48 protein-coding genes, 7 pseudogenes and 1 riboswitch are annotated in these 57,671 nt (G+C 58.6%); of the genes and pseudogenes, 32 read left to right on the top strand and 23 right to left on the bottom strand.

Going from position 1 to position 57,671, the window contains the following annotated elements; translation table 11 throughout:
* Positions 1–443: 443 nt before the first annotated feature.
* The 3 genes and pseudogenes from NKI15_RS29175 to NKI15_RS29165 all read left to right on the top strand — a co-directional run.
* Positions 444–635 carry a hypothetical protein gene (locus tag NKI15_RS29175; RefSeq protein WP_023679698.1) on the top strand — a complete coding sequence of 64 codons (192 nt, stop codon included), beginning with the start codon at positions 444–446 and terminating at the stop codon, positions 633–635.
* A 192-nt stretch (positions 636–827) separates the two neighbouring features.
* A pseudogene (locus tag NKI15_RS29170) lies at positions 828–1,260 on the top strand (PfkB family carbohydrate kinase); the annotation flags it as partial.
* Positions 1,261–1,442: 182 nt separating this feature from the next.
* Positions 1,443–1,973 (top strand): annotated as a pseudogene (locus NKI15_RS29165) (transposase); the annotation flags it as partial.
* A 182-nt stretch (positions 1,974–2,155) separates the two neighbouring features.
* Here the strand turns inward: NKI15_RS29165 and NKI15_RS29160 are convergent.
* Both NKI15_RS29160 and hemN read right to left on the bottom strand, forming a co-directional pair.
* Complete coding sequence (locus tag NKI15_RS29160) at positions 2,156–2,362, bottom strand: isopentenyl transferase family protein (RefSeq protein ID WP_352659220.1); 207 nt, start codon at positions 2,360–2,362, stop codon at positions 2,156–2,158.
* 182 nt (positions 2,363–2,544) lie between these two features.
* Positions 2,545–3,960: an oxygen-independent coproporphyrinogen III oxidase gene (gene hemN / locus NKI15_RS29155; protein ID WP_352887762.1), complete on the bottom strand. Its 1,416-nt coding sequence runs from the start codon at positions 3,958–3,960 to the stop codon at positions 2,545–2,547.
* Positions 3,961–4,317: 357 nt separating this feature from the next.
* Between hemN and NKI15_RS29150 the strand changes: the two genes are divergently transcribed.
* Entirely contained in the window at positions 4,318–4,593 is a 276-nt protein-coding gene (locus NKI15_RS29150; RefSeq protein WP_023671826.1) for a hypothetical protein, read from the top strand.
* Between the two features lie 158 nt (positions 4,594–4,751).
* Here NKI15_RS29150 and NKI15_RS29145 read toward each other — a convergent pair whose 3' ends face one another.
* Positions 4,752–5,594, bottom strand: a complete 843-nt coding sequence (locus NKI15_RS29145; RefSeq protein ID WP_352887758.1) for a hypothetical protein — start codon at positions 5,592–5,594, stop codon at positions 4,752–4,754.
* 164 nt (positions 5,595–5,758) lie between these two features.
* Here NKI15_RS29145 and NKI15_RS32045 point away from each other — a divergent pair.
* Together NKI15_RS32045 and NKI15_RS32040 are read left to right on the top strand one after the other, a co-directional pair.
* A pseudogene (locus NKI15_RS32045) lies at positions 5,759–5,843 on the top strand (integrase core domain-containing protein); the annotation flags it as partial.
* An 86-nt stretch (positions 5,844–5,929) separates the two neighbouring features.
* Positions 5,930–6,053 (top strand): annotated as a pseudogene (locus tag NKI15_RS32040) (IS481 family transposase); the annotation flags it as partial.
* On the opposite strand, the gene NKI15_RS29135 reads toward NKI15_RS32040, so the two are convergent.
* The gene (locus tag NKI15_RS29135; RefSeq protein ID WP_352749344.1) at positions 6,050–6,292 is read right to left on the bottom strand and encodes a hypothetical protein; all 243 of its coding nucleotides are present in this window, start codon (positions 6,290–6,292) and stop codon (positions 6,050–6,052) included. The pseudogene NKI15_RS32040 and the gene NKI15_RS29135 overlap by 4 nt on opposite strands.
* Between NKI15_RS29135 and NKI15_RS29130 the strand changes: the two genes are divergently transcribed.
* Entirely contained in the window at positions 6,257–6,337 is an 81-nt protein-coding gene (locus NKI15_RS29130) for a hypothetical protein (protein ID WP_352749349.1), read from the top strand. The genes NKI15_RS29135 and NKI15_RS29130 overlap by 36 nt on opposite strands.
* Before the next feature lie 116 nt (positions 6,338–6,453).
* Here the strand turns inward: NKI15_RS29130 and NKI15_RS29125 are convergent, their stop codons facing one another.
* Both NKI15_RS29125 and NKI15_RS29120 read right to left on the bottom strand, forming a co-directional pair.
* Positions 6,454–7,236: a hypothetical protein gene (locus tag NKI15_RS29125; RefSeq protein ID WP_352515262.1), complete on the bottom strand. Its 783-nt coding sequence runs from the start codon at positions 7,234–7,236 to the stop codon at positions 6,454–6,456.
* Positions 7,237–7,720: 484 nt separating this feature from the next.
* A complete protein-coding gene (locus tag NKI15_RS29120; RefSeq protein WP_352749342.1) occupies positions 7,721–8,335 on the bottom strand; it encodes a type IV toxin-antitoxin system AbiEi family antitoxin domain-containing protein in 615 nt (204 codons plus the stop codon).
* Positions 8,336–9,146: 811 nt separating this feature from the next.
* On the opposite strand from NKI15_RS29120, the gene NKI15_RS29115 reads away from it, so the two are divergent.
* The 4 genes and pseudogenes from NKI15_RS29115 (at position 9,147) to NKI15_RS29100 (ending at position 12,496) form a co-directional block, all read left to right on the top strand.
* A complete protein-coding gene (locus tag NKI15_RS29115) occupies positions 9,147–10,289 on the top strand; it encodes a porin (RefSeq protein WP_352887754.1) in 1,143 nt (380 codons plus the stop codon).
* An 18-nt stretch (positions 10,290–10,307) separates the two neighbouring features.
* Positions 10,308–10,570 (top strand): annotated as a pseudogene (locus NKI15_RS29110) (thiazole synthase); the annotation flags it as partial.
* A gap of 21 nt (positions 10,571–10,591) precedes the next feature.
* Positions 10,592–11,142: pseudogene (locus tag NKI15_RS29105) on the top strand (thiamine phosphate synthase); the annotation flags it as partial.
* A gap of 859 nt (positions 11,143–12,001) precedes the next feature.
* A complete protein-coding gene (locus NKI15_RS29100; RefSeq protein WP_031203438.1) occupies positions 12,002–12,496 on the top strand; it encodes a MaoC family dehydratase in 495 nt (164 codons plus the stop codon).
* Positions 12,497–13,297: 801 nt separating this feature from the next.
* Here the strand turns inward: NKI15_RS29100 and NKI15_RS29095 are convergent.
* Together NKI15_RS29095 and NKI15_RS29090 are read right to left on the bottom strand one after the other, a co-directional pair.
* The gene (locus NKI15_RS29095; RefSeq protein WP_023755998.1) at positions 13,298–13,774 is read right to left on the bottom strand and encodes a type II toxin-antitoxin system VapC family toxin; all 477 of its coding nucleotides are present in this window, start codon (positions 13,772–13,774) and stop codon (positions 13,298–13,300) included.
* A complete protein-coding gene (locus NKI15_RS29090) occupies positions 13,771–14,073 on the bottom strand; it encodes a hypothetical protein (RefSeq protein ID WP_023671839.1) in 303 nt (100 codons plus the stop codon). The genes NKI15_RS29095 and NKI15_RS29090 overlap by 4 nt, the downstream gene beginning before the upstream one ends.
* Before the next feature lie 391 nt (positions 14,074–14,464).
* Between NKI15_RS29090 and NKI15_RS29085 the strand changes: the two genes are divergently transcribed.
* From NKI15_RS29085 to metE, 6 genes are all read left to right on the top strand, one after another.
* Positions 14,465–14,809, top strand: a complete 345-nt coding sequence (locus NKI15_RS29085; RefSeq protein WP_352887751.1) for a recombinase family protein — start codon at positions 14,465–14,467, stop codon at positions 14,807–14,809.
* Between the two features lie 622 nt (positions 14,810–15,431).
* The gene (gene glyA / locus NKI15_RS29075) at positions 15,432–16,769 is read left to right on the top strand and encodes a serine hydroxymethyltransferase (RefSeq protein WP_352887745.1); all 1,338 of its coding nucleotides are present in this window, start codon (positions 15,432–15,434) and stop codon (positions 16,767–16,769) included.
* A gap of 53 nt (positions 16,770–16,822) precedes the next feature.
* A complete protein-coding gene (metK, locus tag NKI15_RS29070; protein ID WP_023693516.1) occupies positions 16,823–17,998 on the top strand; it encodes a methionine adenosyltransferase in 1,176 nt (391 codons plus the stop codon).
* Between the two features lie 102 nt (positions 17,999–18,100).
* Positions 18,101–19,093, top strand: a complete 993-nt coding sequence (locus NKI15_RS29065) for an adenosine kinase (RefSeq protein WP_352887742.1) — start codon at positions 18,101–18,103, stop codon at positions 19,091–19,093.
* Between the two features lie 45 nt (positions 19,094–19,138).
* Positions 19,139–19,408, top strand: coding sequence for a hypothetical protein (locus NKI15_RS29060; protein ID WP_352887739.1), 270 nt, complete (start codon positions 19,139–19,141; stop codon positions 19,406–19,408).
* 91 nt (positions 19,409–19,499) lie between these two features.
* Positions 19,500–19,647, top strand: a riboswitch (cobalamin riboswitch).
* A gap of 94 nt (positions 19,648–19,741) precedes the next feature.
* Positions 19,742–22,093 carry a 5-methyltetrahydropteroyltriglutamate--homocysteine S-methyltransferase gene (metE, locus tag NKI15_RS29055; RefSeq protein ID WP_352887736.1) on the top strand — a complete coding sequence of 784 codons (2,352 nt, stop codon included), beginning with the start codon at positions 19,742–19,744 and terminating at the stop codon, positions 22,091–22,093.
* A gap of 438 nt (positions 22,094–22,531) precedes the next feature.
* Here the strand turns inward: metE and NKI15_RS29050 are convergent, their stop codons facing one another.
* The gene (locus NKI15_RS29050) at positions 22,532–23,587 is read right to left on the bottom strand and encodes a cytochrome-c peroxidase (RefSeq protein ID WP_023685632.1); all 1,056 of its coding nucleotides are present in this window, start codon (positions 23,585–23,587) and stop codon (positions 22,532–22,534) included.
* Between the two features lie 939 nt (positions 23,588–24,526).
* Between NKI15_RS29050 and NKI15_RS29045 the strand changes: the two genes are divergently transcribed.
* Complete coding sequence (locus NKI15_RS29045) at positions 24,527–24,880, top strand: hypothetical protein (protein ID WP_023690586.1); 354 nt, start codon at positions 24,527–24,529, stop codon at positions 24,878–24,880.
* A gap of 136 nt (positions 24,881–25,016) precedes the next feature.
* On the opposite strand, the gene NKI15_RS29040 is transcribed toward NKI15_RS29045, so the two are convergent.
* A complete protein-coding gene (locus NKI15_RS29040) occupies positions 25,017–26,021 on the bottom strand; it encodes a glycosyltransferase family 10 domain-containing protein (RefSeq protein WP_155921702.1) in 1,005 nt (334 codons plus the stop codon).
* A gap of 1,154 nt (positions 26,022–27,175) precedes the next feature.
* On the opposite strand from NKI15_RS29040, the gene NKI15_RS29035 reads away from it, so the two are divergent.
* On the top strand, positions 27,176–27,649 hold the full coding sequence (locus NKI15_RS29035) for a Ros/MucR family transcriptional regulator (RefSeq protein ID WP_023690583.1): 474 nt from the start codon (positions 27,176–27,178) through the stop codon (positions 27,647–27,649).
* A gap of 220 nt (positions 27,650–27,869) precedes the next feature.
* Here the strand turns inward: NKI15_RS29035 and NKI15_RS29030 are convergent, their stop codons facing one another.
* Positions 27,870–28,082: a cold-shock protein gene (locus NKI15_RS29030; RefSeq protein WP_023671852.1), complete on the bottom strand. Its 213-nt coding sequence runs from the start codon at positions 28,080–28,082 to the stop codon at positions 27,870–27,872.
* A 340-nt stretch (positions 28,083–28,422) separates the two neighbouring features.
* Between NKI15_RS29030 and NKI15_RS29025 the strand changes: the two genes are divergently transcribed.
* From NKI15_RS29025 to NKI15_RS29015, 5 genes are all read left to right on the top strand, one after another.
* Complete coding sequence (locus tag NKI15_RS29025) at positions 28,423–28,677, top strand: hypothetical protein (protein ID WP_023671853.1); 255 nt, start codon at positions 28,423–28,425, stop codon at positions 28,675–28,677.
* Positions 28,678–29,341: 664 nt separating this feature from the next.
* Positions 29,342–29,761: a hypothetical protein gene (locus NKI15_RS32035; protein WP_155929755.1), complete on the top strand. Its 420-nt coding sequence runs from the start codon at positions 29,342–29,344 to the stop codon at positions 29,759–29,761.
* Positions 29,762–29,783: 22 nt separating this feature from the next.
* Complete coding sequence (locus tag NKI15_RS32030) at positions 29,784–29,966, top strand: hypothetical protein (protein ID WP_023755989.1); 183 nt, start codon at positions 29,784–29,786, stop codon at positions 29,964–29,966.
* 218 nt (positions 29,967–30,184) lie between these two features.
* Positions 30,185–30,397: a hypothetical protein gene (locus NKI15_RS32025; RefSeq protein ID WP_353009619.1), complete on the top strand. Its 213-nt coding sequence runs from the start codon at positions 30,185–30,187 to the stop codon at positions 30,395–30,397.
* A gap of 88 nt (positions 30,398–30,485) precedes the next feature.
* Positions 30,486–31,943: an NAD-dependent succinate-semialdehyde dehydrogenase gene (locus NKI15_RS29015; RefSeq protein WP_196815273.1), complete on the top strand. Its 1,458-nt coding sequence runs from the start codon at positions 30,486–30,488 to the stop codon at positions 31,941–31,943.
* 831 nt (positions 31,944–32,774) lie between these two features.
* Here the strand turns inward: NKI15_RS29015 and NKI15_RS29010 are convergent.
* From NKI15_RS29010 to NKI15_RS28995, 3 genes are all read right to left on the bottom strand, one after another.
* Positions 32,775–34,757 (bottom strand): class I tRNA ligase family protein, encoded by a 1,983-nt coding sequence (locus NKI15_RS29010; RefSeq protein ID WP_023816331.1) that lies wholly within the window; start codon positions 34,755–34,757, stop codon positions 32,775–32,777.
* A 324-nt stretch (positions 34,758–35,081) separates the two neighbouring features.
* Entirely contained in the window at positions 35,082–35,861 is a 780-nt protein-coding gene (locus NKI15_RS29005) for a phytanoyl-CoA dioxygenase family protein (protein ID WP_352887731.1), read from the bottom strand.
* A gap of 497 nt (positions 35,862–36,358) precedes the next feature.
* Complete coding sequence (locus NKI15_RS28995; protein ID WP_352887725.1) at positions 36,359–37,663, bottom strand: lysine N(6)-hydroxylase/L-ornithine N(5)-oxygenase family protein; 1,305 nt, start codon at positions 37,661–37,663, stop codon at positions 36,359–36,361.
* A gap of 1,471 nt (positions 37,664–39,134) precedes the next feature.
* Between NKI15_RS28995 and NKI15_RS28990 the strand changes: the two genes are divergently transcribed.
* On the top strand, positions 39,135–39,830 hold the full coding sequence (locus NKI15_RS28990) for an OmpW/AlkL family protein (protein WP_502898728.1): 696 nt from the start codon (positions 39,135–39,137) through the stop codon (positions 39,828–39,830).
* Between the two features lie 558 nt (positions 39,831–40,388).
* Here NKI15_RS28990 and NKI15_RS28985 read toward each other — a convergent pair.
* Together NKI15_RS28985 and NKI15_RS28980 are read right to left on the bottom strand one after the other, a co-directional pair.
* Positions 40,389–40,757 carry a hypothetical protein gene (locus NKI15_RS28985; RefSeq protein ID WP_352887723.1) on the bottom strand — a complete coding sequence of 123 codons (369 nt, stop codon included), beginning with the start codon at positions 40,755–40,757 and terminating at the stop codon, positions 40,389–40,391.
* Positions 40,706–40,828, bottom strand: a complete 123-nt coding sequence (locus NKI15_RS28980; protein WP_352887720.1) for a DUF309 domain-containing protein — start codon at positions 40,826–40,828, stop codon at positions 40,706–40,708. Before NKI15_RS28980 ends, NKI15_RS28985 begins: the two co-directional genes overlap by 52 nt.
* A gap of 577 nt (positions 40,829–41,405) precedes the next feature.
* Here NKI15_RS28980 and NKI15_RS28975 point away from each other — a divergent pair.
* The 7 genes and pseudogenes from NKI15_RS28975 to NKI15_RS28945 all read left to right on the top strand — a co-directional run.
* Positions 41,406–42,743 (top strand): NAD(P)-dependent oxidoreductase, encoded by a 1,338-nt coding sequence (locus NKI15_RS28975; protein ID WP_352887718.1) that lies wholly within the window; start codon positions 41,406–41,408, stop codon positions 42,741–42,743.
* Between the two features lie 13 nt (positions 42,744–42,756).
* A complete protein-coding gene (locus tag NKI15_RS28970; RefSeq protein ID WP_352887716.1) occupies positions 42,757–43,464 on the top strand; it encodes a class I SAM-dependent DNA methyltransferase in 708 nt (235 codons plus the stop codon).
* Positions 43,461–44,390, top strand: coding sequence for an isopenicillin N synthase family dioxygenase (locus tag NKI15_RS28965; protein WP_352887714.1), 930 nt, complete (start codon positions 43,461–43,463; stop codon positions 44,388–44,390). The genes NKI15_RS28970 and NKI15_RS28965 overlap by 4 nt, the downstream gene beginning before the upstream one ends.
* A 178-nt stretch (positions 44,391–44,568) precedes the next feature.
* Positions 44,569–44,886 carry an SRPBCC family protein gene (locus NKI15_RS28960; protein ID WP_352887771.1) on the top strand — a complete coding sequence of 106 codons (318 nt, stop codon included), beginning with the start codon at positions 44,569–44,571 and terminating at the stop codon, positions 44,884–44,886.
* Positions 44,868–45,119, top strand: coding sequence for an SRPBCC family protein (locus tag NKI15_RS28955; protein ID WP_352887711.1), 252 nt, complete (start codon positions 44,868–44,870; stop codon positions 45,117–45,119). Before NKI15_RS28960 ends, NKI15_RS28955 begins: the two co-directional genes overlap by 19 nt.
* Before the next feature lie 1,027 nt (positions 45,120–46,146).
* Positions 46,147–47,484: an MATE family efflux transporter gene (locus NKI15_RS28950; protein WP_352887708.1), complete on the top strand. Its 1,338-nt coding sequence runs from the start codon at positions 46,147–46,149 to the stop codon at positions 47,482–47,484.
* Between the two features lie 105 nt (positions 47,485–47,589).
* Positions 47,590–48,179 (top strand): annotated as a pseudogene (locus tag NKI15_RS28945) (transposase); the annotation flags it as partial.
* Between the two features lie 306 nt (positions 48,180–48,485).
* Here the strand turns inward: NKI15_RS28945 and NKI15_RS28940 are convergent.
* The 7 genes from NKI15_RS28940 to NKI15_RS28910 form a co-directional block, all read right to left on the bottom strand.
* Positions 48,486–49,517, bottom strand: coding sequence for a succinylglutamate desuccinylase/aspartoacylase family protein (locus NKI15_RS28940; RefSeq protein WP_352887705.1), 1,032 nt, complete (start codon positions 49,515–49,517; stop codon positions 48,486–48,488).
* A gap of 119 nt (positions 49,518–49,636) precedes the next feature.
* Complete coding sequence (locus NKI15_RS28935) at positions 49,637–51,055, bottom strand: CapA family protein (RefSeq protein WP_352887703.1); 1,419 nt, start codon at positions 51,053–51,055, stop codon at positions 49,637–49,639.
* Between the two features lie 49 nt (positions 51,056–51,104).
* Positions 51,105–52,181 carry an ABC transporter ATP-binding protein gene (locus NKI15_RS28930; protein ID WP_352887701.1) on the bottom strand — a complete coding sequence of 359 codons (1,077 nt, stop codon included), beginning with the start codon at positions 52,179–52,181 and terminating at the stop codon, positions 51,105–51,107.
* A complete protein-coding gene (locus tag NKI15_RS28925; RefSeq protein ID WP_352887769.1) occupies positions 52,178–53,179 on the bottom strand; it encodes an ABC transporter ATP-binding protein in 1,002 nt (333 codons plus the stop codon). The genes NKI15_RS28930 and NKI15_RS28925 overlap by 4 nt, the downstream gene beginning before the upstream one ends.
* 7 nt (positions 53,180–53,186) lie before the next feature.
* On the bottom strand, positions 53,187–54,068 hold the full coding sequence (locus NKI15_RS28920) for an ABC transporter permease (RefSeq protein WP_352887699.1): 882 nt from the start codon (positions 54,066–54,068) through the stop codon (positions 53,187–53,189).
* A 1-nt stretch (position 54,069) separates the two neighbouring features.
* A complete protein-coding gene (locus NKI15_RS28915) occupies positions 54,070–55,011 on the bottom strand; it encodes an ABC transporter permease (protein ID WP_352887696.1) in 942 nt (313 codons plus the stop codon).
* Positions 55,012–55,014: 3 nt separating this feature from the next.
* Positions 55,015–56,616 (bottom strand): ABC transporter substrate-binding protein, encoded by a 1,602-nt coding sequence (locus tag NKI15_RS28910; protein ID WP_352887766.1) that lies wholly within the window; start codon positions 56,614–56,616, stop codon positions 55,015–55,017.
* Positions 56,617–57,671 lie beyond the last annotated feature (1,055 nt).

Genomic DNA, 57,671 nt, shown 5'->3' with positions numbered 1-57,671 from the left:
CGGGCAAGCGATATCCCAGGTTCCGACGTGTTCCTTTCATGCTTGATGGACCTAGGCCCCGGCAGGGCGGGAGCATGAGGCTGGGTTCTCGGTCGCGGATCTGTGAGGCAAGCACGGGGTAAGCGAAGGCTCGACCCACCATTGGGGAGGCCGGCTTCGGCTGACTTTCGAACTAACTGCCGACAACACACTGGATAGGCTGTTCTCGTCGTTCGGTCCAGTTCACCAACGCCTGTGTCGACATTTTACGGCGCTTCACTACTCAGCGCCGCGCCCGTGAGCGCCAGCGAGTGGTCGTCGGCGGGCTCGATGGCGCTGTCAGGTCGGGGACTCGACCTCTATGATCATCACCGATTTAATTCAAATTTGTCTGTATATATTGACGATTGCACCACCTTCACCTCGTAAACGGCAATGCGGGCGGATGGAGAGGGTTCTATGATATGACAAGCGATTTTTCCGCCGCCCGAGGGCATTTAGATCGAGCGTATGACTACCTTTGTGGGGATGACCCGATGAGTCAAAGGGGCCGCGAAGCCTTGGATCTGCTAATTGAGGCGGTTGCCGTCGAAGAGTTCAAGCAGCCACGCCAAAGCGCGGAGGTGCTAAGGTTTCCGATCGGGCGCCGCTGCTGAGGTAATCTCCACGGCCGCCATGTAGCCTCAGGTGGCAGGGACTCGCCGCCCCGTGAGGGCCGGGAACGAACGCATTGGCAAAAGGAAAGCCCACTTGCCAAACCCGCGCCCGGCCGGCGTGGTAAGAAGGCCGGCGGGTTCCCAAGCGGAGACATTGACGCCGGACTATGACGTTCTTTGCATCGGCAATGCAGCGCCGGCAACACCGCCGCCGGCGTAGGCAGCTTCGGCGGGCGCGCCGCCTTCTTCGGCAGGTGACGAACGACGCGCTCGGCGAGATCTACGCCCACGACATCCACGCCGAGGGCGTCGCCTTCGACACCGAATCGCTAGTGGGACAACCACCGACGGCATGCTCGATGAACTTCGTAACGCCCGATGGCGAGCGCTTATCTCGGCGCCTGCTTCGAACTCGGCCCGACGATGTCGAACCAGACAAGGCTTCGGGCACCAAGGTCACTTATTTCGAGGGCTATCTGGGGGACCCGCCGCGCGCCAAGCAAGCGATCCGGCAGACCGCGCGGCTGGCGCATGCCGCTGGCGCGAAGTGTCGATGACGCTGTCGTATTCGTTTTGCGTCGACCCCTACCGCGACGAGTTCGTCGAGCTGATCCGCTCCGGCACGGCAGCAGCAGGTCGTCTGGATCGCCGGGACTATCCGGGTGAGTACGTCGGGGTAGTGTGCTGAGAGTTCTGCAAATTCGCTGAGAGGGGGCGGTCATGGCAGGCTGGTGATTGTTCACGTCACCGATTGCCGCGAAGGAACGCCACCATGACCAAGACTGAAGTTAAGACCGCCAGCGCTGCCGTCAAAGCAAGGGCATCGGGTTGGTCGTGTCCGACGATCATGCCGGCCTAGTGGCAGCGATCGGCGAGGTGATCCCCGAAGCCGCCTGGCAACGCTGCTACGTGCACTTCCTCAGGAACGCGCTCGATCATCTGCCGAGGAAGCACGGCGACGACTGCCTGCAGGAATTGCGCTGGCTCTACGACCGGCACGATCTCGCAGGGGCCAGGGCTGATCTTGCCGCATGGCTTGCCAAATGGTCGGCCCGCTATCCGGTCTGACAGGCTGGGCCGAGGATGCCATCGAACAAACCCTGACCTTCTTCAGGCTGCCGAGACAGCACCATAAGCATCTCAAATCCACCAACATGCTGGAGCGGCTCTCCGCCGGCGCACCTATGTCGTGCGCATCTTCCCCAATACCGAAAGCTGCCGCGCCTGGTCAGGGCGTTGGCCGTCGAGACCAATGAAAACTGGATGGAGGCCAACCGATACATCAACATGGACGACCTGCGCGAGCACAAGAAGCTCGCTCTGCGCCAAGCCGCATGACCAGCATCATGGCCGCCCCATTTTGCAGAACTTGTCGCACACAACCGCTTTGCTCTCTCTACAAAGGCATCGGAGTTGCCGAGCCGCAACCGCCTTACATGCCACTGAAAGCGCCAGCCCGATGCTGACTCGCGCCATGTGAATTGAGAAGGGAGATCGAGCCGGCTTCGAGTGAGCCCAGGCTAAGATCTAAGCTCATCCACGTGCATGATCAGCTTACGACGGGCAGTCACGGCGTGGATGTGCCCGCGGTTAGGAGGCGTATCCAAGTAAACCCGCTGGGTAGATTGCAGTTCGGGATCCGAGGCACGCCCGCTGCGCGTAGCGATTTGAGGACAGCATTGTACACGATCCAACGCAATGACCGACCGTCCGGTCTCTCGTGCAATTTAAATTGAAACGTCTGTCTTGCCGCTGCAGGTCGGCCCGTAAATCAAATGGATTAGCATGTGTTTACCGCTTAGAAGCCCTTGTTTTTCGAACTAACTGCCGACAACAAACTGGATAGGCTGTTCTCGTGGTTCGGTCCAGTTCACCAACGCCTATGTCGACATTTTAGGGCGCTTCACTACTAACGGGCACCGCACGGTGGCAGCTCGTTCTCTCCGGCAAAAGATACTCCCTGTGTTAGCTTCCATGTTGTGTGCTTGCCCTCACCTGCGGGATACGGAAGGCCATCCCTAAAAGCATCGAATGCGGCAGCGACAGCGCGAATCCCAAAGCGATGCTCCCGCCGTACGCGGACAAAACCGTTTTCGAAGTCCACTATTCCGTCCTTGGCCAGCATCGCCAAACGCTCATCTGAACCGCGAAGACGGATCAAATCAGATCCGTGGGCGACACAGATTGCCGGCACGTCAGCCTCGAAATCGCACATTAATCGCTCGATGATTGCGGCTCGCAGGCGGTCGTCGTCTGTGAGGCGATGGCCCTTCGATGTCGCCAGTCGGCCAGCTGCGATGTGCCGGATGTAGAAATCCCGTGTAACTTCGTTTTGAACGTACCCCTGGCCAAAGCGGCCGATAGCCGACGCGCCGAAGCCGATCAGGGTTCTGCAGGTATCGGCAGAGTAGCCCAACGAGTTACGTCGCAGGCGACCTGTTTCCTGTGCCAGCGCGAGCTCGTCGTGCGGCAAGGCGAAATGGTCGAGCCCGATCTCTCGGTAGCCGGCGGCAACCAGCGTCACGGCGGCAGCCGTATGCTGTTCAGCGCGGGCAGCGCTGTGGGGAAGAAATTCCGCCTCGATGAGGCGCTGGTTCTTTATTTGGGATGGGATATGCGAGTAGCCGAACAAGGCAAGCCGGTCGGGGCGCATGGCGACCGCCGCCCTCGCCGTCTCGACGCACGACTCCACCGTTTGACGCGGCAGGCCGTAGATGAGGTCGAAGTTGATCCGGTTTACTCCATGCCGGCGCAGCATTTTCACGGCAGCCGACGTCTGGGCCTCGCTCTGGATTCGGTTGATCGCTTTTTGAACAATGGGATCGAAGCTCTGTACGCCCAGGCTCGCGCGGTTCACGCCGGCCGCTCCCAAGCCTTCCGCCATCTCGGGCGTGAGCGTGCGTGGATCGATCTCGATGGCGACCGTAGCTGTTTTCGAGATGGCGAAGCGGCATCGCAGGAACTCCATCAGAGCGAGGAACTCGGCTGGTCCGATGAGAGACGGCGTTCCGCCGCCGAAATGTATGTCGCTCACGGGCAGCGTCTTCGGCACTCGCTCGCAAACCAGACGGATCTCGTCACGCAGCGCCGCCAGATAGTTGAGGATGGGCGCATCATGGCGGGTGATGGTGGTTGGGAAGCCGCAATACCAGCAGGCTGATCGGCAGAACGGAACGTGCAGATAGAGTGACACCGGATCCTCAGCCGGCAGGTTCCTGAGCCATGCCTCATAAGCCTCGGCGCCGACCGCCCCGGAGAACTCCGACACAGCCGGATAGATAGTGTACCAAGGCAGCCGGGCCTCTCGAAATTTCGTGGTCTGCAAAGGCACAATCCCATACTGATAACAACCAACCCTACCCACCGCGCCCGCCTGGGTCCTTGCGCTATGTCAGTCCGTTCCGTTTGGGCTCGAATCTAGATCTTTTTTAGCAATGGGCCACAGGCGCCGCTGCCCATCACTTCGCGCTACGGCACCCTGAACGCCGTTTACGAGGCCCCGGACGCCGATGACTGGGAATCGACCAACTGCGCCAATCTCGTCGGCTCGCCGGATGCGTCGACGCTGCGAGCGTCCGGCCGGCTCCGGGCCCTCAAGCGGCTCTTCGCGCCGACGCCGGGGGGGCAAGGACCTCCTTGACCAGGGCGCCAGCGTCGATTTGGTGTTGCCGGTGGCAAAAGCGTGACGGATCCGCTCTTCAATCGGATCCTGGGGGGACTGGCGCCCCTCAAAACCGGTGGCGCGGAACGAGCCCCGATCTGCATCTTGAAAGGCGCGTTTACCAGCCGATGGAGCGCCTCGACCGATCGCGTGCTCGACCGCTTTGAAGTCGCCTACACGCCCTCCCCGTATAATGCACCTGCAAACCGGCCCGTGCTCGCACAGCTGAGTGACTTCAACAAGCTGAAGCTTGCGCTGGCAGTCTTTCCGCTCGGAGTTTCAGCAATTCCTAGATGACTCACAAGATGCTAGCTCCCGTCCGCCATTCGTGCCCATTCCAAAATACACCCGATTGCCCGCGCAGAACGGCGGAACCTTCTCGAGCACTGGCTCGCCTCAGAATGCCGCTGCCCCAGTAATGATCAACGTTTGGAAGATCATGGCGCGTGGTCGTCTCAGTTTTCATCCCCCTCCTCGGTTTCCTCGGCAAGAATCTCCCTCTCCTGCTCAAGTCTTCGAATAAGGCGATCGAACTCTTTGACCCCAATCGCGCCAGTTGAAACGAGGTGAAAGCTGGCATCTTTCGACAGCATCCCTGCCCACTCGCGCTGATCGCCGTGCGGGCTCGCCACTCGCTCGACCCCCTTGGGTTTGGCATGCGGGTCGCCGGTCAGCACCGGTGGCCACGAAAACCAATCATCCGCGTACGGGACCTTGTACGACTCCTTTGCCCAATATCGGTCATGGTCGAACCGAGGAACCCGATCCATGTCCACGCCCAGATCGTTCAATCGCTCGTAGAATCCCGTGTAATTGAAGTTCTGCGGGTCACTGTGGCCGTCCGGAATCCCGCGATCGACTTCTATATGTGGCACGATCGTGAGAACTCGATCGACCGTACGGCAAGCGCCAATATAACAAGCCGCTAGGCTCGTGTACTGCGCCGAGTTCGGAGAGCCCCCCTCCTCGTAGTCTATTTCAATGTTAATTGCCTTGCCCTTAAGGTCGAACTTAGGCAGCTTTCCGTTCTTTGGCTTCAAGCCGGACTCTGCCTTCGTCGCCCACACGTTCGTCTCTTGGAATGGCCACAAATGGACCACCTCTCCCGTTTTGAGAATTACCGCGTGCGACTTGTTACGCTTTTTCCCAATCCAAGGCTTCACTGTGTCGTAGGTGAGCTTTCCGTCCACGGTCTGGTGGAGGATGAAGTGAGTGCGCCCGGCGCAATTGCCATCCATAAGGTCACAAGCGTCCTCGAGGTCAGCCAATGGATCTGTCGAAATATCGTTAATGCCCATGTCCCACTCCTAGCAAATAAATCCCCGATACTAGCATAACGCCAATTCGGACGCAAAGTAGCCGAGGCCGGCTCGTAGCCGCACGGTCCGTTACAAGGACTCCGCCTTAAAGACCGTCTATGCAACGGATTGGCCGAAAGACGAGGGCACTCGCCAAGGCCGATATCGACCACCGAACGACAAAGCCAAGGCACCCATGGACCAACGGCCAGGTCGAACGCATGAACCGCACGATCAAGGATGCAGCCCTGGCTTCGGCTCAAGATCACAGGCCTTTGTTTGCCGGACCCCTACGTGGCTCTCATGGTTGAGCGCCAAACTAGGTATTTGATCCCAGGCGTCGACTGAAAACCCTCAAGGGCCCTCACGCCCTTTGAATACATCTGCAAAATCTGGACAAAAGAGCCCGAACGATTCAGGCTCGATCCAACCCATCAAACCTTGGGACTAAACAACTAGGCTACAAGGTCAAACTCCGAGAGATCAATCCGGAGGCTGTAGTCCATCCCACCGTCGACGCACGCTTTGAGTTCAGCGACGTCCCGCAGTGCGCCGGGTTCGGACCTTACCGACCTCAGGCTCCACGCAACCACAAGAAGTTCGCCCATTTTTACATCGACCTGACCAACCAGTTCTGCGACGCCAAAACCTGCCACGTCTTCATAACCGGCAAGATCGCCTACCGCGACCAGCATCATTTGGCGACGCCGTTCGCGGAGACGCTGGAGCCGGCCAGCGATTGATCATGTTCGACCGGAATTGCCGGTGTTAGATAGGAGTGGCTTCTTCGATTGCGCTGAATCCTAGGTTTCTCACCCCCTAAAACAGCGCCTTCTCCACCGCCGCCAACCTGCGGCTGTTACTTGGATTTCGTACTTCTGCCGTCCTGGTTCTGAGCCCTCTTGGGCTTGGAGTTCAGCGGTACGTCGCGCCAATAATATTCCGCGTAGCGCGAGAAGGCCCAAATGAAGCTGGCGGTCAGCCAAACCAGGGAGATTAGGACAAGGGACAGAAGCAAATTCTGCCACCACGGAGAAATATCTGCCCATTGCCCTGGATCATACCTGTTCAGATCGGTGGAGGAGGAGGGAAGCGCGTTTTCGACATTAATCCCGATCCAGAAGACGATGTTCGAAACAATAAAGAGCGATGTGGCCAGGTAGAGCGTGATCTCAATCCGGTTCGATATTCGATCCGCGACGGTGACATTGAGCTGATAGAAAAACTTGGAAAAGAAAGTCACGAGAAAAAGCGTTGTCGCGGCAATGACCAGCGCCGGCACCAGACGCTTTATCCATGGATCGACCGCATCGATCGGGATGACGTTGAGATTGAATATCCAGTCCACGATCAGAGCGGTTCCACCGACTCCGATAGTGAAGACGAGAACCCGCGCGATCTTATCACCTTGCCGATAGAACCTTTGCAACTTTTGCCGCGCCGCATCGACATAACGGTTAGTGTCAAATCCATACTCGTCGAGGAAGGCTATGAGCGCCAGAATGATGCCGAAGAATGCATCGCCGAAGGATTTGCCGTAGACGCCGAAAAGCGCGTAAGTGATAGACACGGCTGCGACAGCCAGTTTCAGATTGAAATGTCTTGACCTGGGCGTAGCCGGTTTGTTCAGCAAATCGTTCACGGTTTCCCTCCGCTGTAACATTTCCCCGACAGCCAGAATAAGCCGGTTAGATCGAATTGCAATTGCGCGATGACGGGACGGTGTCGGTAGTAAGTTGCAACCTTTTTGGACCTTTCAACCTGAATGAACCGAATTCACGCCCCTGAAATCGCTCACCTGTTAAATACTCAGAACAAGCTCGTCATTCATTACGACGTTCATTGAGCAGGATTGTTGAGCATTACCCTTTCATGAGCCCTGAACTCACGTGTGCTAGTGTGCCAGGCCTCTTGTCGCTGACCGTTCAGCGACCAGCAGGCGCGGTCTTGTCAATCACAGCTGAAATCGCCTTCTGCCACACGCCGACGAGGTCACGCGCTTTCACTACCAACTTTGCTCAACGGAAATTCTGGATCACGTTTGAGCACATGCCAATCTGAATTTTCCGCAACGATCTCTTTGATAATACTTCCGGGGTCATCCTGAGGTCACTCGCCTAGCCAGCTCAGTTCGCTTCAACGTAGGCAGCGGCTCGATACCGCCCATAGCCGACCTTCACGAACAGCCCTTCCTCGCACATCCGGGAGAGGTAGCACCGTGGGATGCCGACGTCGGTGAGATCGCGAGTCCGTACCTCGCCGCGTTCTTGCGCCAGAGCAACGGCGCGATTCCGGAGCGATGGTGGACGCCCATCTGCGAGGTGTAGCGCTTCCGCGCGGTCCCGATCACGTTTTCGCATTTGATGCGGCAGTGCCGCGTCCCGGAGTAGCGCTATGGCGAATTCGTATTTGTCAGATTCATCGATCCCGGAGAGCCAACTTCCAAAGATTTGGCCAATCGTGAGCATTGGCGGCGGCATAAGCCGCAGCTCTTTGTGCAGCAGATGCGCGAGGTTGGCGGCTTCGGATTTGAGGACATTCCACGCACGGCCGTTTGTTCTGCCCAATTGAGCGCGGATACCGTGCCGCTCATCTACCATGGAAGCAGTCGAACGACGCCGCTCGCTGGCAAAGTGTCCGCCTTGCGCTTGCCCGATCTCATCGATTGCAAACAGGAAAGCTTCACTTCGAAACGCGCGAAACCTCTGTCGCACATACAACATAGACGCCATCGCTGACATTGTTCTAACCGGCGTCAATCACGATCATCGGATTGAACCGTGGTGGACCCTTGGCGAGCAGCGCACCGCCATCATTTAGGGGGACAAAGGAACTTGGAATCGCGCTTGTAACGACCCCGAACTTCGGTCTTCTGCTCGACAATCCGCGAACAGATGATCTTCACGCGATTAAGCGTATCGCCATCACATTCGAAGAATTCCAGCGTGAAGGGGTGGCCTGCGCACTCCATCCTACGGCCGGACCTATCGGGACTTTGAGCGCTGGTCGAGGTGCAAGGCTGCAGCGCGTAGTTGTCGAGCATCAGCTCGCCAACATGACGGCGTCGTGCCGAGCGGTGCCGCCGCATGATGCCTCAACGTCGGGCTCACCACAAACAATGCTGTCCCCATTGAACGAAACTGTCGCGAAGCGAACAGTCGAACTGTAGCCGAACGTTTTCCGTTCGTGCTTGGGTGGATCCGCAAGGCAAAAACAAGGAAGTGCGAACCAAGGTCCGCCCGCACAATTGAGCTTAAGCCGCAGCTGGTCGTCAGGCTGGCACGTCATTTGCGGTCGAATGCAGGACCCTTTGTGATGCCTACCTCTACCAGCTGAGTTGACTGTGATGATTGTACAAAATTTTGCAGACCTCCATTTCGGCGAAAATTATGTTATCGGCAGCTAAAACCAAATATTGGACAACAATCATCGCAGTACATTCTAGGATTTCCTTCAGGGCTTAGCTGATGGCGCAGCAAAACTGCGCACGTTTCAAAGTTGTTCGCAGAATCACTCGCGTCCATCACTTTATTATTAAAGCGGAGATCGACAATGACCATTAGGAGCCTCCTCCTCGGCTCAACTGCGGCACTGATTGCCGCTTCCAACGCTCGCGCCGTCACCACCGCCGCCGAGCCTGACCCGACTGAGTACGTCAAGATCTGCGACGTCTACGGCTCGGGCTACGTCTACATTTCAGGCACCGAGACCTGCCTGCGAATCGGCGGCTCTGTCCGTTACAACGTCGGATTGTTTGACCACTCAAGAACCTCGGATGTGAGGACTGGTGAGCATCAGAGCGCGTGGCAAAACAACACACGCTTCACATTGAAAACCTGGACCGGCCAGGAGACCGAACGCGGGACGTTGAAGACCTACACCGAAACCCGCGTGAACTTCGGCAGCCACCAGACATCGGTTTCGGACAGTTCTCGGTCCTATGCCTTGAACGGAGGCAGCGGCCTGACTATCGCCTGGATTCAGCTTGGTGGCCTGCGAGTTGGTAAGGACCGGTCGGCTTTCGACATGTTTATTGGCTGCGCGGGTGATGTACTGAACCAGACGCCGGCTCCGTACGGCGCTTTCGATACCAAGGTGGTTCAGTACTACTTGGACGCAGGGAACGGCTTTTCGGCCGTGGTTTCGCTGGAACAAGGCTCGGACGTGGTCGGCACAATCGACAGCTACGCTCCCCACATAGTAGGCGGCTTGAAATACGCACATGGCTGGGGAGCGATCACCGGCGTTGCAGCTTATGATAGCAACTACGAATCGGTGGCCGCCAAGGTCCGTGTCGACATCAATGTCACCAACGAACTGTTGATATCCGGAATGTTGGGCTACGGTTCCCATGGCCAGCTCAACTACGGCTCGACGAATTCGGTAGACGCTCATGGTCGCGGTTTCTATAAACCTTGGGGCGGGAACTGGGCTTTCTGGGCTGGCGCCGGTTACGAGCTCACCGAGTCAGCTTCGTTCAACCTTCAGCTCTCGGGTGATCAGCTCAACAACTATGGTGTCGCTGCGAACGTCGCCTATGCGTTCCTTCCAGATTTCACAGTTACGGCTGAACTCGACTATGACCGCTACGGAGGCTCCGCCGTCGGAAAGGTGAAAGCTTCCGAAGTGAACTGGACCAATGCCAACAAGAAGAGCAGTGTCGGCGGTATCCTGCGTTTCGAACGCTCATTCTAATGCGATGAAGCGTTGAGCTCCGAGGTCCAGTTGATGCGCGGACATTCCCCCTACATTCCGTTGATTGTGCATGCACGGCTCGGACGGCCGTCGTACGCGGCGACGTCATAGAGCTCGGGTTTGACGCCGTGCTCCTGAACACGGCGGTCCCGAGGGCGGCCGATCCGGTCGGCATGGCGCGTGCGTTCGGCAAAGCGGTCGATGCCGGTCGTGAAGCTTTCAGCTCGGGAATGCTCGAACGGCGCTACCCACCGACGATTGGCGGGGCCGTCTACTCATGAAGTCGTGGACGTGCCGGCTGGATTGACCGGCTGGTTCCGCTCGGCGTGAGTCTGGTGCAGCTCCGGATAAAGGATATGGACGAGAAAGGACTGCAGACGGAAATCCGCCGCGCGAACGACGCCTGCGCGGTCCATGGTTGCCAAGTGAGTCAACGACATTTGGCGCACGGCAATCGAGGAAGGCTGCGACTTCGTCCATCTTGGTCAAAAGGATTTGGCTGCCGCCGATGCTGGCGATGAAATACGTCGGATTGAAGCTCGGCCTGTCGATCCACGATCACACCGAACTGGAAACGGCGCCAGTGGCGGAACCGGAGTATGTGGCGCTCGCCCCAGTCTATCCAACAGCCTCAAGAAGATGAATGGGCGTCGCGAGGACTCGAGCGGATCAGCGAGTGGAAGCACCAGGTCGCGCCGATCCCATTGGTCTGCATCGGCGGCCTCAACCTGACCGTCTCGAAGGCGTTTTTCGAGGCTGGCGCGGAAAGCGCAGCCGTGGTCACCGACTTTGCGCTGAACGACGCCCCAGAAGCGCGCACGCGAGAATGGATCGAAAGACAGAGCAATGGCGCCGAGGCGAGAACCGCATGTGCTCGTTGCTGTCGGGTCAGACACCAGCGGTGGGGGCTGGAATTGCCCGCGAGATCCAGACGATCGCTTCCAGTGGCGTGCGCACCTGCCTTGCTGTCAGCGCGCTGACGGTGCAAACCCATGAACACGCCTGGAAATCCAAGTTACGCAACCCCGTCCGGTGGCGGATCAGATGCGCGCTACGCTTCAGCCTAACAGAGTGGCCGCCACCAAGATCGGCATGCTCGCAACGGCTGAGATCGATCGTCGCTGCGGTTGCCGCTGTGCTGCGCGAATATCCGCGCACCGACAATCCAGATCCGGTGCTGGCTTCCACGTCAGGCCGAGCGGTTCTTGAAGCAAGCGCCATCCCGCATCATGAAGTAGCATCTGATGCCGCTTTGCCGTGTCGACACCCAATGTCATTGAACTGGCGCTTCTTGCCGGCTCAGTGGTACCGGTGAATGAGGCCGGCGCGCTTCAACAAGGACCACAAGCCACCCCGTCTGCTGGACTCCTCCAAATTCGAAACACGGATGGTTACTATCCAGACAATTGATTTTATCAATCTGCGACAATACCGCATAGCGGCGCCGGCGGAATGATCACCGGTAGCAAGACGAGCTGTTTCGGTGGCCTGTAGGACGCGCACCGCGACCGAGGTACAAGCCAGCCCGTCTGCGGCCATGTTCGGATCGGGCGCATCGGTGCGCCGATGAGATTTCCGGCGGAACGTTCTATTCGTACAGCCGTGACGGCAGTCATCTCACCGGCGCCATCCTGCCGATGGATGGCCGGCAGTCGGTGCAGCATGGGCTGACACTGTTCGGAATGAAGCCGCTCGCGCTTCGGACGGTTGAAATGGAGGACATTAGCGTGGAACCGATCAGTCTCGACGAACTTCTGGCCAGCGTCGGCAAGGAAGTCGGCGTGTCGCCGTGGCGGGTGGTCTCGCAGCAGATGATCGACCAGTTCGCCGAGGCCACCGATGACCACCAGTTCATCCACTGCGATCCGGAGCGCGCCAAGCGCGAAACGCCGTTCGGCGGCACCATCGCACATGGCTTCCTGTCGCTTTCGCTTTTGTCGGCGATGACTTTCGAGACCATGCGGCCGCTCGAAAACTGCAAGATGGGTGTCAACTATGGCTTCGAATCGCTGCGCTTCCTGGCGCCTGTGAAAACCGGATCTCGCATCCGCACCCGTTTCGTACTGGCCGACGTCAAGGTCAGGCCGTCGGGCTGGGTGCAGACGGCGCTGGGCGTGACGATTGAGATCGAGGGCTCGAAAAAGCCGGCGCTGACCGCGCGCTGGTTGACGCTGACGCTGATCAAACGCCAGCCGGAGGCGGCCTGAATTGCTCAACGAGCATCAGCAGAGACGATCTTCACGTGCCGGGGCGATGTAGGCGACTAGTGCGCACCGATCGGCAACGCGGCCACGGGGTCGGCTAGATAGAGTGGCAGGAATGCCTAATCGGGGCTCCGACTCGGAAGGGGCTTCGATGTATCGGAAGCGCTTCGGCTTTCGGCGCTGCATTCCTTCTTCACGAAGGTCCATGGAGAATTCCCGACCACGGGGTCGAAAGATCGGCTTGTGATCGGAGTGGGCAGATCCTCCCCGACTGAATCTGCCAATAGGGTGTTATCGAGTCAACCGGGTCGAACTTGAGGTCGCGGGTGTCGCTGATCGGCTGCTCGTCGAGCTCGAGAGCTGCCAGCTAAAGGAAGAACACGGCTATGAAGAGCTCCGCAGTTGATGTGGATGCCCAGAGCTGGGAGTGCAGACCGACGAGTTCCCAGTGGGCGAACTTGCCATTGGTAGCGCGCCAGACCAGTGGCGAGAAACCCTCGATGAGAAGGCCCCCGAGGCGCACGCGGGATGGACTACAGTGGCGTTTGGCGAGAGGGCCTTCGAAGACGAGATCGAGTGTAAGATGGACAAGCTCGACACGCGTATCGCGCAGTCCCTGCGATCGCGCCTTGTTCGCGGCGCTCGTGCGTGCGAACTGTTGGTAGATCGAGCTGACTAGATGAACCGGGATGGCATTAAAGCGGAACTGGAAGAGACGTCCCTGGCCGAACTAAGTAAGATCAATCCAGCCATCGCTAAAGGTAGGCGAACACGAGACGTTCGGACTCCGTGCCGCTGAAATCCTCAAATTGAAACGGCCGGACCGTTGGAGCTATCATCACCCGCTTGGCTTCCAGAGCTACGGAGCGGGTTGATTATCTGAACGTCCTCGAAGTCCTTTTCATTGTCGGTCACTACGACACACTCGTTGACTTCGGCTACAGCGGCAATGATTGTGTCTAGGGCGCTCCGCAAACGGCCTCTGGCTTTGCCGTTGGCCATCAGCCGCGCCCACACGAGGCCAGCTTTCTCGTCGAACGATAGCACGCGGCCAGCGAACAGCGCTTGCGGGCCTTCGGAGCCTTCGAACCAAGTTTCAAGGCTGCTGCGCTTTTTCCCCTTCGGCTTCTCTAGGATGCCTCGGCGAATTTCGGCGACAGTAAGCGAAGCAATGAAGAGGTCTTCGTCCTTCTGCGCGCCCATCCAGGCCAGCAACGAGCCCGAAGGCTCCGGCTTTATGACGTTGCTGATGATATTCGTATCAAGAAGGTAGCGCGTCACAGGTCGATCTTGCGCCCCTCTTCGCGTGGCCGGCTGAGGTCGAGATTGGAGCCAACCAGAGGGGAGCGACGCAAGGCGGCGAGAATGCTGCCCGCTTTCGGTGGCTCACCCGCCACGGCTTGCTGTATGGTCCGACGAAGCTGTCGGGCATCCGGCCCGCTCTCCGTTAATTTTCGGGCAAGAGTTCGCAGTAGATCGCGGTCTGCGTCGAAGGCCTGGATCTCGAACCGCGCGATGCCGCGCTCAGCCAGGCGAGAGCGATAATTCTCGATGGCTCTCTTCTGTGCAGTGTTGCCCATCGCGTGCCTCCGTTCTCTATCCGGATATATAGCCATGGCTTCTTCGGAGCACAAGGTGCCCCGTCATCGGCCAGCACTGGCTCCTGCGCGACGCGCGTTATTGATAGAATTCCAGCTTGTCGAAGCACTGTGACTTGGCATCATTGTCGCGAAACGGAGTATTTCGCGTCAGGACAGGAACGCGATCATAGCGCGCCGAAACGGCAACAGCCGAAAAGCTTCGTGTGGTCGCCGGCGCGGCCCGCGAATCGGCTGTGTCTGCGTCGCCGAAGCCCGATCGACGCTTCGTCAATCTGGTCCGGCTGCTGGCGCGACAGGCCGCACGGGATTTCGTTCAAGCCGAAACGGATAGCCAGACGCGAGACCGCGTCCCGGAGTAAGGGGCCGCCTCATGAAGGTCGCGCTTGGCGCTCGCTACTCAACTGACAATCACCGAGACGCCTCGATCGAGGATCAGTTGCGGCTCTGCTGCTTGCGTGCTGAAAAGCAAGGCTGGACAGTCGTCGACAGCAATACCCACCGCGCGATCTGCGGCGGGTCGCTGTTGCGTCCCGGCCTTCAGGAGCTGATCAGCGATACGATGCAGGGCAAATTCCTGATCGTGCTCGCAGAGGCGATGGATCGCCTGACCATGACCGCTGCAAACCGGGAGCAGGCTAGGCTGGGCAAACGTTGCAACAGATCCTTCAAGGAAATTCATAGACTCTTAGCAACTCCGGCTCGCTGTGAATGGTAGGCTTATTGCAACGTCTGAGGTCAGTGGTTCCAAACCGTGGCCCCGCTTGTCTTCGACTGGCCGAACTGCTTGCAATTTCGGCTAAAGGCAAGAAGAGCGCCCATTTGTTTGTTCGACACAGGATATCGACGGTCGTCACGGCCACCGAGATTTGTCCGGTCGTTGGACAACCCTTCGAAATCGCAACTTCTGCGGAGAACGCGAAATGAGAAATTCGGTAGGACTTGGTCCTGAGCCATGATGACACTGGTTAATCGCCTACGCATGGCAGCGCATCCTGACCGCCTTCGAATCCTGGGCCTTTGTGCGCATGCGGACCTAACTGTCTGCGAGCTAGCGGAGATTCTGAGCGTGTGTCGAGAGCGGGTTGCGCGACACGTCCGGCTGCTCGCCAGAGCCGACTTTCTTTGCTGCAACGAACAGCCTCCGTGGCGCTCGTACCATCTCAACGCAGGATCCAAGGACGGCGGGCTGGTTCAATTATTGATCGATCTCCTGCCCCATCGCGACGGCTTTCATAAACAGGACCTGCAGCGGCTCGAAGCGGTACGAGACACGCGGCCGAAGGGGACCGCGTGCTTGATCGTGAAATAGGTCAATCCAATTGGAGCGCGAAGCTACCATGGACAACTCCGCCGACGGCCCGATCGCACAGCCCGACACTCACGGGCGGTCTTCCTTGGCCGCGGTTGATTGCCGCGTTCACGAGCTGCTTCTGAGACAGGAGCGGCAGGAGCGGACGACCCTCAAGCTAATCGCCTCAGAGAACTTTGCGTCCTCGGCCGTGCTGGAAGCGAACGGCTCGATTTTCACGAACAAGTACGCCGAGGGGTACCCCGGCGCGCGCTACTACGCTGGAAACGAGATCGTTGATGAGCTTGAGGATCTGGCCATTGGGCGCCTGAAAACGCTATTTGGCAGCGAGCATGCCAACGTCCAGCCTTATTCCGGCTCGCCGGCCAACCAGGCTGTCTATCGTGCGCTTTTGAGTCCCGGTGACAAAGTCATGGGCTTGCCCCTTCCGGAAGGGGGCCATCTGACTCATGGTTGGGCCATCAACTTTTCCGGAACTGACTATCAACGCGTGCCCTATGGACTAGATGAAAAGACACAGCAGATTGACTATGACCGCTTGCGCGAGACAGCCAAGCGGGAACGGCCGCGGCTCATTTGGGTCGGCGGAACCGCTTACCCGCGTGTCTTTGACTACGCGGCAATGGCAGAAATTGCCCTGGAAGCGAACTCCTATCTCGTAGCCGACATTGCGCACATCAGCGGCCTGATTGCCGCGGGAGCGCACCCGAATCCCGTGGGCCATTGCGACGTGGTCAGCAGCACGTCCCACAAGTCGATCCGCGGTCCCCGCGGTGGCTTCATTTTGTCAAGGAACGAAGATCGCTATCAGGCCCTGTATCATACAAAGAGCAAATACAATCTCGCCAGACGAATAGACCGGGCGGTCTTCCCTCACCTGCAAGGCGGACCTCACATGAATGCCATCGCTGCGCTAGCGGTTGCCTTGCACGAAGCCGCGAACCCGTCCTTCCGAGGCTACGGCCAACAGACGGTCAAGAATGCCAAGGCTCTGGCACATGCACTGCTTGAGCGAGGTTATGACCTGGTTACCGGGGGGACGGACAATCACATGCTGATCCTTGATCTTCGCGATCGGCCACTATCGGGCAAGGCCTATGCCGAGCGACTAGCAAAGGCAGGAATCATCACAAACTTTAATATGGTGCCTGGCGACCCGCGGCATCCGGCGGTCACAAGCGGAATTCGCCTGGGGGCGCCAGCAGTGACGTCAATGGGCATGCGCGATGTGGAAATGGTGCAAATTGCTGGCTTCATTGACTCCGTCCTCCAGCGGCCAGACGACGAAGATCTCCATGCCTGCGTGCGAAGAGACGTTGCCGACTTGTGCGCTGCGTTCGAGGTCCCGGGCATCTCCGACAAGTAAGGTGGGCCAAGCAAAATGCCCATACCACATCCAACATCCGAAGCGAGGTATTCATGGCTAGGCAGTTCGTGTTCTCTTCCGAATCGGTTGGCGCGGGGCACCCGGATAAGTTGGCCGACAACATCTCGGATGCCATCCTCGATGCCATCCTCCGCACAGATCCCAAGGCGCGCGTCGCCTGTGAAGCGTTGGTAAAATCAGGGATAGTCGTTCTGGCTGGCGAGATCACCAGCGATGCCCAGGTGGATTACAGCCAAGTTGCGCGCGATACGATTCTCGACATTGGGTACGACGACGAGGCCGTCGGCTTTGACGGCCGGCGTTGCTCCGTCGTTCATGCCCTCACCGAGCAGTCGCCCGACATCAGCCAAGGCGTTGACGAGGGAAGAGGGCAAGACCTCCAGCAGGGAGCGGGAGATCAGGGCCTCATGTTCGGCTACGCATGCCGCGAAACCGATACCCTGATGCCTTTGCCGATCCAGCTCGCTCATCGCTTGACGAAACGGCAGGCGTATGTCCGGAAGGCACAACAGCTTGGCTGGTTGCGTCCTGACATGAAATCCCAAGTCTCAGTGCGCTATGAGGGGTTGCGCCCGGTCGCCCTGGATACCATCGTCGTGTCGACGCAACATGACGAGCAGGTCTCGCAAGAGACTGTCCGCGAGGGCGTCATTGAGGAAATCATAAAGCCTGTCCTGCCTACCCACCTGGAGACGGAAGGCATCAGAATTCTGGTCAACCCGACGGGGCGGTTCGTAGTCGGCGGGCCGCGCGGCGACTGCGGTCTCACTGGACGCAAGATCATCGTCGATTCCTATGGCGGGATGGGTCGTCATGGCGGCGGCGCCTTCTCGGGCAAGGACCCGTCCAAGGTTGACCGCTCGGCTGCCTATGCAGCCCGCTATGTCGCAAAGAACATCGTCGCTAGCGGACTTGCGGACGTGTGCGAGGTGCAGCTTGCTTACGCAATCGGCGTGGCCAGTCCGGTTTCCGTCATGGTCAACACGTTCGGGACAGCCAGGGTTGAGGAAAGCAGGATCGAGCGCCTCATTCTTGAGTTGTTCGATCTCAGACCGAAAGGCATTATCAAGATGCTTGATCTCTTACGCCCTATATATCGCAATACAGCGACCTATGGCCATTTCGGCCGTGAAGAGCCTGATTTCACCTGGGAGAAGACAGACAGGGCAGACGAATTGCGTCGCGAGGCAGGACTCGCCGCCCCGTGAGACCGGCGAACGGATTGACAAGCGGAAAGCCCATTCCCACCGCGGACCCGCGCCTGGCAGGCGTGACGAGAAGCCGGTTCGGGTTTTTTGGCGGAGACATTGATGCCCGATTATGACGTGCTTTGCATCGGCAATGCCATTGTCGACATCATCGCCCAGTGCGACGACGCTTTTCTCGAGACCAACGGCATCATCAAGGGTGCGATGAACCTCATCGACACCAAGCGCGCCGAGCTGCTCTACAGCCGCATGGGGCCGGCGATCGAGGCCTCGGGCGGCAGCGCCGGCAACACGGCGGCGGGCGTCGCCAGCTTCGGCGGCCGTGCTGCCTTCTTCGGCAAGGTGTCGAACGATCCGCTCGGCGAAATCTATGCCCATGACATCCATGCCCAGGGCGTTGCCTTCGACACTAGGCCGCTTGAGGGACAGCCGCCGACGGCGCGCTCGATGATCTTCGTCACTCCCGACGGCGAGCGTTCGATGAACACCTATCTCGGCGCCTGCATCGAACTCGGGCCGGAGGACGTCGAGGCCGAGAAGGCCTCGGGCGCCAAGGTTACTTATTTCGAGGGCTATCTCTGGGACCCGCCGCGCGCCAAGGAGGCGATCCGGCAGACGGCGAAGCTCGCACACGAGGCCGGACGCGAAGTGTCGATGACGTTGTCGGATTCGTTCTGCGTCGACCGTTACCGGGACGAGTTCCTCGAGCTGATGCGCTCGGGCACTGTGGACATCGTCTTTGCCAACAGCCACGAGATCAAGTCGCTCTACCAGACCAAATCCTTCGACGAGGCGCTGGAGGCTATCCGCAAGGACTGCAAGATTGCCGCCGTCACCCGCTCCGAAAAAGGCTCGGTGATCGTGCGCGGTGACGAGACCGTCACCATCCAGGCGACAACGATCCGCGAACTGGTCGACACCACCGGCGCCGGCGACCTCTATGCCGCCGGCTTCCTCTACGGCTACACGACCGAACGCAGCCTGAAGGATTGCGGCGATCTCGGCTCGCTGGCGGCCGGCCTGGTGATCCAGCAGATCGGCCCAAGGCCAAGGCAGAATTTGCGCCGCGAGGCGGAAGGGGCTGGGTTGCTGTAGATGCGCGGGCAACTAACCAGCCGCCCTACTGACGCGATGACCGCAGTGGCGGAACTGTATCAAAGCTCGCTGATAGCGACAGCCATTCGCTTCGGAGAACTGACCCATGCTGCTGCCGTGAAGCTCGCTGGAGGAGCGGTGCAAGGCGTGCTTGCCATGACGGCATTCACCGTCATCCAGATCGTCACCAGCATTTTCCAGAAGCTCAGCTTGGGGAAGGCCAGTAAGGTTCCTGACGTAACGGAGAACTCGCGGCGTCCGTCGGACTTGACTTGCGATCACGTCCCACGATGCCGAATGCGGGCAGCAGACTGAATATTTCACAATGTTAGACAAAGGCGTAAAACGCGACCATATAACGACATAAACATTTCATTATGCGTCATTGACAAAGAGCGGGTTGCTGTGATTGTCTGCGTGTTGTGGTTCTCGCGTACGGTGCTGCCGCAGCGGAGCTAAGAGGGAAGCCGGTGCGATGCCGGCGCTGCCCCCGCAACTGTTAGCGGCGAGCCAACCCCGCGAGCCAGGAGGCCTGCCACGCGAATTACGTCCACGGGCGGGGTGTCTCGGTGGCCGCTGCAACCCGGCGTTGATGCCGGCCTGCTAGCGCCTTCCTTGTCACCGACGCCCCAATCATCGGGGTATGACATGACTGTCTCTCAGCAAATTCCTGTAGCAACGCTCGGCGTGCCGCGCTTCGGTCGTCGGCGAGAACTGAAATTCGCGCTTGAAAGCTACTGGTCCGGAACATCGTCCGCTGGCGACCTTCTTGCGACGTCGAAGGCGCTCCGTGCCGCTAGCTGGGAAGAGCAGCGCGATCGCGGCGTGTCGAAAATCCCGTCGAACGACTTCTCGCTTTACGACCATGTGCTCGACACCGCAGCCATGGTCGGGGCCGTTCCATCCCGTTACGGCTGGAATAGCGGCGAGGTCCCACTTGACATCTACTTCGCAATGGCGCGCGGCAACCAGGGTCAGACGGAGGATTGTGGACACGCTGGTTACCAGGAGGAGGCTCATGGACTTGGTGTAACCGCGATGGAAATGACCAAGTGGTTTGACACCAACTACCACTACATTGTGCCGGAACTCGATGATGATCAGACGTTCGCCCTCTCGTCATCGAAGCCGGTCGATTACTTCCTCGAGGCTAAAGCTCTCGGCATTCACACACGCCCAGTCATCCTTGGACCCATCACCTTCCTCAAGCTGGCGAAATCGCCTGCCGAGGGGTTCGGTCCCATCGCTCTCCTACCGCGGCTGCTGCCGGTTTACGAGCAGCTTCTGGAGAGGCTGAAGCTGTCGGGAGCCGACTGGGTGCAGATCGATGAGCCAGCGCTTGTCCTCGATCTGAACCCGAACGAACGAGCTGCGTTCGAATTCGCCTATGGCCAGCTGTCGAAAGCCGCGCCCGAGCTGAAGATCATGCTGGCTACGTATTTCGGGTCGCTGGGAGACAATCTCGAAACCGCGATTTCTCTGCCCCTGGCCGGCCTGCATATTGATCTCGTGCGCGCTCCCGAGCAGCTGGAAACGGTGGCTCGGCTCGCTCCGAAGGATCTGGTGCTCTCGCTTGGCTTGATCGATGGCCGCAACGTCTGGCGTGCGAACCTGCCCGCCATTCTCGACCGCATCAAACCGATCGTCGCCGGCTGGCCCTTGGACCGCGTCGAGATCGCGCCTTCTTGCTCGATGCTGCATGTGCCGATTGATCTGCGCATGGAGACGGAACTCGACGCGGACATCAGGTCGTGGCTCGCCTTCGCGGCCCAGAAGACCGACGAGCTGGTCTTGCTGGCCCGGGCCCTGTCCCAAGGCAGGGATGCGGTGGCAGGCGCGTTGAAAGCGTCTGCCGAGGCTGCCGCCACGCGCGTGACATCCACGAGGATCCATGACCCGCTTGTTCAGGGGCGGATCGCTAGCATTCAGGACAGCGCGAAGCGACGAGAGAGCGCTTTTGGCGAGCGCTCCAGAGTCCAGGCCGGCTCACTCGGGCTGCCGCCGTTCCCGACGACGACCATCGGGTCCTTCCCGCAGACGCCGCAGGTACGCAAGGCGCGGGCCGCTCATGCGAAGGGCCAGCTGAGCTATGTCGACTATGAGACGTTCCTGAAGAAGGAGATCGAGGCTGCAATTCGCTGGCAGGAAGAGATCGGGCTGGACGTGCTGGTGCATGGTGAGTTCGAGCGAAACGACATGGTACAGCATTTCGGCGAGCAGTTGTCCGGCTTCGCGCTCACCGAGCATGCCTGGGTACAAAGCTATGGGTCGCGCTACGTGCGTCCCCCCATCATTTTCGGCGACGTATCGAGGCGCAATCCGATGACAGTGCGCTGGTGGCAATTCGCCCAGTCGCTTACGGAAAAGCCCGTGAAGGGAATGCTCACAGGCCCAGTCACCATTCTCAACTGGTCTTTTGTTCGCGACGACGTACCCCGCTCCGAAGCCTGCCGCCAGATCGCGCTCGCCATCCGCGACGAAGTGACGGATCTCGAAAGATCCGGCGCAAGGATGGTCCAGATCGATGAGGCCGCGTTTCGCGAAGGATTGCCACTGCGCCAATCTGACTGGAAAGTCTATCTCGACTGGGCTGTCGAATGTTTCCGGATCGCTTCAACGGGTGTAAAGGACGCGACTCAAATTCATACCCACATGTGCTATTCGGAGTTCAACGAGATCATTCACGCGATCGCTGGAATGGATGCGGATGTCATTTCGGTTGAGACGTCGCGCTCGAAGATGGAACTGTTGGACGCCTTCACGAGCTCCAAATATCCGAACGAAATCGGTCCTGGCGTCTATGATATTCACTCACCACGCGTCCCGGAAGTCGGCGAGATTTCGGACTTAGTCATGCTTGCCCGCGAGCGACTGTCCGACGGCCAACTGTGGATAAACCCGGACTGTGGCCTCAAAACACGCAAATGGGAGGAGGTCCGCCCTGCCCTCATTAACATGGTCGCTGCAGCACGCGCGCTCCGGCAGAAAGTGCAGGCGTGAGGCCTCTCTTCCTCAGCGTGTGGGGAGTTGCCGGCTGGCGGATGTCGGTCGGGAATATGCCAAACCGATCACACTCTTGGAAATGAGCCACTCGGCGCAAATGTGCAATTTCCCTACGGCACGTGTCTTAATCCCGCAGAAATATAAATGTGGCACTACGCTATAACATCGGTTCCTTGGGGACATACAGGCCCCGCGCCTCGAACAAATCGGACTGGCGTCGTTTCTCAAAGTAGACTGCTTGGCGCGTTCGCTCAGGCAGCGACAATATATGGTGCTGCGTCTGTCCGCCCCCAGTTGATCGCGCAGACTACGGGCGAGGTGGCAGGGTTCGGGTATCGCTAGCGTCCCGCCAATTCGGAGATGGACGTCGCAATTCGTGTCGCCAAGTAAAAATCGCCAATCATTTTCGATTGCAAGTCCGCAGCCAGTTGGCCCTTATTTTCCTGAGATCTGCGTTACAGGCCGGGGCGTTGTCGCCGTTTCTGAGGGTAAGATGGGATAGGCGACGTCAGGTGCCTCTCCGGTCAGCGAGTTGAGGAAGGCAACAAGCAGGTCAACTTCTTCGTCCGCCAGTACTACGCCGAGCTGGGTGGTCCCCATAATGGCGACGGCCTGTTTCAGATCCCAAACCTTGCCCGAATGAAAGTATGGCGCGGTGAGTGCAACGTTGCGCAGCGGCGCCACGCGGAAGACATAGGAATCGTCGGCTGCATTGGTGACCTCAAATCGGCCCTTGTCTTTGTCCGGCAGGACTTCGGCGCTGGGCCGTTCCACGAGGCCGAATGGGTAATAGGCTTGCCCACCAACGTTGATGCCGGCATGGCAGGACGAGCAGCCTTTGTCCATGAAAAGCACCAGGCCCTGTTTCTGTTCGGAAGTCATGGCAACCTCATCACCATTCAGGAAGCTGTCGAACGGGGCAGGTGTGACCAGTGTCGCCTCGAAGGCTTCGATCGCCTTGGCGAAGTTGTCGAAGGTGACCCGATCGGCTTCAGCCGGAAAAGCTGCATCGAACCACTCGACATATTGCGGCATGGACTTGAGAGTGGCGATGAGTTGGCCCGGTGTATTGGCCATTTCGATCCCGGCTTGGACCGGTCCCTTCGCCTGAGCCTTCAGGTCTTCGGCACGACCATCCCAGAACTGGGCGATGTTGAAGACAGCGTTCAGTACAGTCGGCGCGTTGCGCTGTCCCTTCTGCCAACCATGGCCAATCGAGGTTTCGTGATTGTCGTCGCCGCCGGTGGCCAGGTTGTGGCATGAATTGCACGACAAGACGCCTGACGCCGAGACGCGTGGATCGAAGAACAGTGCCTTGCCGAGAGCGATCTTTTCCGGGGTGATCGGGTTGTTGGCGACTGTCGGCGTGGTGGATGGCAAAGCCGTGAAGGTGGCCAATGCCGTATCTCTGAGGTCGGTGGGGATCGAATCCGCAGCAAAGGCGGTGGGTGCCAGCAAGGTGACAGCCATCGTACTGAATAGGATTTTCATAATTGGTCTTCCTGCGTCGTCCACGCAGCCATTATGCGATCTGCGGCTCATGAACGCCCTGAGCTAGATCAGCTTGAGGGAGAGGACGGGGTCTCACACCTGTTTTCGCAGCTGAGCTGGGACCCTCTTGGAAGCGATCGCTCTTCTCGATTGGACTTCAGGGAGGAGGAGTATCCCTGGTTGGCAACCGGTTTTATGCATCAAAGCACGCCCTGAGGGCGGCTTCGTAGATTCGGTCACTGCGATCTTTCAGCCAAGGTTGAGAAAGTCACAGCATGCGCAAGACTGGCAATCTCTTGCACGAGGTGCGCTGCACGCCTTGCGAAAAGTGAGCTTCTGAACCGTCAGGGTTCATTCGTTGCGTGAATCGGCCTTATCGACACACGCCGACTGCACATTGTGATGTCACCAGCGATGGCGGTTTCAATACCTAAGCAGCGACGGTCTATGTGACAGTATGGATGTCGTATCGGAATAGGCGTTCCGCCTTTGTGGACCGTCACACCGGCATATAGCTCCGCTTCCACGAACATCCCATCACGCGAGGAAAGACATGGCCAACACGCGCAGTATCGCCAATCTAGCCCTTTGTGTCGACGGCGCCGCGATCGAGCAGGTCCACCCGCTGTAACTGCCTCACCTTGATCCACAGATCCTAGGCGCTGACCAGTTTGTCGTCATCATTTGACGGGCGGGGGGCATTGGCCCATAAGCGAGCCAACGCAAACTGTGCGGTTGCCAATGCGTAATGAAGTGAATTGCAATGATCTTCGGTTTGCGAAACACGCACTTCCGACGCAGCTTGCGTTGACAGAGGCGCTTTTAGGCGCAATAGCACTTCCGCTGGCCTATTTTGTGGAGTTCAACTGTGGTTCGGCCAAGGGCGCGGGGCGCCGGACCGGCCCCTTGTAAACCTAATCAAAGAGAGAGAGACCCTGCATGGAAGAAATCTTACCGCGCATCGCCACTGGTGCCGGCATCGGCCCGGCTCTCGCAGAGAAGGCCGTTGGGTTAATGCTGGGGTTCCTGCGGAGCCACGCGGCCGACGGTCCCGGCGCGCGCATGATCGAGGCCATTCCGGGAGCTTCGGAATTAGTAGCGAAGTATCATGGCGACGACCCAGAGGGTGGCGGCCTTATGGGGCTCGGGCAGCAATTGATGGGTGAGGGTCTCAGCATGGCAAAGATCGCCGCCCTCGCCAACGAGACGATCGCCTGCGCCAAGGAACATGCCGGCGACGAACTCGTGGACGAGGTCCTCAATTCCGTTCCTGGCCTTCCCCAGTTCGTCTGATCAGCGGCAGCCGGGGCGCATGACCTTGTGCGCCCGTGCCGGCCCGTCTGCGCAGCAGGCATTCTCCGCCGAGCGTTCCGCACCGATCTCGCCAGACCACCAACCGCTGGGCACGCGAATCGCGCGTTGGAGTACTTCATTCGTCTATCGAAAAATCAACTTCAGGCGATTCGATGTGTATAATTTCTGGCGGTAAGGGTTTATCCTGAACGCTTTCGATGAAGCCCGCGAGATAAGCAAACGTATTGTATTTCTCGAGGACTAGCCGTTTCGCCTCTCTTATTGCGCCGCGACGTTCCTTCCAGAGGTCTGAGTTGATGATTTCTTGAATTTTTTGGATTACGTTCTTGTCCTCTGGGTCAATCAGAACCATAGAGTCCGAAGGGAAGAACCTCGTGATTGCCGGGCTGCCGTAATAGATCGGCATTGTTTCAGCGACGAAGCAGTCCATAAGCTTCTCTGTAAAATAGTAATCAGCACGAGTATTCTCGAACGCTATACTGTAACGATAAGGTGCGAGCGCGTTCCATTTATCTCCAATCAGCCGAAAACCTCGGCCGAACAGGTCAAAATCGAGCTCCTTTCTTAGCCGTTCCAGAAACGCCAGCCGATACCGATGTCCTTTAAGCAGGGCGATGTTACTGGTAATCCATGAGAGCCGAAGTGGCTTATCCATGACTTCGCTGACCAGAAGTTGGTCATATGTCTTGTTTACAGACCAAGACCGAGTGATCGGTGGAGACAAAACGAATCGGCGAGCTGCATTCTGCCGAGCAACCAGCTCTGCGTCAGACGTCAGGACGATAGTATTTTTCCCCTGCCCTTCATGAAATGCACGATGAGCTTTCGTCGGCGGTTCGCCGATTGCAAAAATTGTCCTGTTTGGGCTCGCCTCGATATCAACAGGGAGCCCAAAAAGAGAAGCAGAGTTAAAGACAATATGCCAATCGGGCACGAAGGATGTCGTGCGTACAAAAGCGACATTGTTCCAGATTCCACTGCCCTTTGGAGTGAGCTGGTGGATTGCATCATCCAAAACGCCCCAAGAATCTAGACATGTAGCAACAATGGGCGCCGGGCGTTCCGTCAACAATTTGGCCGACAAAGCAGTTCCACTCCCTTCACTCGTGAAGGTACTCAATCGCCATTCAGGATTGCGGTAACATCGGGCAGCATAAACCTTCCGAGACCTGCTGTCGAGGCAATTGTCGCTTTGCACTTGACCAGGTTCTTCCTCGCTTCGTGTGGTGATTAGGCCGGCTGAGTGGCAGCATGCGTGCCTAAGGAGTTCGCAGCCGGCGCTGCCTAATGGTACGTTTGATCGTCTTCAGGCGGTTGATCAGCCCTTCCGCTTCGGCCGTTCTCCACGGCAGTTCAATGGTATCGCGAACGGAGTCACGGCGTAGGACCAGACCGAAACGCGTGATGGCAATGAGCCGGGTGACGCCAAGTCGATCGAAGTGCCGAGCTTGCCCAACTCACAGGCCCCGCAAAATGCCGCGGAAGGGCATGGCAAACCTGCGCATAGTGGCAAACTCATGTCATCCCTGCTTCAGGACGTCGACCTTTCTGGCCTGGTTGATCGTCAGCACATCCGTTGGCTTCATGCAGAGGGCCTCGGCGACTACCGGCGAGATCACACGGCCGGTCGCGGCATTCTGTATGAGGACGCGTCGCTGGCTGGTTGATGCGTATGATTGATGCAGGCGGCTCACTGTCCTTGCCCGGCCTCTCGGCGCGGCGCCAACTTGCGAGAAGCCGCTCCAGATTCGAGAAGCTGCCGGTCGCCGCGCTGTTTGATATCGTGGAACAGGTGTCATCCGCAGCCACTGCCGCCTCTCCAGGACCGGCTAAGAAACGCCTCGAAATACATTGATGTCCTAGGTTTATCAGCGGCGGTTCCCAGCCCCTTGCAAGAGCGGCTCACCGGCGATGAACTTACATCACTTTGGCCGTTGCCAATGAACGTTTGTTCCATCGTCCCTGACGCCCACCATCAAGCGACCACTATCGCTCGATTTCACAGTCCAAAGAAGCAAAGCGCGACAAAAACAGCGCGCTTAGCCTCGAGGCTACTAGGAACTTCGGCGCAAAGTTAGAGCGGAACGCGCCACGCACCTCGGCAGGGTCGCCAACAACGAGTGGCTCAGCGGTCACAACGCGAAATATGGCGCATCGATGTCGCTTCTGGACGAGCATTGGCAATAACGCAGTCAGAGACATTGTTGCTTTCAGCGGCAACCGGCCCTATGAAGCGACGCTTCGCTGACTATGTTTCACCGCCTGGAGAGTTTCATGACAGAAGAAGCCGGAAAAAACGTCGACACCCTCATTGAGCTTGCCGCCGACGTCGTGTCGGCCTACGTGTCCAACAATCCGATCCCGGTGGGGGATCTCCCTGCCCTCATCGGCCAAGTGCATGCGGCTCTGAGAGCGACGGCCGGAGGTATCCCTGCACAAGAGCCGGTTGCCCTTACGCCCGCAGTCCCGATCAGGAAGTCGGTGACACCGGACTACATCATCTCCCTTGAAGACGGGAAGAAATTCAAATCTTTAAAGCGCCATCTGTCGACCCACTATGGGCTGACGCCGGGTGAATATCGGGCCAAATGGGGCCTGCCGGTGGATTATCCCATGGTGGCGCCGAACTACGCCGCGAAGCGTTCGTCACTGGCGAAATCGATGGGGCTCGGCCGCAAACCGAAAGCGCCGAAAGAGCCGGAAGCGCCGGTGCCGACGAAGCGAACTCGCAAGAAGGTCGCGGCTTGATTGCGGCAATTGAAATCCCTTCTGCAGCGTTGCAGCCGTCGGCTTAATCGTCGCATAAAAAAGGCGGGGCCAACCCCGCCTTCCTTTCCAACAACTTGTTTCATGAGGAATTCGCGACCCATGCAGCAATCTGCTGCCCTCACTTTTGCTCGTCCCTATCGAGCGGCCGTGAGCACTTCCGGGCCTACACGCCCACTCTTGCGACTTCGCAGGAGAAAATTCAACCAGCTTTGCTCAGGCTGCCAGCGGAGGACTTGCCAGTGCGGCGATCCTGCTCGATTTCATAGTTGATCTTCTGGCCGTCAGCGAGGGTCGAGAGGCCCGCGCGTTCGACAGCGGAAATGTGGACGAAAACATCCGGCCCGCCATTGTCGGGCTGGATAAATCCAAACCCCTTGGTGCTGTTGAACCACTTTACCGTTCCAGTCGTCATATACTTGTTCCTTCTTCTACAATGCAACGTGGGCAGGCCATTAGGCCTGTCCGAGTCATAGCCGAGAGTTGGGCGCAGCAAAAAGCGAAAAATTGTTAAGCCCCAATCAGCTGGCGCACTCCATTGTTGGCGTAGCCGCCAGCAAGCACTGTCCACACTACCGCTCGACCAGGCCGGAAGCGCTCGATCTTCCAACGCTCCTCAGCGCCCAGGTCTATGGCTCGTGCTTTGGCACGAGACGTAAGGCCGATTGCTGCTCGTGCCGTCAGGTCAAAGGCCGGGTAGTTCACGGAGCTGCCTTCGTGCATAACACCTTGGGAGCGCCTTAAGGAGTTTCGAGTTGGATTGTTTCAAGAGGGTCGAGGGGTTGATCGATGCGACCAGCGTGGAAGCGATCGATAGCGCGCGCGTTTTGCTGGACCAGTTCAAGGGCAAGTCAGAAACAATCGCCCAAGCGATTGACGACTTCCTGCTTGATTTCATGACCTTGCTGTTTGTGGTAGAAGCCACGCGCGAGCAGTTCCACAATCCGGCGAGGCGGTTAGCGCGCATCAGATTGAGCAAGGTCAGGCTGTTACTCACGCGATGCTCTTGACCTAAGCGACCACTCCGCCAGGCATGCATTTGCAGCCGAGCGCACCGGGCGGTATTTTACGCACATGAAATCAATCGCGACCGCTAAATTCTGCTGTTTGGTTCCCATGGACGACGGCAAGCGCGGACAGCTTCCGTGCTGCTGTCCTGCAGCGGCAAATGTGCTGCATGCCCCCATCCAAGGCGAGCTCGACGTTGTTTCTTACGTTGACCAAGGTCCCGCGAAAACACTCCCCTTTCCGCAGCAACTCATCACTGTTCAACCGCCTCGCGGCAGGCCATCACGCCAGAAGACAGCAACGGCATCGTTTTTCCCGCCCAGTCCTACGACCTCGTTTTCCAGCGCCTCGCGAATGTCGCCACCCGCCGTTTTTTTACAGGTCCGTCTTCGCGCGCGAGCTGGGTCCGCGCCCACTTAGCTACGCTGCTCACGCCTCTACCCTTCAGTACCGCCCGGTCTGACTGTCGAGGACATCGGTCCGCTGGAGCGACAACATTTCAATTCTGACCATCGGTGCAGCGGCCTTCGAAGCGCATCCTGTCCCCCTTCCCCAGCAGCGCGCCCAATCGTCTTCCAATGAAGAAGATATTCTCAGCCGTGCTCGCGTCGCCTTCAGCCCCGTTCGATGGCCCACAATGTCGGATGCACAACATGTCAGACTGACTTGTCCACATGCCTCGAATGTTTTCTGATCTGGCACGGTGCATGCGTGGTCGTCCGCAAGGCGTCGCGGATCAAGGAAAATCCCTCCAATGACCATCCCCCCAAGAACACCGCCGCCGGTCTCCTGGACTCATCCCAAGATGAGGCTCGAGTGAGCCTTGGCCGCATGATTCATCTGGCTCGGCCTGCCCGCCGATCCTCCCACGGGGATCGAAGACGCAGCCCGTTCAGGAAAATGAGGAACAAATCACTGCCTCGAAACTTGCCTTTCCAACCGGAGCCATCGATCGCCCCCTGGCTGCGCAAGGCATTCACTGCCACCGCCCTGGCCCTGGCGACGACCGCTCCGGCTCTGGCCGCCACCGACGGCGGCAAGATTACGGATTTCCTGCTCGATGATGGCATGGAACGGTCGACATGACCCCGCGCAAATCGTCACTCATATGATCTGGCACAAGGTCCGCAGCGCCGACGAGCCACCGGGCAAACCCGAACTTGCCCCTTCCCTCGAGCGTCTGATCTTTAGGGCGACGCCCAACCACGCCGACAGCGAGTTCGACGGAGCCGTCTCAGTCAGCGGCTATAATACCGCCCTCACCGCCTATAAATCGCTTTGGGCGAGATGATGGGCTTCGAGGCCGCTAAACGACCATGATCGAGAGCGAGCGAAACACGATCCTGAAGGAGCGCCGTTGCCGCACAGAGACGAACTGCTGGACGGGAAGGTCAACGCGACGTTGCGGCCAATCAGCCCTACCGCATTCCGGTCAACGGCTGGAGAGGAGATGCAGAAGCTGAACGGCACCGACGCATTCTCGATCTCCAACGGATACCGAACAACGCCGTGCTGGTGGTGGCCGGCGACGCAGAGCCTGAGACGGTGAAGGCGCTGGCAGCGAAGACCTATGGAAAGGTTGCGCGCGGGCCGGACCTGCCACCGCGCAACCGACCGTCGAGCCCGACTAGTAGAACCGCTAGGCGTCTTGTAGCGAATTCAGATATTCTCCCTGCCACTTGGGTACCGTGGTCTGCTAGCTGTATGGCCGAGGCCCTATAAGGAACCTTTACGTCCGGAATACACACCCCACCGACTATATACACCTGCTGCGTTGAGGAGGAATCCGGTATTGCCCCTGTGCCCGCCGATGATCCGTCACCTGCGATCCCCTGACCTGTTTGGACCCATCGATCGCCTGCCGGCACTTGGCACGCGGATGGGCGAGCGGACATTTGAGGTTCTCAACCCGTCGACCGGCGAAGTGCTGGCAGAGCTACCCGATATGGGTGTCGAGGAGACATGCGCTGCGATCAACAAGGCCTATGTCGCGCAGCCTGGATGGGCAGGGTTTACCGCACGTGAGCGCAGCGACGTTCTATGGCGATGGCATCAGTTGATCATCGACCACGCCGACGATCTCGCTGCAATTCTCACTGCGGAGATGGGCAAGCCGCTTGCGGAAGCCAAATCGGAGATATCGCATGCTGCGGCGTATCTGCAATGGTATGCCGAGGAGGCAAATCGGGTCTATGGCGAGACGATCTCCGCACCATCGGCCGACCGCCGAATGTTGGTGATCAAGCAGCCCATCGGGGTCGTCGGCACGATAACGCCATGGAATTTCCCGGCCTCGATGGTGGCGCGCAAAATCTCCCCAGCCTTGGCGGCGGGCTGCACGATCGTCCTCAAGCCCGCTGAACAGACGCCGCTCGTGGCTGGAGCAATGTTCGCCCTCGCCCATCAGGCAGGCTTTCCCGAAGGCGTCGTCAACCTGGTCTACGCATCCGAAGCTGACGCGGTCGGCCGCGAACTTTGCACAAATCCCAAGGTCCGCAAGATCAGCTTCACCGGGTCTACTGAGATCGGGCGCCTACTCATGCGCCAGTGCTCAGCCCAGATCAAAAAAGTCAGCCTAGAGCTTGGCGGCAATGCACCTTTCATCGTCTTCGATGACGCCGATATCGATGCCGCGGTTGACGGTGCGATCCAGGCGAAGTACCGCAATGCCGGTCAGACCTGCGTTTCAGCGAACCGCCTTTACGTCCAGTCGCGCGTTCACGACGAGTTCGTCGAGAAATTCGTGGAACGGGCTCGCCAACTTCAAGTTGGTGACGGTTTCGCTCCCGGAGTGGACATCGGGCCTCTCATCGACAAGCAGGCTTTGGCCAAGATTGAATCCCATATTGCCGATGCCGTAGCTAAAGGCGGCGCAATTCAATGCGGGGGCAAACGCGCCGGCACGAATGGCACGTTTTTCCAACCAACGGTCCTGACCGGGGTCACCAGCGAGATGACCGTGGCGCAAGAAGAGACATTCGGGCCGCTCGCACCGATTATTCGCTTCAACGATGCGGATCAGGTCGTGCGTGATGCCAATGAAACGATCTACGGCCTCGCGGCGTATTTTTATGCCTCCAACCTGAAGCGTGTCTGGCGTGTCGCCGAGGCCTTGGAATATGGAATGGTCGGGGTAAATACCGGCCGGATGTCTTCGGAAGCGGCGCCGTTCGGTGGGATAAAACAGTCCGGCATCGGGCGGGAGGGATCCCGCCATGGCCTCGAGGACTACCTCGAATTGAAATACCTCTGCATGGGCGGCATCTGAAGCATCGGCTTGCAGGGTTCACAGACGGGTTACCTAGCGAGCGATCTCCAAACATGTGAATTGTAGAATCGCTCCTCGATTGGGAACTGAGGGGCGGTCCGCACCCGAGCAAACACGCAATCCTGAGGAACCCCCTAAAATAGCTGGATGTATCTCTCGACGAGACAAGCGTCTGCATTTTCGGCGAAGACGGCGCGCATGCGACGGAGGATACGCTTGCGATTTGGCGGCCCTCGCCGACTATCCTCAGGCGACGGGCTGTCATTGCGCGGTCTGGTTGGAAGCTTGTGCACCAAGCCATCGTCAACGCTGATTGAGCAATATCCGGCTTCAGGGGCAGAATTTGGACCTGCTACATTCCGATATCAGTAGCTCAGCTGTTCTTCGGCTGACTGCCGCGCCGGTACACGCTCGGACAGAATCGAAGGTACCATCACGCGGCATTCGCATCCACATTGGTGATCGGCGCACGGTCCAGTGCGCGCCATGTTGACCAAGCGGGTCGAACCGAATGACAGCCTTGACCGGCTGGAGGACGGAAATCCCGATGCCGAAGAGGTTGGTCAGCCCAGTCGAGCCCACACGCATTTTCGGCACGAACAGCAAGGGCTGGGAAGCGATCGGCCGAGCGGTCCTTGAAGGGGCGGGCCAGGGTTGTTTGACGACGCGTTGGTCCAGGTCAGCTAATCTAGTCTCTACCGTTCAGAGCGGCTTCCCTCGCCAGTGACAGCGAGTCAAGATAGTTGGCATCGTCGGCTTTGATTGCCGCGCAGATCTGGTCGAGATGGGGACAGCTCACTGGTGCACCTTTGGGCTCATAGTGTTTCCTCGTCATCGAGGATTGCCGGATTTGGCATAGAACACCACCACGGGTCCGAGATCAAAGCGCGTCCCGGGCGCAAGGCGCTGGACGGACCGGGGCCATGTTTCGGTTGAGGCGCCATCGATGCCTCGCGCCAGCGTTTTGGCGAAGCGGGGCATCAGCGGAGCGAGTGTCGGTGCCAGGATCGCAGCGGCCGTCGTCTGAAGGGCTAGCGAAGTCCGGTTGCGGGCTGGATAGAAACGTCGCGCCGCCGCAAAGTCTTGCGTCCCACGGTAGATCACGCAATCGCGCACGAATTCGCAGACCTGAGTGGCCGCGCGCCGGACCGAGAAGCCTTCGTCCGAATATGCCCGCTCCATCGCAGCGCGATAGATCTCTATGCGAGCAAAGAAGGCGCGGTCGACCGGGCTCCAGTCGCCTGCATCGGGTACACGGCCGGCAAAATCCTGCTTGATTTCCTGGTTCAACGCCTCAAGCCAGTTCAGCCAGATGCTTTGGAACACCTCGTTCTCGGTGCGGCGCAGCGCGTCCAGCGTGAAATCCGTCCGCTCACCTTCCGGGCGTGTCAGGCCCAAATGAAGGCGCACGACGTCGACTGTCTTTGGGCTCAGAACCTCCTTGCCCCAGACCGCATGGCGGCAGCTGGTTGAGAACTTCTTGCCGTCGAGCAGGTAGAACTCGTTGACGTGATAGCGGATGCGTGGCTTCCAGTGGGTGAAGACCTCGGCGTAAAGAGCGGGGTAGAGCAGCGCGTGGTAGAACGAATTGTCGAAGCCGAAGAAATGGACAATCTGCCAGTCGTTGGCGGGCATCTCCGCCTTCCAGTCGCGACCCATCGAGCGGCCGAGCGCCTGGATGTTGTACAGAAAACCGAAGGCCATCTCCGGCCACACCCAGGTCACTTGCCCCGGGAACCCCTCGGCCGGCAGGCCCCAGTCCGAGGGGTGGGTAATGGGTAATGAAAATTCGCCGCGTTGGCGTAGGCGCGCGAAGAGATCCAAGATGCGTAGCGGAACGCCTGATGCCCTTAGATGCCGGTCGATATTGTCGTAGCAGCGGTCCAGGGCAAGTTCCGGACGGCGGAGGGAGCCGACCAGCGGCGCTTCGGCAGACTGCCGTGACCGCGCTGCACCCAGGTCGTGGCAAAGGTTTGGGGCGCCGCATTCCTCGCAGATGTTGCCGGCGGCGGAGCCGCCGCAATCGGGGCAGAGGCCTCTAACATCCGGCTCATAAAGATAGTGGCCTGTCACAGCATCGAAAAGCGCAGGGCTCTGGCGCAGATCTACCGCCGTGCTGCTCAGAAGAGTTCGGAAACACGCGGCTTGAAATTCGCGGTAACCGTCATCGCCCATTGTGGCTTGGAAGCTGTGGACGTCACAATCGAGAACTGCAAGCGTGGCGCGAATCTCGTCGGAGTAGTAGCGCGCCACGTTTGCAGGCGTCCATTGATCGGTAGCGGCGCGTGTCGCGACGTAGCTCTGGTAATCGTCGCTTCCGGTCAGGTGATACGCCTCGACTCCTTTCATGCGCAGGAAGCGGGTATAGACGTCGGCGCCGAAATAGGGGCCAGAAAGATGCCCCAGATGCAGATCGCCATTTGGCGTTGGCGGCGCGGAGAAGACAAAGGTCGGCCCGCGTGGAGCCGTGGTCTTTGCAGCGGCATCAAGGGCGGCCTCGCCGTCTCGCCAGTAGACATCGACGAAATCCAGGTCTTTGTTCCCGTCGTTGCGCAGCACATGCGCTTCAAAAGGATGGAACAGAACGACGTCGCCGGCCTCGACCGAGATTTCCCCAAGGTCGGTGGTGACCTTGCCCGCACCGGACAGGACCACGAAGGCCTCGATTTCGTCGTGCCGGTGGGGCTCGGATGTGACCCCGGGTCCAACCTTTCCGAACGAAAACCCCGTGCGAGCGCTGCCCGTTCCAAGCGTGGCCGTGTCGATACCGAACGCTCGCGACAGCTCCGTTCGAGAAAACGTGTATTTGCGCATGACAACGAACCTAAGGTGTTGAAGAGTGGGCCGGACCTTCGGCTGCAACGAACAGCCTCAAGTGCACTTCATGGAGAGAAACGGCAGTCCGACCCGTTGGCGGCCAGGCCAGGATAGTGCAGCTCTGGGCCGGCAGGCGGGCGACCAAGGGGGGCGCTAGTCGGGCTGTAGGCACACAGAAGACCGCCTGCGACCACCTCCACAATCCACGTGGCGGAAGCGTCCGATGCTCCGCGAGCCCGCAAATCAGACCGCCATACCGTCCGCGCATTTTTTGAGCGGTCGACCAGTTTAGTGTGCATGCCTCCGCCTGGCTGCGTGAGCTCAATCGCGATAGAAGATCCCATTTGGGGGCTTGAGATTGTCGAGATCGGCCACTTTGCCCTCGGGCGGGTTAAGGGCGCGCTTAAGCACGTTATATTCAGCGCGGGTCGGCCCACCGGTTGAGGCACGCTGGAACACCAAGTAGAGTGTCCGCCGAGAACGATTGCTTTTGTTCGGTCGTGAGTAGTGCGGTGCGTAATCGTCGAAGATGAAGATGTCGCCAGCCTTCCATACTACGGGTTCCCAGGAGAACGTTTCGGCAACTTGAGGATCGATCGCCCCACCGGCGTCCATGGGAAAGACCCCCTTCTTGTGGTTGCCGGGGCTGAAGAAAAGCCCGCCGTTTTCCTCGTCGGAATCGTCGATGCCTATGGCGACCACCGCATGGACCATCCGGTCCGCGAGTTTGTGTGGAATGTGATAAATGTCCTGATGCGGGAGATAGCCGCCGCTGTCGGGGTAGTGGAAAATCAGCAGCTCCTTGAGCCTGCGCGAATCTTCGCCAAGCAACTCCTCGACCGCTGACTTTATGCGCTGATCTTCTAAGAGCAAACGGCGCAATGGATCATGGAAGTCGAGAAAATTCTCCATCTTGGAGGTGATCTTTCGATTGTCCGTCGTCTTCTCGAACCACATGAGCCATTTGTCGTCGCTGACATCCCAGCGTGACATATCTTCGACAAAATCAGAGATATCTTCCTGAGCCGCTGGCGCAAAGAAGCTTTCGAGCCTGACGTATCCGTCTTTCTGCCACTTGTCTCTTTGTGTATCAGTCAACATGCGAAAAGCCTCCTGTTGGAAAGACAGATTGGTCAGACCCCAAGGGCGGTCGGGCGCTGATCAAGTTGCGGGTCCACGGAGACGGACTCACGTGGTGAGGAGGCGATGTAAGTGCGTTCCGCTCCGGCGGGTATGTCCGCAGAAGCTCGGCGCGAGACTGCCTATGTCAGGCTCAGCCGGGTCCAGGGGTTCCGTAAACTGGGCCGGATCAATCGCTTCACCCGGTTCAACCACGACACGCATCGCCAAAGGCCGGCACCATCCGCTACCTGCCGACCCAGCCATGGCCGCCAAGACCACGGCGGTCTTTCGAGTGAGCGACTTGGTACGGCCTTGGCAACCGTAGGGGAAATGCACGCCTCCAGAGTGATGCGATGCGCCGCTTGGTCCAAGGGCTTGGTCGATCACGATGATATCGGAGAAGCCTCCGGGGTTCACCGCAGCGCAGGCGGACATCATTCCTAGGATGCCACCGCCGATGATCAAAAGCATACGAGTCATATTCCACTGCCCATTTCTTCGGCTGCGTGGTCGGGCCAGCTCTCGATCGAGGTATGGGTGATGAAGCCAGGATGCTCGGGGTTCGCGCATGGCGCGCGCCCAAGTAGGCTATCGAGGATGCGGCGCGCGCGCCAGGCCAGCAAGCTTAGGTTCGGATCCGCCAGGCCGCGCTGCCCGAGGCTCGCATTTTGTACGAAGATGCGTCTGTCACACGGTCCGTCCCAGCTCACCGAAAAATCCTCGCGAATAGCTAATTCATTGTCGATCTGCTCCAAGCGGCCCATGATCGGTGCCAACAAGCTTGGGACCGCGTTCTCGTAACCGGTGGCCAGGATGACGATGTCAGCCGTGACTTCTTCGAGCTCGTCCATGCCATGCTGCAGGGTCAGCCTGTGACCCGGTCCGGCGTTGATGCAGTGCGAGACGGTGCAGCCCGGCCGCAGTGTGATGTCGCATCGGTTTGGCTCGAAAAATGAGTGGCGGTAGAGCGCCTGATAGATCGCGCGCAACGTGCTTTCTGAAATGCCGTCCGAGGCAAGCACGAAACGCCGCAGGAGCAGCTTACGCTGCGACTCGCTCATCGCCGCGAAACGATCCGAAAAGCAGGGCATGAACAACTCGTTTGTGAACGGGCTGTTGTCCAGAGGCAGATAGTTTTCGCGTTGCGAGACCCAAGTGATCGAGGCAGGCCTCCGTTCTTTCGGCAGGCCGATAAGATGCAACATCACCTCGGCTCCCGATTGTCCTCCGCCGACCACGCAGACATGCTTTCTCCGCACCTCAGGGTGGATGTGCAGTAAAACAGATGAGTGGAACAGATTGCGTCCAGTCCAGCCCTGGAACTGAGGCGGAATTTGCGCCTGCTTGCCAATGCCGACCACGACGTCTCTGGCGCCGAGAATCGCCTTATCCGTCCGCACCCGAAACTCTCCGTCAAAGCGGATTTCGCGCACTGTCTCGCCGCCAAGCACAAGTGGGTTCCTGTGGAAGACCCAGTTCAGGTATTGTTCGAACTCCACTCTCAGCACGGCTTCGAACTGTGCGTTCAGGAAGTGATACAGACGCCCCTTCTCGTGGAGGAAGTTTACGAAAGTGTAGGCTGATCGCGGATTCACTAGAGTGATCAGGTCCTTGAAGTGGCTGACCTGGAGCTCCGAGGAATCGAATGCACTGCCTGGATGCCAGCGGAAGTCGACCTGCCGATCCAGGAACACCGCCCCTTTCCCGACTTGCTCGTGTAGCTGACACGCAAGGCTCAAATTGGACGGGCCAGCACCGATCCCAACGCAAGATAACTCCACTGCTTCCTCCTATAGAGTCTTCCCACTAGGCTGCTTGTTCGCGGCGAATATCGGCCGCAGCCACTGGGCCCCCCTCGCGGACGTTCGGAGCACCGGTCCCGACCGGGTTTGCAAGAATTTGTCCAGCGCGTTCGCGTCGTCGAATGTGGGCCGGAGCATTCCGGCGCGGTAAATCGAGGGGTCAGGCCGGCGACGTGGGGCAACGACGTATGCCTTTCCGTTCGTCTCGATGCCCGCGTGGCCGTCACGCGAGACGCTTTGCAGGCCCATTAAGGTGTTTGAAGCCGGCCCAATCGCCGGCCCGACCGTGACGCGCCGGCCTTTCGGCGGCTTGATGGCAGGCGAGAGCGCGGTGTTCACTACGGCGACGGCATTTTCGGTGCGCATGATCATGGACGGCGTCTCGCTGATGCGTTCGCAGAGTCCCATGCATAGGCCGTGCCAGAGAAGGAAACTTTATTAAACAAAGGGTTGGCGGATTTACGATCCTGTCCGAAATCCGACATTGAGGGGGACGCTTCAGGGGGGGGCGCCCGATTTGCACTTCGGATGTCGCCTTTTTCCGAATAGCTAATCGGGCACCCTCTGCATCAGAATACTTCTCTTATGGAGACCAGCACAGTCTTCATGAACGGACAGTGCAGAACCCTGCGTCTCTGCCGGACAGATCACGATGTGCCGTGTCCATCGAGCTCAGCAGTTGCAAGAGCCCCCAGCTCCTGCCCTATCGTGCTGTTGCACTGGCTCGATCCCTATATCCTCGGAGGCCTCGACATGAAGAGTGACGCAAACTCATGTCCGCCGCGAGGCCTCTCTCATGGGGAAGCAATTCTCTATGGTGGTGAAGGATCGATGCTCATGCTCAGATGGTCGCGGATGGGCGGATGCCCGGCCTAAGCGCATCGATGAATCTCTGTACAGATAGCCGGAACAGAATTGGTTAGGACCATTCTGCCGGTCCAAAGCACGACGCCATTCCATCCCTGCGGCTCAATCCAGGCGGAGGGATGAGGCAGCAGTCTTTTGCGCGCCTACCGGTCGGCCAGGAATGGGAGCCCTCGTAATCGCAGTCATTCGATGATCGCCGCCGCGGAGCTCCTCAGGCCGTGCCGTGCTCGACACCGGCGACGTCGTGGTCGTCAATCGCCCCGTCGCCGACGTAGATGAAGCTCGGCCAGTTGGCGGTGAGCTTCACTGTTATTCCGCAGTGCCCACCGAGCTCGCACAGGAGGTTCTATCAGGGCGGTCACGGCTGCACTCGTTGTCGGGTCTGCGACAAAGTCGACATGAGGCACACGGCAGTCAGAGCCATGTCATTGTTGTGAAATGATTTTCTCGTTTGGCACGACACGTGCAAGACTATCCGCAAACGCGCTGCGGCAAGGACTGGAGAGCGCTCCGCCAATCTCACGCACTTTGCAAGAGTTTCGTAGTTCAGTGCATCATTTCTGAAGAGCAAGGAGAGAATATCATGGCGAGAAAGCGAATGGGCGTGGCGCGGGGCGTAACAGCGGCCATCGTCCTGATTCTGATGGGACAGCAGGCCGTGGCGGCCGAGCTTGCGCAAGCCGCGAGCGTCCAGCAGGCTGGAGCCGCGGTCACGGAATGGCCAAATCCTTGGCAGGTCCGCCTGCGCGCGTTGGGGGTCATTACCGAGGATTCGGGCTACGTCAATGCAGTGCCCGGCTCCGGCCTTTCATATTCGAACACTGTGACGCCGGAACTCGATATCTCCTATTACTTCACGGACAACATCGCCACGGAGCTTATCCTTGGCGCCACCTATGCCAACATCGAGGGCCAAGGAGCGATCGGCGCGCTGGGCAATGTCGGCAAGGTTTGGCTGCTGCCGCCCACGCTCACACTGCAGTATCATTTTACTGATCTCGGCGCGTTCAAGCCCTATGTTGGCGCCGGCGTGAACTACACGATATTCTATAACCAGGATGTCGGCAGTGCCGACGCTCTCAAGATTAAGAACACGTTCGGTACCGCGCTGCAGGTCGGGTTCGACTACATGGTGGATCAGCACTGGGGCGTCAACTTCGACGTGAAGAAACTTTTCCTCAAGCCAGACTTCGACGTCACGGTGGACGGCGCGAAGCTGACGGGAAGGGCCGCTCTCGATCCCTGGTTGATAGGCGCAGGTGTCACCTATCGCTTCTGACAACCAAAGGCGAAGGTGGCTTGCGACTGCCGATCTGAAATGAAGGGCGCCTCATGCGCCTTTCTTTCCCCTCGGCCCTGCACAGGCGAAGGTCGCATCCCCAGAGGTTCTCTAATCGCTTCTGAAGCAGCGACCCCTTGTCGTCGAGATCAGACAGAAGCGTGGGCTCGTCAAGCGGCCACAGTCAATCTGGGGCGGCATTGACCTGACCGCCATCGCGAACGATACGGCGGAAGCGAAGACGTCCGATCGCTGAAGCTAGGATTTCGACTGGCGAAGATGTTGGTCTCAGCCCATGGTGGCTGCCGCGGTACCTGACACCGAGGACGTGATCATGCCCGACGTCCCGCTTCCTGAGCCGCCGACGGTTGAGGAAGTGCCGGTTCCGGACGCATCGAACGCACTGAAGACAGACGAATCCGAAAGAAGAAGCGGTCGCGGAAAGATGTTTCCTTTGCCGCGAGGTGAACGCTGGGAGCGGCGCCTGCCGTGGGTGCTCCGCCAGAGCCGGCCTCAGCGGTAGGTCACTATACCGGGATTGAAACTGCCCTTGTCGAACTATCCATCACAGGCCGGCAGTGCTTCCAAATAAGGCTTGAATCGTCCTGTCGGGTTGCCTATTAGTTTTCCGCCCGAGAATGAAATCGAAGACCGACTCAGGCTGGTCAGGCGTCGGCTCTGGTAAAACAGCCGGGAAAGTTTGGCCGCTTCGGCGTCTACCGCGAGGGCGGCAGGTGTCATTCCGAGTGCAGCCTCAAGGGGCCGGCTCGGCAGAAGCGTCACCTGACGAAAAAGCGCTGCAGCTCTTGCAGCATGGCGCGCGGCAGCGACCCGCTTTCCCCCTCGGATCTTCACCCCGGCCGCTGCCAGCAGGATCAATCCCTTGAAGAACAGGCGCTGCTGAGCGCTTGGTTCGCAGTCTGCCATAGAGGCTCCCAAGCCTCATGAGCTTCCCAGTAATAGCCGTGGTTGAAGAGGTCGATCCCCCATCGGAACACGTTTGAGCGGAGTGATTCCTCGACGGTGACAACGGTCGCTGGATCGTTTTGATAACGGGTCGCAAACCGGATGCGGATCTTTGCCAGGCAGGTGTGCGTAGCTCGGGAAATTCTTTTCGGGCAGCAAGCGAGGACTTGACATAGACCCAGCGATCACGAACGCACGTTGATGGCAATTCACGTAACATGGAATCTGACGGGACACCGCCCTGCATTGGCTGTTTTGGGTCCTGCCATTTCTGAAGATTCCAGCTTCCGCCGTACACACACGACGCCGGGCGTCCTCGGCGGCAGAGGCCGATAGCGCTTGGCCGTCTTGAAGCCCGACTACTCGCGCACCCTTTCGTCGAAGAGGCTGTCGCCAAGCTGTCAACAACAAAGCCTCCCTATCTCAGTCCTTATACGTCTCATAATTGTGAACTGTCCGCCAAAACATTGAAATATCATCAGTAAATCATCAATAAAAATGCAAAGATGTTTTCATACACCTTCCCTTGCTTCTACCATAAGTCTGGTGTATTGCCATTCGATCAGGTGACTGTTGCATGCGAAAACTAAGAAAATCGAGAGTGTACCTATGAAAGGAAACCTACTGTCTGCCGCAGAGGCTGAAAGCGCCGCTCATTTCCGCAACGTCGATCGCATCGGATTCATTGGTACTGGCAGCATGGGGCGACCGATGATCGCCAAGCTCCTGGAAGCCGGCTATCAGGTGGACGTCTACGATATCGATCCTGCGGCTGCGAGAGACGTGCTGGAAAAGGGAGCCCGGTGGCATGACGCACCGCGCGACGCGGCCCGCGATTGCGGGATTGTCATCACCTGCCTGCCGCTGCCACACGACGTCTTTGACAACATGACGGGCGAGCAAGGCACTTTGGCCGGAATGGCACCGGGGAGCGTGTGGATCGATACGTCCACCACCGACTACCACAACACGATCGAGATCGCCCGCCGGGCCGCAGCAATTGGCGTGGATTCGCTAGAAGCCCCCGTGAGCAACTTGTCCCACATGGGCGTCGATTTCGCCAATGTCAGCTTCTTCGTCGGCGGGCCACCGGGGGCCTATGTGCGTTGCGAGGCAGTGTTGCAAACCATGGGAGCCATCTCCTTTCATGTCGGAGACATCGGTCAGGGCCAATCAGTCAAATTGCTGACGAACCTGCTCTTTTACGCTGCAGCCGTTGCGAGCGGCCACGCGCTCTGCCAAAGCGTGCAAGAGGGCGTTCCAGCCCAGCAGGCGTGGCGCAAGTTTGTAGCCTCGTCCGCAAACTCTGTTGCAATCGAGCAGTTCGTCCCGTTTCTTCTTGATGGCAGCTACGATCGCTCTTGCACTCTTGAAATCACGGTGAAGGATCTGGGCTTGACCGTCCAGCTGGCCGACGAACTCGGCGTGGGGCTGCCGATCGGGCGCGCGGTCGAAAGGCGCTATAGCCAGGCGGGTCGGAAGTTCGACCGCCACGACAGCCATCTGCGAGTCGTCGAGCTGGCCGAGGTGGTCTTCGGCGTTCGACTGCAAGTGCCGGGCTATCGCGCGCCATCCAAGTACGGTGCCAATCCCGCGCATACTCCAGACCAAGAATTCCTGACCGATCCCCTCGGACGGATCAAACCGAAGCGTGAGCATGTGTTTCCACTCGAGGACGTCCCGCTCAGTGCCATCCAAATACGCTTGCTCGAGTCTCTCGTCGGCGAGCTCACCCACGTCAATCGCCTGATGCTTGACGAGGCGTTTGATCTTGGGCGCGGCATGGGCCTGAGCGATGCCCTTATGTATGACGTTATCACCTGGAGCGTAGGCGCCTCCGCTTGGTCGGATAGACATGCTCAGCAATACAGCAACGAGCAGCTTGTTGATCTAGACAGTGCCATTGTGCCACCGCTGACGACCGTACCGCATCTGATCTGCCCCTAAAGGAGGAACTGTGATGAATATCCTCGACCAACGGACCGCACTTGAGCAAGCCGCACGAAAGCGCATTCAGGATTCCCATGCCCTCGACGGCGACGCCGGTCGCTTGGCCAACTTCTATCGCAGTTGGGCGAGTTCCTATGAACTGGACGTTGGCCGCGACGGGTACTGCGGGCCGACGGTGGTTGCAGAACTCGCGGGCACCGTGCAGACAGCGTATTTTGCGAATGAGCGAGCAGCTATCGCGATCCTGGACGCTGGCTGCGGAACGGGCCTCGTCGGTGTTCAGCTTGAACGCCTCGGCTTTCGGTTGATCGAAGGGCTCGACCTCTCCGAGGAGATGGCCGAAAAGGCCCGGCAGACCGGCGTCTACCGCCATGTTCGAGCGGGTGTCGACCTTAACGGACCGCTCTTCGAATATTCCAGCGGGAGCTATGACATCACAGTCTGCTGCGGCGTCTTGACACTCGGGCATGTTCGACCGGAGGCACTGCGCGAATTGGCCCGCGTCACGCGCCCCAAAGGATTCATCATCGCAAGCACCCGCAAGAGCTATGCGGAGGCCACATCCTTTAAGGATGAGGTGCAGCATCTGCAGGATGCGGGCATCCTGGTGCCGGCACAGTGTCTAAACGACGGCAAATACGTCGGCGAGGAGGGCGCGCATTACTGGGTTCTCCAGGTGACCGATAAAGCCAACGCACCCACGGAGGAGCATCTATGACCGAACTACCGCAAATCTCACTGGCAAAACTGGCAGCCGACGCAACGCGACACGAAGAGCGCGAGAGCCTACGCCTGGCCTGCGAGGAGTACGGGTTCTTCTACCTTGAGCACGGCATCCCGAAAGAACAGATCGCAGAAGCGATCCAGGCTTCCCGGCGGTTCTTCGCGTTGCCACAGGCGACAAAGGAACGTTTCGGTCACTCCGCCCAAGACGTGTACCCTGCTACCGCCCGTGGATACAGTCCGTTGTACGGCGAGGTGCTACATCCCGAGGCCGGCCCCGATCCGAAGGAAATGTTCGACCTCGGAATCGAGAACGAAGGCGACCGGCGTCCGTTTGCTGGTTGCACACGCCTTCCGGATGACGCGATCGCTCCTGGTTTCGCTCGAAGCCTGCTTGCTTTGCAGGCTAGCGTGGTCAATGAGGTTGTGCCGAAGCTCGGGATGGCTCTGGCCGACCTGCTCGAAATGGAAGAGGGCTGGTTCCGACGCCATTTCAGCCCGCCGACGGTCCTGCAGCGCGTGATCCGGTATCCGTCTACTGGCGGCACGGCCGGTAAGCATACCGACAATGGGTTTTTCACGCTGCTGCTGCAGGAGGATCTCCCCATGCGCTCCTTGCAGGTGTGGTTCGGGGGGCGCTGGGTGCCGGCGCCGAGCTTGCCCGACAGTCTCGTTGTCAATCTGGGCGACATGCTTCAAACCTTGAGCGATGACCGATTTAAGAGCACGCCGCATCAGGTCGTGCACACTGGTCCGGCCGAACGAATTTCCCTTCCCTTCTTTATCTATCCCGACATCGACGCTCGCCTGACTTCCCGGCAGGGGAAGAAAACCTTCAGCGTCGCGGAAGTGATGTTAGGCAACTTTGACTCGATCTGGAAAACCGGGAATGGCGCCGGCCGTGCGCGAGAGTTGCAGTAAGCCGCTAGATTTTTTAAGCTTGCGAGTATGGCGCGACGAACGCTCTCTTGGTTCGCGCCATGCATACCGAAGCGCTTGAGAACTTCTCGACCAAGGAGATCTGCCTCGACGAGGTCCAGGTCGGGGAATTTTGCGGCTTTATCTACGTCAACCTCGATGCGTCCGCTCCCTCCATTAAATCACAGACCGGGGATCTCGAACCGAAATCCGTCACTGGGCTCCCGACATCGACAAGCTCACCTTCGCCCATCGGCAGACCTGCGACATCAAATCGAACGGGAAGAATATCGTCGACAACGTCCATGAGTATTACCACTGCCCGACAGCACACAAGGACTTCTGTTCGCTTGACATGGAGACCTACAAGGTGACGACCCACGGGATCAACTCGAGTCACATGGCGGATGCAGGAAAATCAGCCGACACAGCCTACGACGTGTCCAACGCGACCGTGCGGGTCCATGCGGTCTGGTGGTTATGGCCCAATTCTACCTGATGAGTTATCCGGGCCGATCCTCAATGATTGTGCTGAGCATCATCCCGGCCGGTCCAGACCGCTCGTTTGAGACCTTTGACTTTTTCCTTGAAAGCAAGGAGCCAGACGCCACCCAATTGCAGACGATCAAGTATCTCGGCGAGGTGCTTCAGGCCGAGGATATTGGCTTGGTCGAAAGTGTTCAAAAGGGGATGAGTACGCCGGCTTCATATACAAGGCCGTATCGTCAATGATCCCGATGTTTCGGGATAGTCAGAGCACGCTGCCCATCATTTTCACGGCCTGTTCTCGACGCCTATGCGCGCGCTGCACCCTGAGCGGGTTGGTAGCCTCGGGCCGGGACAGCGAGCGCGTATTCGTGACGCTGTCGAACTGATGAACAAATCCAAAAGCAGGTGGTAAATCGTTGCCACAATCTCAGGCAAAGTGTCGCTGGTGACCGGGGGGGCGTTGCGGGCTCGGCCGGGCGATCTGCATGCGTCTAAAAAGGGCGACCGTCTATGCTGGAGACCTTTCTGCATCTGTGACGTTGGAGAGTGTCGCCGAAGTAATGTTCATCGGCCGAGAAAGCGTGAGATTGGACATTCTGGTCAATGCCGCGCGAATCAAGATCGAGAAAACCAACGAACATACGTCGCTAAGCGAGTAGAACCGCTGCTCCCGGATTGATCGCTCGGCAAGCCCTTTTGTCCTAGAGATCAACTGTATGCCGACACTCGGGATGCACGACACTTATGTATTGGCCGCGACGGCTGCCGGACATAGCTACTCGGCTTGAATGAATCGAATCCTGGGATGTAGCCCACACGCGGCTTTTCGGAATCGACATCCCCTAGACTTAAACTAGCGTGCAAGCGCGATGACTCACCCGGAAAATCTGTCGCCCCCTTCAACTCCTAAGTCAGTCAGACGCTCCGTGCCGCACCGGCGGCAGGAAAACCTCGTAATAGATATTACAATTAAATTTACAGACTCTTTGCGCCCGCAAATCGCTGACAATGGTACCTTCACCCCAAAAGTCTGAGGTCGGGCACGGCTGAAAACTGGCTGGCGATTAAAGCCGCATGCACACAACGGAGGGGTAGCAGCCGGATGGGAAAGAGAGTGCTCATCTGGCGTTACGAACGCTAAGGAGTCGGTCTATGCAACATTCGGCAAGCTCTGCCGGTGTTTTGATCTCCCGAGACCGAACACCGCATCCCGGTCTCAGGCCACACCGCCCGTAATTAAAACGTCGTAACCGATCCAATAGGAGGCGGCGTGGAAGAGAAAGCTCCGATCCTCGGCCCCAGACCGTTCCAAGTTACCAATCGGCAGGTTCTGGTGATCGCGATTCCGATTACGCTCGCATCCCTAACAACCCCGATGGTCGGCCTTGTCGATACGGCCGTGGTGGGCCAGTTCGGCGACACTGCACTGCTCGGCGGTCTTGCCGTCGGGGCGGTCATTTTCGACGTCGTGTTCTCGACCTTCAATTTCCTGTGCTCCGGGACGACCGCCCTCGTCGCACAGGCTTTCGGGAGGTGCGATGCCCTGGAAGAGCGAGCGGTTTTCTGGCGCGCCTTTGCCATTGCCGCAACCTCGGGTTTGGCCCTAGTCCTGCTTGCCCCTCTGATTGCTGCGATCGGCGAATGGCTCATGAACGCGGGGCAGGAAGTTACCGCCACGATGGATCTTTACGTCCGCATCCGACTGGGTTCGGCGCCGGCCGCGCTCATTAACTATGCGATCCTTGGCTATTTCCTGGGTCGCGGAGAGGCGGGCGTCGGTCTTTTCCTCCAACTCCTCCTCAACGCCGTGAATTTCGCTTCCTCGACTTTTCTGGGCCTTTGTCTCGGCTGGGGCATTGCAGGCGTCGGCTGGGGGGCGGTGTGCGGCGAGGCGGCCGCTATGATCGCCGGCATGGCAATCCTCCTCGGGCGTTCTCGCGCGATGCCGAAAATGTCGCCCACGCATACGTTCCGCGTTGCGGCGATTAGGTCGATGCTCCACCTAAGCGGGAACATCATGATCCGTTCCTTCGTGCTCAATGGAGCATACTTCCTTTTCATGCGGCAGAGCGCGCAGCTAAGCACGTTGACCGTCGCCGCCAATGCAGTGCTGATGCATTTTTTATTTTTCGCAGAATACTTCCTCAGTGGGTTCGCGACCGCTGCACAGCAGCTCGTCGGTCGTGCCACTGGCGCCCGTGATCAGCTCGCTTTTATGCGTGCCGTCAAGCTAACGGCAAGTTGGGCAATCGTGCTTGCGGGCTTGGCAAGCGTCCTAATCTTCTCGTTCGGCGAACAACTCATCGGCGCGATAACAAAGTCAGCGGACGTGCGTGCGGAGGCGGTATCACATCTTGTTTGGGCGGCTTTCATGGCGCCCAGCGGCGTGCTGGCGTTCCAGATGACCGGCATCTTCATTGGGCTAACTTGGTCGCGCGACATACGCAACATGATGCTCTTATCCTTCGCAGCCTATCTCACTGTTTTGTTCACATTCGGACAGATGTTCGGCAACCACGGGCTCTGGGCAGCGTATCACATTTTTCTGCTCGTGCGGGGGATAAGCCTGTTGTCGGTCATGCGTCAGCGTGTCCGCACCGCATTGTGAATCGGTGTGCAAAATTGACCTGACAGTGGAGTTGAAGTGCCCCCCATTTCGACCGGACAGTCGGCATAAGCAGAAAGGCTCAAGCACAGGCTTGGGGATAAGCTTATATCCGACGGGTATCGACGCATTGAATTGATAACGGGCGACGTCCGCCGCAGGCGGTGGACAACCGAGCAAAAGCTGCAGATCATCGAGGAGAGCTTTGAGGCGGGCGAGACGGTACCGCCGGCATGAGGTTGCGCCAAATCTCCTTTATCGGTGGCGCAGATTGTTGAGCGAGGGAGGGGCAGCCGCCGTGGATTCAGACGAACCTGTCGTCGGCAATTCCGAAGTCAAGAAGCTCGAAGAACGCGTGCGGGAGTTGGAGCGCATGCTCGGCCGCAAGACGCTGGAAGCCGAAATACTGCGCGAGGACCTTTCCAAAGCCCAGTCAAAAAAGACCGATCTCGCTTTGTCGAAGGACGGTTCCCGATGAAGACGGTGGCCGATACCTTGGGTGTCTCCCGCTCCAACCTGGTCGAGCGACTGAACGGCAGGTCGAAGCCTGGCGGTCCCTATCGCAAGGCCGAGGATGCAGAGGTGCTGCCAGCCATCCGAAGGTTGGTCAGTGAGCGGTCGACCTATGGCTATCGGCGGATCGCCGCCCTTCTCAATCGGGAAGGCGAGCCGCCGATAAGCCAGCCGTCAACGCTAAGAGCGGCGTCGGCTACGTGTAGAAGAACGCGGTCGCTGGCCGGCGCTGTTCGTCGACATTGCCAGATTTCCTGGCCGGATGCCCCGCCTTGCTGCTGGATGCTTTCGTCCAGCAGCAAGGCGCAGGATCAGGAATGCTCAGGCGTCGTCGGCACCTTGCTAGAGGTGTTCGTCTCAGGTTCCATCTTACCAGGCAGGATACGGTATTTCATAGGCGCTATCTCTCCGGCGACCCAGTTCATTGACCGCGGCTCGCTCGGTTCGGCGATTTGAAGGCGCGCTCGCGAGCGGCCTACGCTGTCGCCGAGTTACACGATCAGATGGGATACGACCTCCATTAGCGGTCGATTTAGCGGATGCGCAACCATCGCTACTTCTTCATTAACGTCGACATACGCTCCGGATCGAACAGCATAAACGATGGACGCACTAGGCGCGCGGATCGGAATCGCATCAGCCGACAAAGAATCCCAAGGATGCAGCATGCCTATGATATCTCCCTCCTTCACTTCATCCAACACCGAGCAGCGAGGTTCGAAGATGCCCCGTGCAGGAGATTTCAACTCGTCGAACGAGCGCCGTGTCTGCAGTGTCTGGCTACATCTCTGTCGACGGAATGTCGGATACTCGGCCTTTCCCTCAACAAGTCCGAGCGCGATGAGTGCGTTGCGCACTCCAGCTTCGTAGATTGCGAGAGCTTCGGAGTTGACATTGCCGCCGCCTAATTCCACACAGACGATAACCTTACCCTTGCTTTGGGCCAAGACATCCATCATTCCGGACGCTTCTGGATGTTCCCAGAGCAATGTCAGCGGTAGTTTGAATGCCTCTGTCATTAGGAATGTTTTCCGCATTAGATCGGGGTCAGCAATAGGAAGTGTCGTTGCGGTCGGTGGGAAATCCCACCCTGGTCCGAAGCTGTGCAGATCAAATATGGTGTCGGCTATTGGCAACAACAGGCGCGAGATCGCATCCGCAATGCGTTCGGTTACCGACCCGTCGGCGCGGCCCGGAAACACTCGATTAAGATTCTTGCCATCTATAGGCGTGTTGCGGGTCCAAGCTTGCACGGCCAGCGGATTGATCTCAGGTACGATGATCACCCTTCCACAGGTTTGCGCTCTAGGCAGCCAACCAACAAGCCGCCGAGCGACGATTGGCCCTTCCAATTCGTTGCCATGATTTCCGCCAGTGATGAGAAGACGCGGTCCCTCTCCTCTATTCAGACTAAAGACTGAAAGCGAAAGCGCTGCGCAGTCGGCGCCCTTGGGGACAACAAGGTGGCCGGTGCTCACACCAGGCTTGTCGAGATCGAATGTAAGATGTGGTGCTTCGCTCATCGTTCAGCTTCCATTTTGTAAGAATTCGCGACACCAACGCGCCCCCCGGTACTCGTCAGACGAATGGTCAGGTCGCCAGGATCTTCCGACCCGGATCTAAAGTGCGCGATTGTTTGGAATTAGGTGCTAATTTGCGCCTTCGACGGGTCACAGGGGCTTAGCCTTATCATTCCGACATCGCCCTCAATATCGATTTGGGTCCCAAAAGGCGACGAAAGCTTCTGTAGCCGCTCCAGAATTTCCTTTCCTAGCGGTGCGGGTGCTAGACGCGGCACCCCTCGGTTGGCAAAGCGCTGGGAGCGACGAAGCTCGATGGGATAAAGCCTCAATTCAGCAAGCTGATTGTGCTCAAAGCGGCTGACAGCGACAACGCTCTCGTAATAGATGGTGCCGCATTGGGGGCCCGTTCGTCCTTCTGGAGTCGGGTATCCTCTTGCCAAGTGGTCGATCGTCACCTCGGCATCCGTATTGATCCGGGGGTCCTTGCCGAATTGATCGAACATGTCAGCCCCTGCCGGCGTGCGAAGGTCCTGACAAAAGAAATTTCCTAGACTGTAAAAGATAGGCCGCCCTTTATAGATCTCTATACCTCGCAATATATGCGGTCCGTGAACGATATATGCGTCTGCACCTTCATCAATAACCCTTCGGGCAAACGACTGTTCGTACTCAAGCGGCTCTTGGCACCATTCCCCCGGCTCGTGCCCGTGGTTCGTGGCGATGCAGAAGTCGGAGATTTGCTTGCCTTGACGAACGTTTCGCAGAATATAAGCGATGTCTCGCGGGTCAGGCTCGAAGTTGTAGTCGACCTTATCGCCTTCCTTATATGTCACCCCTTCCAGTACAACACGATCTGGGTTCTGAGTGCCCGGAGGGTAACCTGGTAACGCATGCCGTATCCGGCGTAGGGTTTCAAGCATTTCCCGAGGAACTACGATGTTTTTCGTTAAGCGAAGGGCGTTTAGACCTGGCCTACCGGGCGCCTCCCCTGCGGGATCGCACGCTCGTGCCATAGGCATGAAGGTTGTGGCAAACGAGATCATCGCCACGCGACCCCGAGGCGTCTCCAAGAATCGGGCCGCACCGGCTAGTGCAAGCGTTTCACCCGCACCTGCATGTACGATCCCATTCTGTTCAAGGGCGCGGCTCGTTTCCCGCATGGCTTCAACGCCCCAGTCGAGCGTGTGGTTGTTCGCACGGCTTACCAGATTGAAGCCCAACTCTTTCAGGTCAGCTGCGAGCTCAGGCGAGCTGATGCAATATGCCCCACCAAACTCAGCCTGGGGGCATCCTTTGGACTGGAAATCCAAGATGTTGGTTTCCAAGTTCCCAAATGTAACGTCGGCGCCCTGGCATGTCTTGAGAACATCAGAAAGGCCCGGATGGTAACCTTTCGCTACTGGCCGCGCGTAGAGCAAGTCGCCCACCGCTGCCATTGTGAACCCGTCCGCAACGTTCGTTGCAGTCGATCCGATCGTGTCATAACCATTGGTCTGCTCGGCAGGATCAAATTCATTCTCACGTAAATGTTCTTGCATGGTACTTCTTCACTGTTCTTCGATGTGGAAATAAAGTTCGGGTTCCGTGTCAGCGGTGCATTGGATATCTTTGATCGGGTGAAAGCGTCTCGGTCATATTCACACGACCGCGCGAAAAATTAGCAGAAGCAGCCGGTAGGGCCGGCATTTCTGAAACTGGAGCGCGCACATGGCAGGCCACGACGCGTCCGTCGGCCATCGGCACCAAAGGTGGCACGTCGATGCGGCAACGCTCGACCGCGAGCGGGCAGCGCGGGTGAAACGTGCACCCGCTCGGTGGGTTGATGGGGCTGGGCACCTCGCCCTCGACGGGCGCGTCCAGCCGCACCCACGTCGGATCCGGCAAGGGTGCCGCCGCGATCAGCGCCTCGGTGTAGGGATGGACCGGTTTCGCAAAGAGCGCTTCGCTCGGGGCGAGCTCCACGATCCGCCCCAAATACATGACGGCGACGCGATGCGCGATATGCTCCACGACGCCAAGGTCATGCGAGATGAAGACGAAGGCGATGCCCATCTGCTGCTGGAGATCCAGAAGCAGATTCAAGATCTGCGCCTGCACGGAGACGTCAAGGGCTGACACCGCTTCGTCGGCGATGATGAGAGAGGGGTTGAGCGACAAAGCACGTGCAATACCCAGTCGCTGGCGCTGACCGCCCGACAATTCGGACGGGAGCCTGTGCATCATCTCTGGCGACATTCCGACCTTTCGGAGAAGGTCGGCAGCGAGTGCCTGGCGTTGCTTCCGGCTGAGGCGCTCGAAATTCTCGACGGGTTCGGTGATGATCTGTTCGGCGGTAAGGCGCGGGTTTAGCGACGAGTAAGGATCCTGAAAGACCATCTGCATCCGACGACGCCACGCGTGAAGCGCGTCTTTCTTGAGACCGGCAATGTCGGTCCCGTCGATCAGCACGCGTCCACCCGTCGGCTCGACGAGCCGCATCAGTAGCCGCGCCACGGTCGACTTGCCGCAGCCGGATTCGCCGACGATGCAAAGCGTCTCGCCCGCCTCGACGGTGAAGGATACATCCTCCACCGCCTGGATCACCGGGATGCTTTTCTTGAAGATTCCCGAGCCAAGCGGATAATGCTTGGTCAGATTTTCGACTTTCAGCAAAGGACCAGTCATGCGCCCATCACCTCTTCGGCGCGCCAGCAAGCTGCGGCGTGGCTCGACCCAACATCCCGCAGGATGGGTGTGTTCTCGCGGCAAATATCGATCGCGAATGGGCAGCGCGGCGCAAAGCTGCAGCCCACAATGGGCTCGCGCAGACATGGCACGATGCCGGGGATTTCCGGAAGGCGGCGCTGACGGCCCCGTCGCGAATCCGGCACCGATCGCATCAGGCCCTGGGTGTAGGGGTGCGCCGGACGCGCGAACAGATCGATTACGGTCGCCTGCTCAACGATCTGGCCAGCGTACATAACAATCACGCGTTGGCATGTCTCGGCTACCACGCCAAGGTCGTGCGTGATGAACATGACGGCCGTTCCCGTGCGCTCTTTCAGGTCAACGATGAGCCGCAGGATCTGCGCCTGGATGGTAACGTCAAGCGCGGTGGTTGGCTCATCAGCGATCAACATTTCCGGTGAGCAGGCAAGAGCCATGGCGATCATGGCGCGCTGGCGCATGCCGCCCGACATTTCGTGAGGATAGTTGTTAACGCGACGCTCGGGGTCCGCGATGCGGACGAGACGGAGCATTTCCTCGGCCTTTGCCATGGCAACGGAACGAGACGCTTTCGTGTGGATCTGCACCGCCTCGGCGATTTGGTAGCCGACCGTATAGACCGGATTCAGGCTCGTCATCGGCTCCTGGAAGATCATGGCAATCTGGTCGCCGCGGATCTTTCGCATCTCCAGATCGGACAGCTCAAGGATATCGCGTCCGTGAAAGCGGACCTCGCCACCAACGGTCTTGGCAGTCAGCTTCGGCAGCAGGCGAAGAACCGACAGGGCAGTGACGCTCTTCCCACAGCCGGATTCGCCGACGACGCCGAGCGTTTCGCCTTTCTTCACCTGAAAGCTGATGCCGCCCAAGGCGCGGGTGACGCTTTCGTCGCCGTAAAAGTGCGTCTCAAGGTCGCGAACGTCGAGAAGCACATCATCCTCTGCAGATTCTCGCATCAGCACGTCAGCGTCTCCGCTTTGAGCGAGGATCGAACATATCGCGCAGACCATCGCCAAGCAGGTTGACGGCAAGGACTGTGACGGCAAGGCAGATACCGGGGCCGAAGATCGTCAATGGGGCGATGGCGAGATACAGGCGCGAACTGGCGATCATGTTACCCCAACTCGGAATCTCGGGCGGTACGCCCACCCCGAGAAAGCTGAGCCCTGCCTCCGTCAGGATCGCGCTGGCACAGACGGTAGCGCTCTGGACCATGAGCGCCGGAATGGTGCTGGGCAGGATATGCCGCCACAGCACTTTGGGCAGGCGCGCTCCGCCGCAGAGCGCAGCCTCCACATAGGGACGTTCGCGAACGCTGAGGACCACCGAGCGAACCAATCGGGCGACCGCCGGCGTCTCAGGGATGGCGATGGCGACGATAAGGATGCCGATGCCGGGGCCCGTCAGCGAGATGAGCGCAATGGCCAGTAGAATCGTCGGGATCGACATAAGACCATCCATGACCCGCATAACAATGCTGTCGAATATGCGGTTGTAGCCAGCGAGTATCCCGATCAGAAGCCCAACCAAGGCAGCACAGACCGCCGACGTCAATCCGACCATGAGGGAGATCCGGGCGCCGAAGATCGTTCGCGCAAACACGTCCCGGCCCAGATTATCGCTTCCAAACCACATTTCGCCCGAAGGCGGCTGGAGACGTTTGAACGGATCCATGTTCCCCGGATCGCCGGCGTAAATCGGGGCGGCAAGCGCCAGGATGATCAGTAGCGCCAACAGGCCGCCGCCGAACAGGACCAGCGGGTGTCGCCTTGCCAGACGAGGAAGATCGGCTAGCTGCAGCCGACCCATCGGCACGACTTCAACTGGTGCGGAGATGAGCGTCATATCAGTATCGGATCCGGGGATCGATCAGCGTATAGGCCAGATCGACCGTGAGGTTGATGAGGACGTACAGACCCGAAGTCAGGATAAGCACGCTCTGAATGATGGGATAGTCGCGATTGTTGATCGCATCGACGACCAGACGACCAATACCGGGGATGTTGAACACCGTTTCCGTAAGCACAACCCCGCCAATGAGATAGGCGAAGCTTATGCCGATGGCGGTCAGGATCGGGACGCCGGCATTCTTCAAGGCATGGTGGAAAAGCATGGCATAGGACGAAGCGCCCTTGGCAGCAGCCGTTCGCATATAGTCTTCCGACAGGACCTCAAGCATGCTCGCCCGCGTAACCCGCGCGATGAATGCGACGTAGCCAAGACTTAGCGCCACGGTGGGAAGGATCAGATGCACGAACCATGGTCTCGGGCCACCATCGAACGGCACATATCCCTGCACCGGTAGCCAGTGTGTCCTGATGGCGAACAAGTATATGAGGAAATAGCCGATGACAAAGACAGGGACGGAATAGCCAAGTGCCGAAAAAGCCGCGAGGAGGCGGTCGACGAGCCCGCCAGTTCGCCACGCGGCAAGGACACCGAAGGAAACTCCGACCGACACCGAAAGGATCATCGTCAGGATTGACAGGGAAAGGGTCGGTTCAAGCCGCTGCGAGATCAGTTCGAGAACCGGTCGTCCGGCAAAGATCGAGGTGCCGAAATCGCCGCCGAGCATATCCCGCACCCAATGTATGAACTGAACCGGCATAGGATCGTTCAGGCCCAGCCTCTCGCGGATGCCCGCGATCATTTCCGCCGTAGCGGACTTGCCGGCGATGATCGCAGCGGGATCGCCCGGCGCCAGCCGGAGAAGCAGAAAGACGAAGACGCCGACCATCGCCATGACGGCGACGGTCGAAACCAATCTGCGCAGGATGTAGGCGGCCACGCGTCAAGCCTTCTGCATGTTCCACATCGGGGTTCCCATGCCGATCGGCATGCCGATGAGGCCAGTAAGGTTCTTGCGGTGAGCCGTTGGCACGACATTTTGACCCAGCAGAACCTGGGGTGCGTAGTCCCACCGAATTTGCTGCATTTTCCGGGCCAAGGCCTTACGCTCCTCGACTAACGCGACATTTGCAAATTGGGCTCGCAGAGCCTCATATTCATCGTTCCGAGGCCAGCCCCACCAACTTTCGCCATCCATGGACAGGGTGACTGCGGTGATAACAGTTCCGAGGATCCCTTCAGATTCAGTAGTTATAAAAAGGCTCCAGCCTCCGTTCTCTACCGGGCTCTTGTTTGCGCGGCGCGCAACAAGGCCACCCCAGTCGCTTGGTGCAAGCTCGGCATTAATCCCAATATTCCTCAATGTGGCCGCCAGAAGCTGAGAAGCATTGCTAGCCTCCGCCCAATCCGTGGGCTGCAGGATAACGACTTTCTCGCCGGCATAGCCCGCCTCCTTGAAGAGCTGCTTGGCCTTTTCGGGGTCGCCGCCTTTTTTGAACCAGCCCGTATTTTCGTCATTGGACATCGGAGAATTATTTCCGAAGATCGAAGTGACGGTGCGGAAGTATTTTGGGTCGCCGTACGCAGCGCGCATCATAGCCTCTTGATCAATCAGGTGAAGCATCGCCTGGCGTGCTTTCACATTATCGAACGGCTTTTGCAGACAGTTCATGCTCACGAACATGTCAGCGCCCCATTTATCCAAGACTTCCAGTCTGAGGTTAGGATCACTCTCGATGACAGGCAAAAGATCGACCGGCGGCAGCCCCAAGAAATCAATCTCACCTGATTGCAAAGCCGCGACGGCAGTCTGCTGATTGCTGAATAAACCTATGTCCCAAATGACACTATCGACCTTTACGATCTTCGCGCCGGCGAATCCGCCGGCCGGCTCCTTGCGTGGCACATATTTCTCATTTCGGTCATAAGTGAAGCTTGCGCCCGCCTTAGCCAGGGCCATATTGAACTTGAATGGGCCGGATCCGATATTCGCGGTAACCTGCTCTGTTGGAGAGAAACTCGCGTCCTTTGCGCGCATGATGAATGGGCCTTGGAACGCTAGGATGTCAACCAGCGCTCCAAGCGGCTCCTTGAGCTCGATTCTGAAGGTCTTATCGTCCATTTCGGAGATATCCTTAGCCCGAGCCATCATCAACTTCCCGCCCGAGGCCGCCTGGGCCCACCGACGAATTGACGCGACACAATCCGCCGCGGTCACCGGAGTGCCATCGTGCCACCCAAGACCATCGCGGAGTTCGAATGTATAGGTCTTGTTGTCATCGGAAATGGCCCACTTCCCGACCATTTGTGGATGCGGCGCAAAATTCGTATCGACCGCAAACAGGGTATCATAAATCGCCTGTGCATGGGTATAAGTGGCGGTCGCTGTTGAAACGACCGGGTCGAAGACGGTAAGGTTGTCTGTCACCATTCGGACCGTCCGTGCATCGGTTGGCGCTATCTGCGCCCGAAGGATCGATGGGATCGAGAGAGCCGTTCCGGCAGCTAAACCCACCTTAAATAGGTCGCGTCGAGAGATCGTCATTTTCAGTTCCCCTTTGAACCATCGGCGCGGTTGATTCGCGCCTTTTTTGAGCATTGCGGCCGCCACCAGAGAAGGATTCGCATGTCGTTCCTACAAGCGACTGATCGGGTTGTGGCAGTTTGGAAAGGATAGCACCCGGGGGGAGTACAATTTGCACCAAAATGCGTCGACGGCTGAAATGCAGGCCGCACAACGGGGCTTGGTTTGAAATTTCTCGCGCTCGGCGGGACGCCCTTTGGGCACTCTCGAGGATCGCGCACTCTTCGGCTCTAATCCGGCGAAACCTTTTAACCGCCGGAGGCGGACACAGAGGGCTGATCATAGCATTGATCTCTTCGCCAGATGGTGAGCAAAGCGCGGATGGGAGCCTTACCGCTTGCGCTCGATATCAGCCTTCTTGCATAGGTGAAGAATGCCACGAACATGATCGAAAACGATTCCTTCTTTTGCTTGGATATCCCAAATATATCCTTCCGCGCCATGATCGCGACGGCGGCAGTCTTTACAGTATTTTCGGGACTGTTAGCAATTTTCGTCCCTATTTCTACCTCGTAGATGTACTTGCGCCCGCCAGGAAGGCACCTACATGCAACTAAAGCAGATGAGGTCGTCTAATCTCCGCTGGGACGTCAAGCATGTAATTGCGTCGAGACGACGCTCAATGTGGACGACGCACTTTGCTGAGACAGCGGTGCAACCCCATCAGCGGAATGGCTCGGCTCACGTCCCACCAGGGACGTCTCAGACGCTCAGATCCTGAACGCTATTCGCAAGATTCATGCTGTGGCGCCTGCATTTCGATCAAAGAACTCACCGGTCTTGAGCATCGAATGCATTGACAGAAAGCGCTCTTCAGACCCTTGAGGAACAGGCGTCAGAACAGGCGCGACACAGCCCGCACGGGCAAAAAGAACCTCGGCCGGGAGGCCCCCCAACGCTGGCCGTCCAGCGATAGGCCGCCGAGTGCGGGAACGCGCACTAACACTATGCATGAAAGAGGGTGTGAGGTGTGCTGCTTAGTTTCTCCGAGCCTTGCTCTGTAACAAGAACGTGTT

It is taken from the genome of Mesorhizobium sp. M0862 (assembly GCF_040319795.1).
GTDB lineage: Bacteria > Pseudomonadota > Alphaproteobacteria > Rhizobiales > Rhizobiaceae > Mesorhizobium.
The sequence above is the reverse complement of the archived record's forward strand: the minus strand, read 5'-3'. Positions and strand labels throughout refer to the sequence as shown.

Excerpts from the sequence above, each read along its gene's own strand:
- NKI15_RS29175 (WP_023679698.1), top strand. The coding sequence starts at position 444 with ATGACAAGCGATTTTTCCGCCGCCCGAGGGCATTTAGATCGAGCGTAT.
- NKI15_RS29145 (WP_352887758.1), bottom strand. The coding sequence starts at position 5,594 with ATGGGCATTAACGATATTTCGACAGATCCATTGGCTGACCTCGAGGAC.
- NKI15_RS29135 (WP_352749344.1), bottom strand. The coding sequence starts at position 6,292 with ATGATGCTGGTCGCGGTAGGCGATCTTGCCGGTTATGAAGACGTGGCA.
- NKI15_RS29120 (WP_352749342.1), bottom strand. The coding sequence starts at position 8,335 with ATGTCAGCGATGGCGTCTATGTTGTATGTGCGACAGAGGTTTCGCGCG.
- NKI15_RS29115 (WP_352887754.1), top strand. The coding sequence starts at position 9,147 with ATGACCATTAGGAGCCTCCTCCTCGGCTCAACTGCGGCACTGATTGCC.
- NKI15_RS29100 (WP_031203438.1), top strand. The coding sequence starts at position 12,002 with ATGGAGGACATTAGCGTGGAACCGATCAGTCTCGACGAACTTCTGGCC.
- NKI15_RS29090 (WP_023671839.1), bottom strand. The coding sequence starts at position 14,073 with ATGGGCAACACTGCACAGAAGAGAGCCATCGAGAATTATCGCTCTCGC.
- NKI15_RS29085 (WP_352887751.1), top strand. The coding sequence starts at position 14,465 with ATGAAGGTCGCGCTTGGCGCTCGCTACTCAACTGACAATCACCGAGAC.
- glyA (WP_352887745.1), top strand. The coding sequence starts at position 15,432 with ATGGACAACTCCGCCGACGGCCCGATCGCACAGCCCGACACTCACGGG.
- metK (WP_023693516.1), top strand. The coding sequence starts at position 16,823 with ATGGCTAGGCAGTTCGTGTTCTCTTCCGAATCGGTTGGCGCGGGGCAC.
- NKI15_RS29065 (WP_352887742.1), top strand. The coding sequence starts at position 18,101 with ATGCCCGATTATGACGTGCTTTGCATCGGCAATGCCATTGTCGACATC.
- metE (WP_352887736.1), top strand. The coding sequence starts at position 19,742 with ATGACTGTCTCTCAGCAAATTCCTGTAGCAACGCTCGGCGTGCCGCGC.
- NKI15_RS29050 (WP_023685632.1), bottom strand. The coding sequence starts at position 23,587 with ATGAAAATCCTATTCAGTACGATGGCTGTCACCTTGCTGGCACCCACC.
- NKI15_RS29045 (WP_023690586.1), top strand. The coding sequence starts at position 24,527 with ATGGAAGAAATCTTACCGCGCATCGCCACTGGTGCCGGCATCGGCCCG.
- NKI15_RS29035 (WP_023690583.1), top strand. The coding sequence starts at position 27,176 with ATGACAGAAGAAGCCGGAAAAAACGTCGACACCCTCATTGAGCTTGCC.
- NKI15_RS29030 (WP_023671852.1), bottom strand. The coding sequence starts at position 28,082 with ATGACGACTGGAACGGTAAAGTGGTTCAACAGCACCAAGGGGTTTGGA.
- NKI15_RS32030 (WP_023755989.1), top strand. The coding sequence starts at position 29,784 with ATGATCTGGCACAAGGTCCGCAGCGCCGACGAGCCACCGGGCAAACCC.
- NKI15_RS29015 (WP_196815273.1), top strand. The coding sequence starts at position 30,486 with ATGATCCGTCACCTGCGATCCCCTGACCTGTTTGGACCCATCGATCGC.
- NKI15_RS29010 (WP_023816331.1), bottom strand. The coding sequence starts at position 34,757 with ATGCGCAAATACACGTTTTCTCGAACGGAGCTGTCGCGAGCGTTCGGT.
- NKI15_RS29005 (WP_352887731.1), bottom strand. The coding sequence starts at position 35,861 with ATGTTGACTGATACACAAAGAGACAAGTGGCAGAAAGACGGATACGTC.
- NKI15_RS28990 (WP_502898728.1), top strand. The coding sequence starts at position 39,135 with ATGGCGAGAAAGCGAATGGGCGTGGCGCGGGGCGTAACAGCGGCCATC.
- NKI15_RS28985 (WP_352887723.1), bottom strand. The coding sequence starts at position 40,757 with ATGGCAGACTGCGAACCAAGCGCTCAGCAGCGCCTGTTCTTCAAGGGA.
- NKI15_RS28975 (WP_352887718.1), top strand. The coding sequence starts at position 41,406 with ATGAAAGGAAACCTACTGTCTGCCGCAGAGGCTGAAAGCGCCGCTCAT.
- NKI15_RS28970 (WP_352887716.1), top strand. The coding sequence starts at position 42,757 with ATGAATATCCTCGACCAACGGACCGCACTTGAGCAAGCCGCACGAAAG.
- NKI15_RS28965 (WP_352887714.1), top strand. The coding sequence starts at position 43,461 with ATGACCGAACTACCGCAAATCTCACTGGCAAAACTGGCAGCCGACGCA.
- NKI15_RS28955 (WP_352887711.1), top strand. The coding sequence starts at position 44,868 with ATGGCCCAATTCTACCTGATGAGTTATCCGGGCCGATCCTCAATGATT.
- NKI15_RS28940 (WP_352887705.1), bottom strand. The coding sequence starts at position 49,517 with ATGAGCGAAGCACCACATCTTACATTCGATCTCGACAAGCCTGGTGTG.
- NKI15_RS28935 (WP_352887703.1), bottom strand. The coding sequence starts at position 51,055 with ATGCAAGAACATTTACGTGAGAATGAATTTGATCCTGCCGAGCAGACC.
- NKI15_RS28930 (WP_352887701.1), bottom strand. The coding sequence starts at position 52,181 with ATGACTGGTCCTTTGCTGAAAGTCGAAAATCTGACCAAGCATTATCCG.
- NKI15_RS28925 (WP_352887769.1), bottom strand. The coding sequence starts at position 53,179 with ATGCGAGAATCTGCAGAGGATGATGTGCTTCTCGACGTTCGCGACCTT.
- NKI15_RS28920 (WP_352887699.1), bottom strand. The coding sequence starts at position 54,068 with ATGACGCTCATCTCCGCACCAGTTGAAGTCGTGCCGATGGGTCGGCTG.
- NKI15_RS28910 (WP_352887766.1), bottom strand. The coding sequence starts at position 56,616 with ATGACGATCTCTCGACGCGACCTATTTAAGGTGGGTTTAGCTGCCGGA.